Genomic DNA, 56,800 nt, shown 5'->3' on the forward strand with positions numbered 1-56,800 from the left:
ATCGGCTTCGACGGCGCGTGGATCCGGCAGCGGCACCTGGAACACGGCGTCGGGTCGGCGGCGGTGTTCCTGGCCGCCGCGGCCCAGCGCACCCACCGGATCGAGCTGGGCACCGCGGTGATCCCGATCGGCTACGAGAGCCCGTTCCGGCTCGCCGAGGACCTCTCGCTGGCCGACGTGCTCTCGCGGGGCAGGCTGCAACCGGGGTTCAGCGCGGGCGTGCCGCCGCACGCCGACCTGATCGGCCACCTGGTCTTCGACGGCGACTGGCGTTCCTTCGACCTGTCCTACGGCCGGGTGACCCGGCTGATCGAGAACCTGCGCGGCGCCTACCTCGGCGACGCCGACACCGTCATCCACTCGCCGGGCGCCACCCAGCGCCCCCGGCTGCAACCACACAGTCCCGGCCTGGCCGACCGCGTCTGGTACGGCGGCGCGAGCGCCCGCTCGGTGCGCTGGGCCGCCGACAACGGACTCAACCTGCTCAGCGGCAATATCCTGCACGGCACCCCCGAAAACGATTTCGGCACCGCGCAACTCTCCTTGGTGCGCGACTACCGCCGCCACCTCGCCGCCGACCGTCCCGGCCGCGTCGCCATCGGCCGCGTGATCGTGCCCGTCGACAGCGCCGACCGCGCCACCCGCCAGCGCTACCGTGCCTACGCCGCGAGCCGTCACGACCGCACCCTCGGCCCGCAGGGCGAGCGCCGGGTCCTGTTCGCCCACGATGTCGTCGGCACCGCCGACCAGATCCTCGAACAGCTGCACGACGACCCCGTGCTGGCCCACACCACCGAGCTGCGCCTGGAACTGCCCTACGAGTTCCACCGCGCCGACTACGAACAGATCCTGCACGACACCGCCACCCTCATCGCCCCCGAACTCGGCTGGAAACCGGCGACCGCCGACGAAGTCGCCTGATACCGGAAGGCCGTCATGCCCGGCCCGCGCCATTTCGACACCCACGCAGCGGTCTAGGGCGACGGCCGTCCATTGGTTCGACCTCGGCATCGTGCTCCCGCGCTTGCATCGCGCACTGACACCCGGCGGTCATCTCGCCGTGTGGCGCACCGTCTTCGGGGACCCCGCGCGCCCACTCACGCCGTTCCGTAGGCAGGTCGCCGTCATCACCGGCCGCCGCGAACCGCGCGCGTCCGTCCGCGCAGAGGCGCTGGATACCGCCGCCTGGGTACAGCGGCTCACCGGATCCGGCCACTTCGTCACCGTCGATAGCAGCGAGTTCCGCTGGTCGATCGAACTGACCACCGCGCAGATCCGCGACCTGTTCACCACGTTCAGTGACTGGTCCGCCGTCGAGGTCGACGAGGCCGCGCGGGCGGTGGACGGGCTCGGTGGGACCGTGGTCGAGCACTACGTGAGCCCGCTCGTCGTGCTGCGGCGGGTCGACCTGCCCGGTGACCTGCTCGTCCCGCAGCGCCCGGTACTTCTCGGTCGCCTCGGGCAGGTTGCCGTAGGGGGAGAAGATGGCGTCGGCGCGGCCCGCGATATCGAACTGCTGTCCGCGGAAGGCGAATTCGCCCGCGTCGGGCCGGGCCAGGAAGCGTCCGGACGCCGGGTCGGCCACGAGATCCTCGACCCGCCAGGATCCCACAGCGCGCGCACGGCGGTCAGGGCTCCTCGGCACGCACATACCGGTCGGCCGGGTCCAGGAAGCCGCCGCGGCGGAAGTTCCGGCCGGTGAACGCGTCGAAAGAGGTGACCACGTTCCAGGCGGCCCGGCCACCGGAGAGATGATCCAGGCTGGCGAACTGGCGGGCCAGCTCGTAGGGCTCGTTGAAGGTGGCGTTGATGGTGCCCGCCAGGCCGAGATGCTCGGTCACCGCGGCCAGGGCGGCCAGCACCCCGAAGGTGTCGGGGCGGCCGATGATGTCCTGGTCGAAGATCTCGCCCGCGCTTCTTACCGGATGTCGTGCTCATCGAAGGACCTCACACAGTCGCGAAACGGTTGGGGACGGTGGCGGGCAGGCCGAGCAGCGCGCGCAGCGACCCCTCGGGATAGGCGGTGCGGAACAGCCCGCGCTCCCGCAGGGCGGGCACGAGCCGGTCGGCGATGGCGGCCAGGTCGTCGACCGCGACACCGGGCCGCAGCCGGAAACCGTCGACGCCCCGGGCCCGCCAGTCGGCGAGCAGTTCGTAGACCAGCGGCGCGTGCGCGAGCGCGGTCACCACCGGCTGACCCTGCGGCGGTCGCGGCGGGGGACAGGTCGGTGATCTCGCGCCGCCCGATATGCGCCGCCTCCGCCGCGGTCGCCGACACCCTGGCCTGCCAGCCCGCGCGGCCGCGCGGGCTGGCAGGCCAGGGTGGCCAGCGCGGTGGCGACGTGGAACGGCGGTGAATGGTCTCCGGAGCAACGCGGGACGGGGGATGTGGCACGGCGGCAGGGTTTTCGGGGCAGGCGCCCGGGTGGCGGGTGGTCGTGATTCCCGCTGATCAGCGCGGGTGGTGCGGCACCGCGGCACCGGTGTCAACTGTTGCGTTCAGGGGGATCGGCCGGAAATAGGGCGGACAGCGCCCGGCCGTCCTGTTCGCCGGGAACAGGACGGCCGGGTGTCAGGTCGTCAGTTGGCGGGCTTCTGGTGGGTGGTCGGCGTGTGCACGATGTCGTAGTAGACGGTGGTGTCGTCGGGATCCGGATACACCCGGTAGGTGAACTCCTGCTCGGTCAGCGTCACGATGTCGACATCGCGGCGGGACTGCTCCTCGCCCGCGTCGTTCTTCGCGACGAGGGTGCGGGTCTTGCCGTCCTCGGACACCGTCCAGTCGCCCTGCATCTTGGGCGTGTCCTCGAGGGTGTACATGGTGAAGGTGCCGTCGGGCTCGTAGTAGGCGTAACCGACGTAGTTCTCGACGGCGTCGTCGTCGAGGGCGACCACGGCGCCGCTCGCGTCGGTCGCCGACGTGGTCTCCCACGCGGTGGCGGACAGGGTCGCCGCCGGTGTCCCCGGCTGCACGGAGGTGGCCTCCGTGCCCGTCGTGGTCGCCGAGGTGGTGGCGGCGGGACTCGTCGTCGTGACCGCGACCGTGGTCGAGGTCGCGGCGGAGTCGGAGTCGTCGTCACTACCGCAGGCGCCCACAACGGCGGCGGCGGTGACGGCGATGATCACGGGCGCAATCTTCCTGGTGAGTTTTCGCTGCTCCGTCATGGCCGTCAGTGTAATCGGGCCGATATTTCGATCCGGGTGTCAATCCAAACAGAATTCGTTACCTTCGGGATCGGTCAGCACCAGAAATCCCGCGCTCATCGGCGGTTCCGGTTCGAAACGCCGGACGCGGGTGGCACCGAGCGCGACCAGGCGTTCGGCTTCGGATTCCAGCGCCGCCATCCGCTCGTCACCCTGCAATCCGGGCGCGGCCCGCACATCCAGATGCACCCGGTTCTTCGCGATCTTGTCCTCCGGGACCTGCTGGAAGAACACACGCGGTCCCTGTCCGTCGGGATCCTCGATCGCGGATCTCGAATTGTGCAATTCGGCCGGAACGCCGATCCGGGTCAGGAATTCGTCCCAGGCCGCCAGCGGATCGGCGCCCTCGGGCAATTCCACCCCCGGCGGCGCCGGATGCACATAGCCGAGCACCGCCGCCCAGAACCTCGACAGTGCCTTCGGATCGTGCGCGTCGAAGGTGACCTGGACGTGACGGCTCATCGGGAACCCCGTTTCTCGCAGCGGCGTGATGGCCCTAGCCTAAGGCCCGCGAGCCCGTGATTGACGCGTCGCCGAGCGGGTACGCGCAGCGGGAGCAGCGACGACCGGGAAGGGAGGCGGCGTGCACGAACAACAGCGCGACCCCGTACCCGGGCAGTGGACGGTCGGATTCCAGGTTCCCGCCGAACTCGACCAGCTGACGATGGCGCACGCGGTCGCCGAGACGATCCTGCTGGTCGGCGGCTTCGCCCTCGACGAGGTCACCGACCTGCTGCTGGCCCTGGACGAGGTGGTCACCGCGCTGGTGCTCGCGTCGGTGCCGGGCACGCGCATCGACTGCGCCTTCACCGGCGGTGACGGCGTACTCGGCGCCCGCGCGGCCACGGTGGCCCGCACCCCGGACTCCATCGACGAGGACGCCTTCGGCTGGCACGTGGTGGCCACCCTCACCGACACCCTGCGCACCGAATACGGACATTACGATTCGGCCCGCGGCGGATATCCGGCTACCGTGGAATTCGGATGGATCCGGCGGTCGCGGGGTTCGGCCGTTTCCTGAGCCGTGTCCCGCGAAAGGGTTAGCGCACTCGCCGCCGGGTACCCGAAGAAGATACCCAGGAGATCCACGACCGTCCGGGAAGCGAGGCATACCGGCGATGACAGGGGAAACGAGCACAGCAGATCATCCGAGCGCGCGGCGATCCCATTCCCGCAGCGACAGCTACGACAATATCGAGCCGTGGTTCGAGAAATTGCGGTCGCTCCCCGCGGGCGACGCCCACCACGACGATCTGCGCGCGGAAATCATCGGGCGATGCCTGCCGCTGGCCGACCATATCGCGCGTAAATTCACCGGTCGCGGCGAACAATTCGACGATCTCGAGCAGACCGCCAGGGTCGGGCTGGTCCTCGCGGTCGACCGTTACGACGTGCGCCGTGGTTCGTCGTTCCTGTCCTTCGCGATCCCGACCGTCATGGGCGAGGTCCGCAGGCATTTCCGTGACCGGACCTGGGCGGTGCGTGTCCCGCGCAGGCTCAAGGAGCTCCAGCTGCGGGTCGGGCCCGCCACCGAGGAGCTGTCCCAGCGGCTGGGCCGGATGCCGACCGCCGCCGAGCTCGCCACCGAGCTCGAGGTGGACGTCGTGGAGGTCACCCGCGCCCTCGTGGCCGCCAACGGCTACCAGACCAACTCCATCGACGACATCACCCACGACGGTCGCGACAACGCCAGCCAGCCGATCACCGACACCCTCGGCGTGGAGGAGCACTGCTACGAGCTCACCGAGGACGCGATGGCGGTGCGCCCGCTCATCGCCGGTCTGTCGAGCCTGCAGCGCCGGGTGCTGATCCTGCGCTTCTACGAGACCCGGACCCAGAGCGAGATCGCCGAGGAGCTCGGCGTCTCGCAGATGCAGGTCTCCCGCATCCTGGCCCGCACCCTCGGCTCGCTGCGCGACCAGGCCCTTGCCGAGCGCCCCGCGCCGGACGAGGCCGTCGCCGGGTGAGCCTGTTTCACCGCGTGGATCGCGGGTAGCCGCCCCGACGACGGATCGAACCCGTATTCAGGAGGTAAGGTGCTCATGCCCCAGCAAGCGCCGGGCGCGGCTGTACCGACCATCCACCCGAGACGGCGGGTGCGCACCGTGGCCGCCGCGGGTCTGGCCGCGCTGGCCGGGGCGACCCTGCTCGCCTGCGGCACCAGCACCGACCCGCAGGGCCCGACCATCTCCAGCACGGCCGAGTCGCCGCAGATCGGCGCCGAGGCCGCCACCCAGCTCTGCGACATGATCCGCGCCGAGATCGGCAACTGGCAGCAGCAGGGCACCACCGTGGCGCGGGTGTCGTTCAACGGCACCGTGCACAACTGGGCGCTGCGCAACGGCGCGGTCAATGCCGCGATCACCCGCAATCGCGAGGTCATCGACACGGTGACCACCGAGAACTGCCCCGATGTCCGCGATCAGGCCATCGCCGCCCTCGGCACCGACGATCTCGCCTCCGCCCTGGCCGGTTTCTGATCGGTACAGTGCGGCCATGGGTGACAGGAGCCGGTTCGAGGAGTGGGAAGCGCGACTGTGGGAGCGGCTGGCAGGGCTGCTGCCCGCGGCGCAGGACGCCGAGAGCTTCCGTGACAGCCGCGAGATCGGCGAGCAGGAAGCCGGGCTGTGGTTCCTGCTGGAACGCCTCGCCGACCAGGCGGTGCCCGTCGACGAGACGACGCTGGCCGAGATCGAGGTGCTCGCCGAGCACTGGGGCGAGCGGCTCGCGGTGCACTACCGCGTCGAGGCGTGCGCGCGCGATCTGGACCGGGCGGGCTCGGTGCGCCTGGTCCCCGACAGCGAGGTCCAGGCCGCGGCGGCCGACGACCTGACCGTCCTGCCCTGGATCGAATGCGCGCGCTGTCCCAGCGTGCTCTCGCGCGCCCACACCCGGGAGCCCTCGGGACGGCCGGGCCTGTACGCCACCCGCTACCTGGTCACGCGCGCCGACACCACCGAGACGTTCGCTCCCACCGAACTATTGCGCGCGTTCGAGTCGGTCCTGGCCTGCCACTGACCGGCGGCCCGGCAGCCACCAGTTGACCGGGCCCATCAGCTGCACCAGGGCGGGCACGAGCAGCATCCGGACCAGCGTCGCGTCCAGGATCAGGGCGATGATCATGCCGACACCCAGCAGCCGCATGGGCGTGAGCGAGGACAGCGCGAAGGCACCGGTGACCAGCACCAGCAGCACCGCCGCCGCCGTGATCACCCGGGCGGTCTTGACCGTCCCGACGCGCACGGCCGTGGCGGTATCGGCCCCGGCCCGGTGTGCCTCGGCCATCCGGGACAGCAGGAAGACCTCGTAGTCGGTGGACAGCCCGAAGACCACGGCGATGATCAGCACCAGCATGCCCGCGGGCAGTGGCCCGGGACTGACCCCGAGCACCCCGGCGAAGTGACCGTCGAGGAAGATCCAGGTCAGCACGCCGAAACTGGCGCCCAAACTGAGGAAGGCCATGGCAACGGCTTTGAGCGGCAACATGATCGAGCGGAACGCCGTCGTCAGCAGAATCAGCGTGGCCGCCACCATCACCGCGATCATCAGCGGCAGCCGGTCGACGGTGGCGTCGACGGTGTCGAGGGTGGCGGCGGTGTCCCCACCGACCTCGATCACGGTGCCCGGCGGTGGTTCCAGTGCCCGCAGCGCGCGCACGGTCGCGGTGGCCGCGTCGCTGCGGTCGGCGTCGGTGAGGAAGGCGTGCAGCACGACGAAATCGTCGTCGCGGCCCACCTGGAGCGCCTGGCGCACGCCCGGCACCGCCTGCGCCGCCGCCAGGGTCGTGGACACGGCCGCCGTCTGCGGCGGGGTGCCGTCGGTGCCGCGCAGCAGCACGGTCGCGCCGCTGGCCGCGGCCGGGAACTTCGCGGTGAGTTCCTCGGCGGTGGCGCGCATCTCGCTGCCCGCGGGCAGGGCGCGCTGGTCGACCTCGCTGAGCCGGATGCCGGTCAGCGGCGCGGCGAGCAGCAGCAGGACCGCGCCGACCACGAGGGTCACCGTGCCGGGCCTGCGCAGGACGGCGTCGACCACGCGGGCCCAGAACCGTTCGGTGCGCGCGGTCGGCTTGGCCCGCCCGATGCGGGCACCGAAGAGGACGAGCAGGGCAGGCAGCACCGTCAGCGACAGCGCGGCCGCCAGGGCGACCGCGGCGACCGCGCCGATGCCCAGCGAGCGCAGCACCGCCTGGGGGAAGACGAAGGTGCCCGCGAACGCGCACATCAGCAGCAGCGCGGAGAACCCGACGGTGCGCCCGGCGGTCGCGTAGGTGCGGGTGATCGCGGCGGCCATGTCGTTGCCCTCGGCGTACTCCTCGCGGAACCGGTTGACCAGGAACAGCCCGTAGTCGATGGCCATGCCGAGCCCGAGCAGCGAGGCGATATTGACCGCGAAGGTGGTCACCTCGGTGAACTCGGTGAGCAGCCGGATCGCGCCCAGCGATCCGGCCACCGCCAGCACGCCAACGACCACCGGCAGCGCCCCGGCCAGCACCCCACCGAACACCAGCACCAGGATGAGCAGCGTCAGCGGCAGCGAGATCGATTCGGCGACCAGGAGATCGCGCTGGGAGCGTTCGATGATCTCGGTATTGAGCGCGCTGTAGCCCGACATGCGCACCTCGACACCGGGTATCCGCAGCGCCTCGGCGATCGCCGGGTAGGCGGCGATGCGCGCGGTGTCGTCCCCGGCGGTGAACACCACCGCGACCGCCTGGCGCCGGTCCGCCGAGACCAGGAAGTTCCGCAGCGGCGGGATCGAGGTCCAGTAGCTGTCGACCGGGCGGGCCAGCAGCGCCGGATCGATCCGGTCGGCGGCCTCGCGCACCCGCGGACCGAGATCGTCGATGGCGGTGCCCTCGGGGGCGGTGTAGAGCGCGACCACATCGGGACTCTGCGGGCCCAGGTGTTCGGTGACCAGCCGGTCCACGAACGCGGATTCGCTGTGCGGGTCGGCGAATCCGCCCGCGCTGAGCCGCTCGGTGACCGCGGCACCGTAGGCCGCGCACAGCCCGATGAACACCGCGACCACCACCAGCACGGTGCGCGGCCGGGCGAGGACCAGGCGGGCGAGCGCGGTCACCGGTGCGCGTCCGGCACGGGCAGGTCGGCCTCGAGCATGGCCACGATCCGGTCCAGCAGCCCCTCCAGCCGGTCCTCGATGCCGGTGCCGTTGCGGGCAGACACGGTGAGATCGGTGTGCCCGTCGAACTCGGTGAGCCCGAACAGCAGTGGCATGGCGACACTGTGCTGGGGAAGCACGAACAGCCCGGTCGGCTGGAAACCGGGGACAGCGAGTTCCGCACCGGTGAACCGGCCCATGTGGGAGACGGTGGCGGAAGCCAGGTTCCGGCCGGTGCGCGCGCCCAGCCAGTTGGTGGTGTGCAGCACACCGCGATTGACGGCGTCCGGCACCAGCGTGATCTTCGTATTCGCCAGCTGATTCAGTTCGCGACGCTCGCCCAGGCCCGTCTTGATCTGGTTCTTGATCGCGACCCAGTCCTGGCCGGGGGTGATGTCGAGGAACAGCGGCAGCGCCAGGTTGGCGGTCGAGCGCAGGTCCGGATCGTGGCGGCGCAGGTCGACCGGCATCATGATGCGCGAGGTGCCCGTGGTCTCGGCGGCCAGCAGCGCGCACACCCGCGCCAGCGCGCCCGGCCCGGCGACATCGATGCGGCGGTGCCGCAGCAGATGCCGGGCCATCCCGCGCCGCTGCCTGCCGCGGCCGACCGCGCTGCGATAGCGCGGCACCATCGGCGTCGGCTTGCCCGGCGCGCCGACGCGGTCCACGAGTTCCTGATCGGCGACCGGATCACCCTGCGCGACCGGGTCCTCGCCCCGCAGGGCGCGCAGCACATTGGTCACCCACAGCACCATGCCCATGCCGTCCATGACGCCGTGGAACACGCGGAACACCAGCGTCGTCGGCGCGCCGGTGAGCAGCAGGACCTCGACGGTCGTCTCCGGGGTCGGGCCGATCGGGCTGGTGAGCACCGGGTCGGCCTCGAGCGCCGGGTAGGTCAGCCGGTGACCGGGCACCACCCGCACCGCCGGGGCGATGCCGGTGTCGACCCAGTCGTGACCCTGCCGCATCAGCCGCGCACCCGGGGTGGCGTCGGCCGCCGTGGCCACCGCCCGCCGCAGCTGATCCGGGTCGATCTCGCCGTCACCGGGCACGACGAGCTGCATGAGGAACGGCGGGGCGAGCTCACGCATGGGGAAGTACATGCGTTCGGTGGTCGAGAGCGGACGGCGGAAGACGGTGCGGGCGTTCATGAATGCCTTCGGGATCGTGCGGGTGTCAGCGCAGGGTGCGGGTGAGCGTCTCGATGCCGCCCTGGGTGTCGAGCCAGCGCAGGAACTCGGCCAGCCCGGTGTCGCGGTCGACGACCGGGACATAGCCGAGGTCGGTGCGCGCGGCGGTGGTGTCGTAGGTGGCGCTGCGGGTCATCAGCGCCACGGCGTAGCGCGACAGCGGCGGCGACCAGCGGTTGGTGACGGCGGGAATCCGCCACACGGTCTCGATGACCGCCACCACCGCGGCCAGCACCCGCGGATTCGGCCGCCGGGTCGGCGGGTGATATCCCAGCCGTTCGGCGACCTGCCCGAGAAACCGCCACACGTCGGTCTTCTCGGCGTCGGCGACGAAATACGCCTTGCCGCCCGGGGTGTCCACGGTCGCCGCCAGCACACACGCGCGCACGACATTGTCGACGTGGCACAGCGAGGCCTCGATCGTGCGCCCGGAGGACAGATCGGGCAGCTTGCCCTCGGCGGTACGGCCCAGCAGCCGCACGATCGGGCCCGAGCGGTCGCCCGCGCCCCAGATCGCCCGCGGCCGCAGCGCGACCGTGGTGAAGCCGGGCGCGTTCGCCGCCAGCACGGCACGCTCCGCCGCGGCCTTGGTCTCGGAGTAGAAGTTGAGGTAGCGGCGCGGGTACGGCAGCGACTCGTCGACATCGTGCTGGTCGCCGCCGTCGCGGTCCATCAGCGCGCTGGGGCTGGAGACGAACACGAACCGGGTGGCCCCGCCGCGGCGGGCGGCGTCGAGGAGCAGTTCGGTCGCGCGGACGTTCTCGGTCCAGAACTTGTCCCTGGTGCCGCGCTCGTCGACGCGGGCGGCGCTGTGCACCACGACATCCCGGCCCGCGGTGGCCCGCGTCAGCGAGGCCGCGTCGGCGAGATCGCCGTAGACGACCTCGACCCGGTCCAGCGCGTCGCCGAGATCGTCGAGCACGCTGGTGCGCCGCACCAGGATCGCCACGTCGTGGGTGCCCTCGGCGACCAGTGCGCGCACCAGGCTGCCGCCCAGGAACCCGGAGGCTCCGGTGACCAGGATCTTCATCGGCCCGACTCCAGCTGCTCGGTCGCCCAGCGGGCGAGTTCCTCCCGGCCGATCTTGGCGTTGTGCCGGATGTCGACCGGGAAACGGGGATGTACCAGGAAATCCGCGACCGGTGTGGTGACCGCGAATTCGACCGCGCGCGTACGCAATCGGGTGAGCACGGCGTTCTGATCGGCACCGGACTCCAGCTCCACGCAGAGCACGGGACGCTGCGTTCCCGGCGCGCCGACCCCGACGAGCGCGGTCCGCGCCACCCCGGGCACCACATTGAAGACCTGCTCGACCTGCACGGTGAACATCGGCCCCCCTGCGGTGCGCACCCGCTGACTCTTGCGCCCGCAGAACCAGATCCGGCCCTGCTCGTCGATCCAGGCCAGATCGCCGGTGCGATGCCAGACGCGGTCGCCGTCGGCGATCTTGCCCTCGGCATTGGCCCGCGCGGGCCAGTAGTAGCGGGTGCTCACATTCGGCCCCGCCACCACCAGTTCGCCGACTTCCCGTGGGCCGGAAGGCTGTTCGGTGCCCTCCCAGGTGGACACGGGGGAGTCGGTGATGCCGAGCAAGCGGACCTCGACGCGGTCGGCGGGGCGCCCGATGCAGGTGCCGTCACCGGTGTGGGCGCGTTCGACCAGACCGTCGAGCAGCTCGCGCGACTCGATCGTCGACATCGGCAGCGCCTCGGTGGACCCGTACCCGGCGTAGATCTCGGCGTCCGCGCGCAGGACCTCGCGCAGCCCGGCCACACACCAGTCCGGCACCGGCGCGCCACCGGAGAACACACTGCCCAGCGAGGGCAGCGGCGTCGGCCGCGCGCGCAGGTGCGCGAGCAGCGGGATGAGCAGCGCGGGCGAGGCGAACAGGGTGCGCACCTCGAAGCGCTCGATCGCGTCGACCACGTGCGCCGGGTCGGTCGAGCCGACCTTGCTCGGGATCAGCGGCGGCAGCACACAGCGCGAACCCAGCAGCAGATCCAGGACGCCGACCAGTGGCAGGGTGATCAGCGAGGTCTCCGGCGGGGTGTTGCCGCGCGCGGTGTGTACCTGCTCGACCATGGCGGCGAGATTGCCGTGGGTCAGTTCGACGGCCTTGGCCGGACCGGTACTGCCGGTGGTGAATCCGATGATCAGCAGATCGTCGGCCGAGGCCGGGACCCGCGCGGGCAGCACCCCGGCGGGCCTGCGCCCCCAGGACCGCAGCGTCGGGCCGCGCCAGAACCAGCGGCGCCCCACGGTGACCGTGGTCCGCACATGCCGGAAGCTGCGCGCGAACAGCACCCGCAGCGCGTGCGCGGGCGGAATGCCGATGAACGCCTCCGCCTCGACCGCCCGCAGGCAGTGCACCATCCGGCGCACCCCCATGCCCGGATCGATCACCACCGGCACCGCGCCGATCTTCAGCAGCGCGAACAGGATCGCGTACAGCTCCGGGCTGGGCAGCACCAGCACGATGGTGCGGGTGCCGCTGCCAACGCCTGAGGCCAGCAGCTGCTCGGCGACGGCGTCGGACCACTGGTCCAGCTCGCGATAGGTGATCTGCCGGTAGTCGGGCAGCCCGCCCGGGGTGGTGCCGTCCGGGTAGATCACCGCCGCCCGGTCGGGCTGCGCGGCGGCCAGGCGACGGAATCCGTCGATGGTCTCCCAGTAGGTCGCGGTGGTCACACGGTCTCCGCGGGCAAGCGGTAGAGCGTGGCCGCGGCCGACGGACCCGCACCCGCGGCGACGAACAGCACCTGGGTGTACCCGGCCAGCGAGCCCTCGGTGACGGCGCGGTCGTAGGCCAGCGGCAGGGTGGCGGTGTGCGGGTCACCGGCCGACAGGTCGGGCACGCGCACGGCGTCCTGGTCCAGGCCGAGCGCGTCGGCGAGCAGCTTGGGGAACTGCGGGCTCGGGGTCGAGGCGATGAGCGCCACCCGCCCGGCGTCGGCCCCGGCGACGGCCGCGCGGGCCACCTCGGTCGCCACGGCCAGCACCCGGTCCTCGAAATCGGGCTCGCGCTCGATGGTCATCAGGCCGCGGCCGACCGTGCCCATGGTCGCGGTGTCGACATAGGCCTGCTCGGCAGGCGTGCCCGGCGCGGTCGCCGTGTGCACGGGGCCGAAGCCCTCGGGCCCATCGGTAGTGTCGAGCAGCAGCGCGGCACCGGCGGTGGCATAGGGGAATTCGGCGTCGGCGGCCGAGCGCGACAGCGAGGGATGGGTATCACCGGCGACGATCAGCACGTGCTCGGTGCTGCCCGTGGTCAGGATGGAGCCCGCGACCTGCACGGCGTTGAGCACGCCGACCGCACCGTTCATCAGGTCGAAGGAGAAGGTGCGCGCGTCGCCTTTGGTGTAGTCCAGGCCGACGCCCGCGGCCTTCTGGATCAGCGCGGAGACGGCCGGTTCCACCGTATTGGAATCACGGAAGATGCCGGTGTTGATCAGCACGCCCACCTGGTCGGTGCGAATCCCGGCGCGCCGCAAGGCTTCCCGTGCCGCGCTTCCGCTGTGTTCCACGACGGAGTGCGTGTCGGTGGCGGTGCTGGTGCCGGTGGCTCGGATACGTACGCCCATGACGAACCTCAGACCTTCAGGGAGGAGATGGTGGTGGACAGGAAACCGGCGACGACACCGGAGGCGGCCGGAACCATCAGCAGCTTGGAGCCCGCCGCGATGTTCTGGTCCGAGAGCTGATCGTGCAGCACGATGAAATGCGAAGTGGTCGAGGTGTTTCCGTACTTCTCGATCACATTCAGGTCCGGCGGCATCGGCACGCCGAACTCCCGTGCGGCCACCGCGTTCAGATACGGCACCGCCGCCGCGCCGAACTGGTGGTGGATGATGTAGTCGAACTCCTCGTCGGCGAAGGCGCGCCCCTGCCCGGCGAGGTAGTCGCCCTGCGCGTCCGGCCACAGCAGGAACCGCGCCTCGTTGTGCATCTTGCGGTTGTCGGTGTACAGCGCCACGCCGGAGGACTTGTCGCTGGGCATGCCCAGGCACAGGTGCGAATGCTCGGCGGCGGTGAACAATTCGATGTAGTGGATCTTGTCGGCCTCGTCGACGGCCTGATCGAGCACCACCGCGCAGCCGGAGTCGCCCACCGACAGCGAGGCGAACTGCAGGTCGTACTTCTCGGAGATCTCGGTGACCGCGGTGTCGGCGATCGGGGTGATGGACTCACCGCTGACCACCATGCCGTTGCGGACCACGCCCGAACGGATCATCCGGTCCAGCAGGTAGACACCGGTGAGCATGCCCGCGCAGGCATTGGACACGTCGAAGGTGATCGCCGACTCCACGCCCAGGTGCTTGGCGATGCTGGAGGCGAAGGAGGGCTCCATGTACATCCGGGTGCCCTGATCGCTGCGGGTGATCGAACAGGAGATGATCACCTCCAGTTCGCCCGGGGCATACCGGGATCGGGACAGGCAGTCCCGCGCGGCCGCGATCGCCAGCGCGAAGGAGTCCTCCTGGTTCTCCGGGGAGGTGTCGCGCACGCGGCGCTCCTTGATCCCGGTGATCTTCTCCAGATCGAACGACGGCGGCACGGACAGACGCGAAATCAATTCCTCGGTCGACACGATATTCGACGGAAGATAGGCGCCGATTGACTCGAAACGCGAATGCGACACGGGAACTCCTGAATACGTCGGAAGGGTGCCTCGGGGGGATTTCGATCGCCGATGCGATCGAACGCTACCGAAGGGTAACCCTGTGAACGGCGACGATGCGAAGCGTGAAACGGCTGTGACGGACCCTGGAGGGTATTATGTGTAACTACGAGTGTCGGAAAAGCGGCTATCGACTGAATCTGCGCTTCCACCTCTTCTTTTCACTGATTTCGAGACCTGGGCAATGAATCAGCTATCCGGTGATCCGGCGGCTTTGGTATGGCGTGAGTGGCTCGGTATGGTTGGTCTACCGTGAGGGACCTCACGAAAGGTCGACGACGGAATATGTCGGGCCGTCCGCCGCCGTTGTTTCCCACGCCGAAATACCCGCGTGGAATTTGTCGCAGGAGGAAAAGCACCGATGCAGCAGGCCATCATCCTCGTCACGGGGATTCAGGCGGCGGGCAAGTCGGCCATTGCCCAGTTGCTGGCCGAGCGGCTGCCGCGGTCGGTGCATCTGCGCGGGGATCTGTTCCGGCGCATGGTGATCAACGGCCGCGCCGACATGACTCCCGACCAGACCGTCGAGGAGATCCGCACCCGCGCCTGGACCGAGGCCGCGGTCAACTGACCGGGCCCGGCGGAATCCCGCGGAAACTTCGCAACGTTCGATCCGCACCAACCCTGAACCAACCTTGCCCACCCATAGTGTCGGGCAACCCGACCACACGTCGAGAATCTGCAAGGAGTGCACCATGCTTGACCACGCCGGGGTAGTACAGCACCGTCACCGCGCCGTCGCGGCCACCGAGGGCGCGGGCGACGTGCTCCAGCTGATGACCGCCATGCACGGGCCCGTCGTCCTGTATCTGGCGCCCGACACCGACGGGAAGACCCCGATCTGTGTGCGCCGCACCGACTTCCGGCCCGAGCCCGGGGACGCGCTGGCCGGGCGCACGGCCTGGCACACCGAATTCTGGCTGGCCGACCGCTTCCGCGACGGCATCGACGACAACGATCTCAGCATCGATGTGCGCAGCGCCCCCGAGGTCGACAGCCCGTCATCGTCGCTGGAGACCAGCTGCGGGTTCCGCTTCGCCCTGCGCGTGGACGCCTAGGGGATCCGGGCCATCCCGCCGAGCATGGACACCGCCTCCCGGCGCGGATGCGGGCGCCACTCGGTGGGGCGCCAGTCGATCACCGAGGTGATCCCGGGCTCGATCAGTTCGAGTCCCTCGAAGAACCGGGTGAACTCGGCGGTCGAGCGGGTCCGGAAGGGCACGCCACTGCGCAGGTTCGCCGCGTCGGTCTCGGCGCGGTCCTCGTCGGAGAGGTGATCGTTGGTGGCGTGGGTGAGCGTGAGGTAGCTGCCGGACGGCAGCGCCGCGCACAGCTCCCGGACCACCGCGTAGGCCTGCGCGTCGTCGGTGAGGAAGTGCAGCACCGCGCACAGCATCAGCGCCACCGGCCGGTCCAGGTCCAGAGTGCCGGTCAGGGCCGGGTGGGTCAGGATCGAGGCGGGGTCGCGCAGATCGGCATCGATATAGGCGGTCGCGCCACTGGGGGAGCTGTCCAGGAGGTCGCGGGCGTGATAGAGCACGATCGGGTCGTTGTCGACGTAGACGATGCGTGAGGCGGGCGCGATCGCCTGGGCCAGTTCGTGCACATTGCCCTCGGTGGGCAGGCCGGTGCCGATGTCGAGGTACTGGCGCACGCCCTCGGTGCGCGCGAGGTGGTCGATGGCGCGGCGCAGGAAGCGGCGGTTCTCCAGCACGGCGAAGTGGATCGACGGGAAGGCCTTGGCCACCGCGTCGGCCGACTTGCGGTCGGCCTCGAAATTGGCGGTACCGCCGAGCCAGTAGTCATACCGGCGGGCCGGGTGTGGTTTGGTGACATCCACCCGGTCGGCGGCGGATTCGAAGTCCACGGCGCCCTTCCTTTCTCTCGACTACCGTCGTCGGGATCAGCCCGACTCGAGAAGGCACGACCATGCCCCTGCAGTTCAGCCCCTTTGATTTCGACGTCCACGCCGATCCCTACCCGTACTATGCCAGGTTGCGAAACGAGGCCCCCGTCTACCGCAACGAGGCCGACGACTTCTGGGCTTTCTCCCGGCACGCCGACGTGCTGGCGGCGCTGCGCGACGCCGAGCGCTTCTCCAGCGCCAACGGCCTGCGCATGGAACCGGCCTTCTGGGGTCCGCAGGCCGAGAAGATGTTCTCGTTCGTGGCGATGGACCCGCCCAAGCACACCCGTATGCGCGGACTGGTGGTGCGCGCGTTCACCCAGCGCCGGGTGCAGGCGCTCGAACCGCGACTACGCGAGATCGCCCGCCGGACCCTGGCGCCCGCGCTGGCCCGCGGCAGCTTCGACCTGATGGCCGAGATCGCCGGGCCGTTCCCGACCGAGGTGATCTCCGAACTGGTCGGTGTCCCTGAGGCCGACCGCGATCTGGTGCGCAAGCTGGGCATGGAGATCATGTACACCGACGCCGAGTCGACCGACCTGCGCCCGGAGGCGATGCAGGCGATCGGCGCGCTGGTGGGCTACTACACCGAACTGACCATCGCGCGCAGCCAGGAGCGCACCGGCGACCTGCTCTCCGGCCTGCTCGACGCCGCCGACGGCGACGACCGGCTCACCCCGGAGGAGATCGTCGGGGTGCTGATCCTGCTCGTCGGCGCGGGCATCGAGACGGTGATGCTCACCCTGGGCAACGCCTGGGCCGCCGCCGCGGCGCACCCGGACCAGCGCCGCGCCGCCTTCGCCGGGCGTATCGACGACTGGATCGCGGAGTCCATGCGGTGGGACCCGGCCACCCAGTCCCAGCTGCGCACCACGACCACCCCGCTCGACCTGCACGGCGTCGCCGTCCCGACCGGGGCCCGGATCCTGCTGCTCACCGGCTCCGCGCACCGCGACGAATCGGTCTTCGCCGATCCGGACACCTTCGATCTCGACCGCGACACCGGTGCCTCGCTGGCCTTCGGCTCCGGTCGCCACCACTGCCTCGGGGCGAATCTGGCCCAGCTCGAACTGCGGGTGGTCCTGGAGGAGATCGTCGCCGCCGTCGCCGATTTCGAGGTCGATACCGACAACGCGGTGCGCATCCACTCCTCCAACAACCGCGGTTTCGCCGCCCTGCCCACCACCGTCACCCTGCGCTGAAACTGTCCTCGATGACCGATTCGCACCGTTGTGCCCGAGGCGCTGCAGGGCCTCGGGTGCAGCGGTAGCATCGCTGAACGGACCGGAAGGTCCAGTCCAGCAACATGTTTCGCTGCGACCGCTGCGCACGGGTCGACGGAACACCGGTGATCGAGAGGCTTCATGGTGGAATCGGTGACGAATCGGTGGGTAATCGATCCGACGGGGAACGACATCCAGGGCGAGAACGTGGCGTTGCGCGAGCGTGGGCGCGCCACCCGCGTCGAACTGCCGGGTGGGGTGCCCGCGTGGTCGGTCACCGACGCGGCCCTGCTCGAGCAGTTGCTCATCGATTCGCGGGTGTCCAAGGACGCCTCGCGGCACTGGCCGCCGTTCGTGGCGGGGGAGATCCCGGCCGACTGGCCGCTGTATCTGTGGGTGGCGGTGCCGAACATGTTCACCGCCTACGGCCCCGAGCACCGCAGGCTGCGCCGCCTGGTGGCGCCCGCGTTCACCGCCCGGCGCACCGAGGCCATGCGCGGGCAGGTCGAGCGCATCACCACCGAGCTGCTCGACGCGCTCGACCGGGTGCCCGCGGGCGAAACCGTCGATCTGCGTGAGCATTTCGCCTATCCGTTGCCGATCCAGGTGATCTCGGAGCTGATGGGCGTGCCGGAATCGCTGGGCCCCGGCCTGCGCACGTGCGTGGACGGCATCTTCGACACCACGCTCAGCCCCGAGGAATCACAGGCCAACTACCTCGAGATGTACCGCATCCTCGGGGAGCTGGTGGCGCTGCGCCGCGAACAGCCCGGCGACGACATGACCAGCCTGCTCATCGCCCAGCGCGACGACGAGGGCGACGACGCGCTCACCGAGGAAGAGCTGGTCGCCACCCTGCTGCTGGTCATCTCGGCCGGGCACGAGACCACGGTGAACCTCCTGGACCAGGCCATCACCGTGCTGCTCACCCGGCCCGAGGTGGCCGAGGGCCTACGCGAGGGCCGCGTCACCTGGCCCGACGTGATCGAGGAGACGCTGCGGTTCGAGTCCCCGGTGGCGCATCTGCCGCTGCGTTTCGCGGTGTCCGACATCGAGATCGACGAGGTCCGGATCGCCGAGGGCGAGGCAATCCTGGCCGGGTACGCCGCCGCCGGGCGCGACCCGCGCCGCCACGGCGACACCGCCGACACGTTCGATCCGGGCCGGGAGAACCAGTCCCACCTGGCCTTCGGGCACGGCGCGCACCACTGCCTCGGCGCGCCGCTGGCCCGGCTGGAGGCGCTGGTCTCGCTGCCCGCGCTGTTCGAGCGGTTCCCGAAGATGAGCCTGGCGGTGCCGGTCGAGGACCTCGGCACGGTACCCAGCTTCATCTCCAACGGGCACCGGCACCTGCCGGTGCACATCGACGGGGCGTAACCGCCCGCGCTGCCGTCCGGCCGGGAACGTCCCGGCCGGACGCGCCGCTCACTGGACGACGAGCGGGGGCGTCTTCGGGAACACCACCGGCAGCGCCGCCAGCGCCCGGTGGAACGGGCCCGGCCGCCAGACCAATTCCTCGGCGGGAACGCCCAATTCGAGTTCCGGGAGCGCGTCGAGCAGCTGATCGATCGCCTCCTGGGCGATCAGGTAGGCGGGCGACTTGGCCGGGCAGCTGTGCGGGCCCGTGCTCCACGACAGGTGCGCGCGATTGTCCAGGAACTCCCCGGAACCGATGGCCGGATCGTTGTTGCAGGCGGCCATGCTGATCACCACCGGCTGGTGCGCGGGCAGCCAGACATTGTCGACCAGGATCGGCTGCCGGGGATAGGTGGTGCAGAAGTTGGCCATCGGCGGGTCGGTGTAGAGGACTTCGTCGAGGGCGTCGCGGGTGGACAGGCTGCCGCCGAGCAGGCTGCCCGCGAACCGCGGGTCGGTGAGCATCAGCCGCACCGTATTGAGGATCAGGTTGAGCATGGGCTCGATGCCCGCGCCGTAGATGGTGAGCATCTGGTTCATCAGCTCTTCGTCGTTGAGCTGGGTCGGATGCTGGACCAGGCGGGTGGCGATGTCGTCACCGGGCTCGAGCTGCTTGAGCCGGACCAGGTCATAGAGTGAGTCCTCGAGCATCTGGGCGCCCTGGACCGCGGTCTCGCCGCCCTCGAACATCTGCGCCATCCCGGCGGCGATGCGCCCGCCGAGTTCCTCGCCGACCCCGAGCATGGCGTTGATGGTGGCGAAGATGACCGGAAAGGCGTACTGGCTCAGCAGATCCGCGCTGCCGTCGGCGCAGAAGGAATTGATCACCGGCAGGGCGATCTGCTCGACGGTGCTGTGCAGCCGGTACAGGTCGACACCCGCGATCCCGGCCACGGTGGCCTGCCGGTAGCGGGTGTGCTCGGCGCCGGAGGTGCGGATCGCGTTGGGCCGGTCGCACATCATCGGCAGGATGGGGCAGTCCGCCGGAACGGTGCGCTGCCACATCCGGGCGTCGGCCGGGAAGTGATCGGGATCGTTGAGGATCTGCACCGCCGTGCGGTACCCGATCACCAGCGTGGCGGGCACTCCGGGCACCAGATCCACCGGCGCCAGCGACCCGAACCGCCGCCGCATCGCCCGATACGTCCCCTGCGGATCGGCCGCGAACTCCGGCGAGTACAGCGGCACCCGCTCCTGCTCGGCGATCGAGCTCGGGTCGGGCACGGGATCGGCCGAGGTCTGGGGCAGCACAGCACGAACTCCTGTCGGAGACAACGATGGTCATCGCGCGTCGTCGCGCAACCGCGGCACCGGGCGCCGCGGGGGTGAAGACGGTAGAGCCACCGATTCGCGCAGAGCGAAGGTTTTGTCCTGCAACATGTTCCAGTGCATGACTCACCGAATCGGCATCGCCGCACACCGTATCAAAACCTGTCGTGCCGAGCGAAACGTTGTGTCGCCGTGCGTAATTGGGCGCTAGACCAGCATTTCGGCGAGCTGTTCGGTGGCGTGGATCAGCCAGTCGGGGTCGTCGTGTTCGCGGCCCCAGAGGGCTTCCTTGACGGCGCCCGCCTGGATCCAGCGGCGGGTGCGGATCGGGTCGAGTTCGGCAGCGGCGCTGTAGATCTCGATGTAGCGCAGGAGATGGGGTTTCGGGTTCGCGGCGAAGAGCAGTGGGGCGAAGCGGGGGCTGCGGATGACATTGAGGGCGTCGTAGGCGGGGTCGCCGACGAGGCATTTCGGGTCGATGGCCAGCCAGGGGGTGCGCTGTCCGGCGAGGATATTGGCGTCGTGCAGGTCGCCGTGGACGAGTAGGGCGGGCTGGTCGCCGCCCAGGTCGCGCAGCGTGGCCAGGGCGGCGTCGAGGACGCGGCGGGGGATCGGGTGACCGTACGCGGCCGCGGTGCGGGTGATGTCGTCGGTCCACTCGTCCATCCGGTCCTGCAGTCTGGGCAGGTCGGCCGGTGCTGCGACGGCGAGGGTGCGGGTGAGGGTGCCCTGGATGGTGAGGGCGGCGTCGTTGTCGGTGACGGTGGCGAGGGTGTCGTTGGCGCGCTCCAGGAGCATGGCGAAGTGTTCGTCGGCGCGCCGGTAGAGGTGGACGGCGCCGGTGCCCTGCCAGGCCGCGTAGGCGTCGGGCTCGTGCACATTGCCGGGGTGGGGGAACGACACCTTGATGACCGCCGGTGGGAGGTCGCGGTGGCGGACCGGGACGACGATGCCGACCTCGCCGTGCCGGATGTCCCCGTCGGGGACGCAGCCCCAGCGGTCCAGCAGTTCGGCCACGATGCGCGGGAGCGCGGCGATCCAGCGGCGGCCCGATTCGTCTGCGCTGTACTGCTTCTTGCGGGCGAACTCCTCGGGCACGGTGATCACCTCTTCACCGTAGCCGGGGCTGTCGGTGGGCGCTTGTAGCGTGGCGGGCGTGGTCGAGAACGAGGTGGCGCCGTGGCCGATCCCCGCGGAGTACGTGAGTGTCGTCGAGGACGAGCGGCGCGCGCTGCGGGAGCTGGTGGAGCGGGCGCGACAGTGCGCGGGCGACCCGGGTGAGCTGCGGGTGATCGCCGATCGCGTGCGGGTGCGATTGGCCGAGGGGGACGATCGGGCGCTGGGGCATCTGGAGGGCCATGTCGGCGATCTGACGGCGGTGCTCGACGAGGTCTATGACGCGGCGTTTCCCGTCGGCGACTCGGCGGATATCGCGGAGCTGCTGGCCGTGCCGTGGCCCTCGGTGCGGGTGCGGGCGCTGGTCGCGCGCTATCTCGGGGTCGATGCGCGGAATCGGTTGCTGCTCGACGAGGTGGCCGGGCGGGCGGTCGCCGCGGGGGATACCGCGCTGTTGCGCCTGCTGGTGTTCCGGCCGCTCGGCTGGCTGGACCGGGGCACGGTCGGTGCGGTCCTCGACGCGCTGTACCGGGTCGGCGCGCTGGATGACGCCGTGGTCGAGCGGGCCTTCGCCGATGATCGCTACCTGGGTTACGCCGTGGTCGGGCGCGACGGGAGCGGTGCGGTCACCGGTGCGCCGCTGGCGTGCGCCGAGACCGTCCGGGCCCTGGTGGACGAGCGCACCTGGCAGCGGGTGTCCGGACCGGAACCGGCGGCGTGGGAGAGCGTGCCCGCCGGATTCGCCCCGCGCGGACTGCGCTTCGTGTGGCTGGCCCTGCGGTGGAGCGGCGAGGAGCAGGCGGCCGAATTCTTCGGCGGTGCCGAACTGACCGACACCGAACGTGTCGAACTGCGCGAGGGACTGCGCCCGCGGCCGGTGGCCGAACAGCGCCGGGTCTTCGCGTGGCGCAGGCGAGCCGGGGACGCGGACGCGCTGCTGCCGCTGTTCGGGCTCGGGCAGGGCGCGCAGCTGTGGCGGATGATCCGGGCGCTGCCCACCGACGAGGTCGTCCGGCACGACCGGGCCGCGCTGCTGCGCGCGATCGAAGAGGTGGGCGCCGAGCAGGCGCGCCGCGTCCTGGCGCTGGAGCCGAACGAGATCGTCTCCGCGGTCCTGGGTGGCAATCGTGCCCACGTGCTCAAACGCGTGAAAAACAATGCGCTACAGGGCATCGCGGCCTTCGGCATGTTGCCGCTGGACCAGCGCGAGACCGTTCTCGACCGGTATCTGGCGATCCGCGAGTGTGCCGGACGCGGACCGAGACTCGGCCCGAATCGCCGGATCAGCCACGCCGCCGCCATCGCCGTGGCCCTCGACCATCTTGCCCAGGTGGCCGGGGTCGACGGTGCCGACCGGCTGGAATGGGACTGTGAGGCGCGGATCGCCACCGCGACGCCCACCGCGGCGACCATCGGCGACTACCGCGTCACCCTGTCGACCACCGGCACCGAGGCCGAACTATCGGTCGAGCGCGCGGGCAAGACCCTGAAATCGGTGCCGTCGGCCGTGCGCGGCGACCCGGCCTACCAGGGTTTGTGCGCACACCGGGAACTTCTGCGCGACCAGGCCCGCCGCATGCGCACCGGTTTGGTGGACCGGCTTGTCGCCACCACGGGCACCCTGACCCCGGGCGAACTGACCCGGCTGCTCTCCCTGCCCGCCGGGGCCGCCCTGCTGCCCGCCCTGCTCTGGCGCGACCGCACCGGCACGATCGGTCTGCTCGACGACCTCGACCGCACCGGTCCGCTCACCGCCGTCCACCCCGTCGAACTGGAACAGCAAGGCGCCCTGACGCACTGGCGGGATGAGCTCGCGCGGCGCGGGGTGGTGCAGCCGGTCGAGCAGGTGGCGCGCGCGTTCTTCTCGGCCACCCCGGCCGAACTGACCGGAGAACGCTCGACCCGGTATGTCGGACAGGCCGTCCAAGGGCAGGTAGCCGTGCCGATGCTGTCGGCCCGCGGCTGGTCCACCCACGGCCAGTACAGCGAGAACCAGGCCACCAAGCCGGTGGGCCACGGCCTGACCGCCGCCCTGCGCTGCGGCTTCTCCGGCTACTTCGCCCAGTCCGAGGTCGAGATCGGTGACCTGCGGTTCCTGCGCGACGGCGCGGTGGTTCCCCTGGCCGAGGTGCCGCCGGTCGTCTTCTCCGAAGCCCTGCGTGACCTCGACCGGATCGTCGCCTCGCGCACCGAAAGTGCTGACGGATAGCCGAATTCGCGCGACGACGAACGGCCCGGCGACATGATTCGCCGGGCCGTTCGTCGTCGGAAGTATCCGGGACGTATATCCCATCAAGGCCCGGCGCGGGCGGAAATCGCGCGACTTTATCCCGGCCGTGACCGGGGTAGAACGGGTTTCGCCCGGGGTATTGACCTGGACGACGTGTCCAACCTAAATTGCAGGGACACGGTGTCCCAGGTATTCGGGGCACGCGCGACACGGGAGTGCGTATATGACACAGAAGGTGTTCGTCGTCGGCGTCGGCATGACGAAGTTCGAGAAGCCCGGTGAGCTGGAGTGGGACTACCCGGACATGGCCCGGGAAGCGGGCACCAAGGCGCTCGAGGACGCGGGGATCGGCTACGACCAGGTCGAGCAGGCCTACGTCGGGTACGTCTACGGCGAGTCGACGTCGGGGCAGCGCGCGGTCTACGAACTGGGGCTGAGCGGCATCCCGATCGTCAACGTGAACAACAACTGTTCCACCGGTTCGACCGCGCTCTACCTCGCCGCTCAGGCGATCCGGGGCGGGCTGGCCGAATGCACCCTGGCGCTGGGCTTCGAGAAGATGCAGAAGGGATCGCTCGGGTCGACCTTCGACGACCGTGAGCAGCCGATGATGCGGCACCTGCTGGCGCTGGCCGAGCTCCAGGAGTTCGCCATGCCGCCCGCGCCGTACATGTTCGGCGCCGCGGGCAAGGAGCACATGCAGCGCTACGGCACCACCGCCGAGCAGTTCGCCAAGATCGGCGTCAAGAACCACAGGCACTCGGTGAACAACCCGTACGCGCAGTTCCAGAAGGAATACAGCCTCGAGGAAGTCCTCGCCGCCAAGCAGATCTACGGTCCGCTCACCAAGTTGCAGTGCTCGCCGACCTCCGACGGGTCCGGCGCGGTGATCCTGGCCAGTGAGGCGTTCGTCGACCGGCACGATCTGGCGGACCGCGCGGTGGAGATGGTCGGCCAGGCGATGGTCACCGACCTCACCTCGACCTTCACCGACCCGACCGCGATCAACCTCGTGGGCTCCGACATGTCGCGCACCGCGGCGCTGCGCGTCTACGAGCAGGCCGGGATCGGCCCCGAGGACGTGGACGTCATCGAGCTGCACGACTGCTTCTCCACCAACGAACTGCTCACCTACGAAGCGCTGGGCCTGTGCGCGCCCGGCGAGGGCGGCCGCCTCGTCGACGACAACGCCACCACCTACGGCGGTCAGTGGGTCGTCAACCCCTCCGGCGGCCTGATCTCCAAGGGCCATCCGCTCGGCGCCACCGGCCTGGCGCAGTGCAGCGAACTCACCTGGCAGCTGCGCGGCACCGCCGACGCCCGCCAGGTCGAGGGCGCCCGGATCGCCCTGCAGCACAACATCGGGCTCGGCGGCGCGGTCGTGGTGACCGCCTACCGCCCGGCCGTCCGCTGACCTTTCCCCGACGTTTCCACCACTCAACGAGGAGTACTCCCATGGCATCTGTGTCCGTTTCCACCGAACTTCCCGTCACCCCCGAGCAGGCATGGGCGCGCCTGAGCGACCTGGCCAACTGGGAGGAGTGGCTCACCATCCACCAGGGCTGGCGCAGTGAGCTGCCCGCCGAGCTCACCGCCGGTTCGCGGTTCATCGAGGTCGTCTCGGTGATGAACATGGCCAACAAGATCGAGTGGACCGTCGCCGAGGTCGACCCGCAGAAGTTCCTCAAGATCACCGGCACCGGCATGGCCGGAGTCACCGTCGAATTCGCGCTCGAGGTGGAACCCGCCGCGACCGGCTCCGCGGCCAAGTTCGACGCGAGCTTCAAGGGCACCATGATCGTCGGCCCGATCGGCAAGGCCGTGGCCAAGCACGCCGAGGCCGACCTGAAGGCGTCGATGGCCAAGTTCACCGAGCTCGTCGGCTCGGCGGCATGACCACCTCCGAATCGGCCGGAGTCGTCTTCGACGGCTCCGCGCTGGGGGAGTGGACCGACGCGGAACGGTTCTCGGTGACCGCCGAACGGATCGCGGAATACGCCGCCGCGACCAATGATCCGATCGAGGCGCACCGCAGCGGGCAGGTCGCGCCGCCGGTGTTCGCGGTGGTGCCGGTCTTCACCTCGATGGCCCCCGCCGCCCTGTCGGTGGCGCCGGTCGAACTGCTCATGAAACTGGTCCACGGCGAGCAGGACTTCGTGTTCCACCGGCCGATCGTGGCCGGGGACGACCTGGTGGTGCGGGCCAAGCCGATCGGGTACGTGGGCAAGCCCAACGGCTCCACGGTGGTGATCTACGCCGAAACCCGGGACGCGGCAGGCGAACTGGTCAACGAGCAGTGGATGACCGCGTTCTTCCGCAAGGTCGACGCGGGCCCGGGCGAGGGCGAACAGGCCCCCGACCACCGGATCACCGACGCCGACCGGGCGGGCGACCCCGCCGCGCGGGTCACCGCCCACATCGACGAGGACCAGACCTTCCGGTACTCACCGGCCTCCGGCGATCCGATGCCGATCCACCTCGACGACGAGATCGCCCGGATGGCGGGCCTGCCCGGCATCATCAACCACGGCCTGTGCACCATGGCGTTCACCTCGTGGGCCGCGCTGACCGAACTCGCCGGTGGTGACACCGCCCGCCTGCGCCGCCTCGCCGTGCGCTTCGCGAAACCGGTGCTGCCCGGCCAGGACATCACCACCACCTTCTGGCGCACCGCGCCGAACGTCTACGCCTTCGAGACCGAGGCGGCGGGCGCACTGGCCATCACCGACGGTCGCGTCGAATTCAACTAGGAGACAACACTGATGGGAAAGCTCGACGGACGCGTCGCCGTCATCACCGGCGCCGGTCGCGGAATCGGCCGTGAACACGCGCTGCTGTTCGCCCGCGAGGGCGCGGCGGTGGTGGTCAACGATCTCGGTGGCGCCAACGACGGCACCGGCACCGACGCCGGTCCGGCCCAGCAGGTGGTCGACGAGATCGTCGCCGCCGGTGGCCGGGCCGTGGCCAATACCGACAACATCGCCACCTGGGACGGTGCCAAGGGACTCGTCGACCAGGCGGTCGCGGAGTTCGGGCGCCTCGATGTGGTCGTCAACAACGCGGGTATCCTGCGCGACGCCTTCCTCGCAGGCATGGACGAATCCCAGTGGGACGCCGTCATCGCGGTGCACCTCAAGGGCCACGCGGCCACCCTGCACCACGCCGCGGCCTACTGGAAGGCTCAGACCAAGGCGGGCAACACCGTCAACGCCGCGGTGATCAACACCGCCTCGGCCTCGGGCACCTTCATGCCCAACGCCGGGCAGGGCAACTACGGCGCCGCCAAGGCCGGGATCGCCGCGCTGACCTTGGTGGCCGCCGACGAGCTCGAGCGCTACGGCGTGCGGGTCAACGCGATCGCCCCGATCGCGCGCACCCGGCTCACCCTGGCCACCCCGGGCATGGGCGCGCTGTTCGCCGCCGAGGTGCCCGAGGGCGAGTTCGACGCGTTCGCGCCGTCGAACATCTCGCCGCTGGTGGCGCATCTGGCCGAGGCCGACTGCCCGCTCACCGGCAAGGTGTTCGCGGTGCAGGGCGGGGCGATCGTGGAGCTGGCCGGGTGGCACGACGTGCGCACGGTGGAGACCGACGGCCCGTGGACCATCGACGAGGTCGCGGCGCGGCTGAAGGAGACCAGCTAGCCATGGCGCGCACCAGCTATGAGCTCGGCGTCGGCGTCAGCGAGGACCACCTGGCCCTCGCCGACTCCGTGCGCGGCTTCGTCGAGCGCACCATCACACCCGACACCGTCCGGGCCGCTGTCGAATCCAGTGACGCGGGCAAGCAACTGCCGTACTGGGACGCGCTCGTCGCGCAGGACCTGCTCGGCCTGCACGTCGCCGAGGAGCTCGGCGGGCAGGACGCCGGGCTGCTGACCCTGGCCGTCGCGCTCGAACCGCTCGGGCGCGGCCTGCACACGGGTCCGTTCGTGCCGACCGCGCTGGCCAGCGCGGTGCTGGCGCAGGCGGGCGGGGCATGGGCCGCGGCCCAGCTGCCCGGACTCACCGACGGCTCGCGCACCGGGGCGGTGGCCACCGCGTCGGCGCTGACCGGCACCGAGCGAGACGGCGCGCTGGTGGTGGACGGCACGGCCGACGGCGTGCTCGGCGCGCTGGGCGCCGATGTGATCCTCGCGCCGGTCACCGTCGACGGCACGCCGCGATGGGTCGCGTTCGAGAACATCGAACTGACCGTGACCGCGCAGGACACCATCGACGTCCTGCGCGGTTCGGCGCGGCTGCGGGCGGACGCGGTCGAGGTGCCGCGGGAGCGGGTGCTGGCGGTGTCCGCCGAGCGGGTGCGCTCGGTGGCCGCGGTGGTGCTCGGCGCCGAAGCGGTCGGCGTGATGTCGTGGTGTGTGTCGACCGCGGCCGAATACGCCAAGACCCGGGTGCAGTTCGGCCGCCCGATCGGGCAGTTCCAGGGCGTCAAGCACAAATGCGCCCAGATGGGCATCGCGCTGGAGAAGGCGCGCGCGGTGCTGTGGGACGCGGCGTTCGCGCTGGACCGGGCCGACGCGAACGCCGACTACGCCGCCGCGATCGCCGGGCTGATCATTCCCGACGCCGCGGTGCAGGTGGCCCAGGATTGCATCCAGGTGCACGGTGGCATCGGCTTCACCTGGGAGCACGACGCGCACCTGTACTACCGGCGCGCGCTGGCCCTGCGGGGTCTGCTCGGTGCCCGCGACGAGCGGGCCGAGGCGGTGGCGGGCTACGCGCTGTCGGGCCTGACGCTGTCGAGCGAGCTGGAACTGCCCGCCGAGGCGGACCGCATCCGGGCGGAGATCAAGGCCGAGCTGGCCGTGATCGCCGCGATCGAGGACGAGGACGACCAGCTGGTCGCCCTCGGTGACGGCGGCTGGAACCTGCCGCACCTGCCGCGCCCCTACGGCCGCTCGGCCTCGCCGCTCGAGCAGGTCGTCATCGCCCAGGAGATCAAGGCCTCCGGGATCCCGATGCCGCAGCTGCTCATGGGCACCTGGGCGGTCGGGGCGATCGTGCCGCACGGCGACGAACGGCAGAAACGCGAACTCGTGGTGCCGACCCTGCGCGGTGAGGTCGTCTGGTGTCAGCTGTTCAGCGAACCGGGCGCCGGATCGGACCTGGCGAGCCTGACCACCAAGGCGGTCAAGGTCGAGGGCGGCTGGCAGGTGACGGGCCAGAAGATCTGGACCACCGTCGCGCAGTTCGCCGAATGGGCCATGCTCATCGCGCGGACCAGCCCGGACAAGCCCAAGCACGAGGGCATCACCTACTTCGTGCTGGACATGTCCTCGCCCGGCATCACCGTGCGCCCGCTGCGCGAGATGACCGGCTCGGCCCTGTTCAACGAGGTCTTCCTCGACGAGGTGTTCATCCCCGACGAGAACGTGGTCGGCGCGGTCGACGACGGCTGGCACGTCGCCCGCACCACCCTCGCGGGTGAGCGCGTGGCGTTGAGCCAGAAGATGGAGGCCTACGCCACCGACACCGACCTGCTGCGCTTCGCGGTGGGCCGGGACCTCTCGCCGGTGGCGCGCTACCGGGTCGGCGAGCTCATGGCCGAGAGCCGCGCGGTGGACGTGATCGGTTCGCGGGTGGTGCTCAAGCAGCTGTCCGGGATCGACGTGTCGACCACCTCCAGTGTCGGCAAGCTGCTGGGCATGGCGCTGGGACAGGCCATCTCGGAGTTCGTCGTCGCCGAGCTCGGCATCGCCGGGGTGGTCTCGGTGCCGGGCGAGCGCAGCGACCACGCGATGGAACAGCTCATCGCGGGCCGCGCCACCACCATCTACGGCGGCACCACCGAGGTGCAGCTCAACGTGATCGGTGAGCGGATGCTCGGACTGCCGCGCGACGCGTCGGTGAGTAACTGAGCAACCCCGGCTCCCGGACGCCTACCGGGAGCCGGGGAACCACCGCGAACCCTGATGTGTCTAGTGTTTTTCGCGGGGCCCGCCCTGATCTGGACTGACCGAAGGGTGCGACGAAGGAGTACCCGTAGGGAGGGAAGATCAGGGGCCCGAAGGGCCCCGCCCGAGCGCGCCAGCGCTCCAAAAACACGGAGGAACTGTGACCGCAGAGCGCGCCGACGGCCGGGCCAGCCGCTGGGACCGGCATCGGGCCGACCGCCGGGAACGGATCCTCGCCGCCGCCCTGGCCGCGGTGCGGGCCAAGGGTGCCTCGGTCGGCGTGCAGGAGATCGCCGATCTGGCCGAGGTCCCGCGCTCGGTGCTCTACCGGCTGTTCAAGGACCGCCACGACCTCGACGAGCACCTGCGTGCGCGCATCCTCGACGACCTGATGGCCGTGCTCGAGCCGACGCTCAATCCGCAGGGCACCGTCGCCGAGGCGATCGCGCGCTCGGTGGACGCCTATGTCGACTGGATCGCGGTCAATCCGCGTCTGCACTATTTTCTCGGCGCCGGGTCGGAGGGCCGCGACGGGCGGCGCAACTCCCCGCTCGTCTCCGGCACCAAGATCGCCATCGCGGGCACCGTGCGTGAGGTGTTCGAGAACGCCCTGCGGGCACAGGGCGCGCCGACCACGATCGCCGAACCGATGGCCTTCGGCCTGGTCGGCTTCGTCGACGGCAGTGTCAACCGCTGGCTGAGCCAGTCCATGCAGCCCCTCGACGCCCCGGAATTGTCGTCCTACCTGCAGGAAGCCATCTGGGCGATCATCGACAACAGTCTGCGCAAGTCCGGGGTCACGCTCAACCCGCTGACCCCGATCGCCGACCTGCTCACGCCCGCCGCGGCGAAATAGATGTAACAAGAAGTAGCGGCAACACTTGTGTGGTACCTCGGGTACCACTAATCTGGTCGATGTACCCGCGACTAGGAGACATCGATGACGCTGTCCGTCCCCGGCTCGGCAGACCTGCGCGCCGAGAGCTGGCCCGCGCCCGCACGGGCCGTGCTGCCCGACGACGACCCGTTCTACCTGCCCGCGCCCGGCTACGAGCAGGCGCCCGAGGGCACCGTGCTGCGCTCGCGCCCGGTCGAGCTGGCCGCCTTCGGCCTGGTTCCGCTGCGGGCGACCGCCTGGCAGCTGCTCTACCGCACCACCGACCTCAACGGGCGGCCCGACGCCGCGGTGACCACCGTGATCGCGCCGGTCGGCGGCGTCATCGCCGACACCCCGCTGCTGTCGTTCCAGTGCGCCATCGACGCCATCTCCTCGCGTGGCTTCCCGTCCTACTCGCTGCAGAAGGGCTCGCGCGCGATCGGCACCTTCGCCCACGTCGAGCTGCTCTGTTTCGTGGACGCGCTCAAGCGCGGCTGGGCCCTGTCGATCCCCGACCACGAGGGCATGCTCGGTGCCTGGGGCGCCCCGCGCGAACCCGGCTACCGCACCCTCGACGGCGTGCGCGCCGCCCAGCAGTTCGCCCCGCTCGGCCTCGACGCCGATTGCCGGGTGGGCCTGTGGGGCTACTCCGGCGGCGGCCTGGCCACCTCCTGGGCGGCCGAGGTCGCGCCCACCTACGCGCCCGAACTCGATATCGCCGGTGCCGTGCTCGGCTCCCCGGTGGGCGATCTGGTCGAGACCTTCCACCGGCTCAACGGCGGCTGGCACGCGGGCCTGCCGACGCTGGTCGTCGCGGCGCTGCGGCGGGTCTACCCCGCCTTCGACGCGGCCATCGAGACGCACATCTCCGAGGAGGGTCGCGCGATCCTCGACCGCGCGGCCCGCAGCACCACCGGTGCGGCCGTGCTGCGGCTGTGCCGGTACAACCTGGACCGGCACACCAGCTCGCTCCCGATCGCCGAAGTGCTCGTGCTCGCCGAGCTGGTCGCGATGTTCGCCGACCTGGAGCTGGGCACTGTCGCGCCCGAGGTGCCGCTGCTGGTGGTGCAGTCGGTGCACGACCAGATCATCGCCGCCGAGGGCATCGACGCGCTCGTGGACCGCTACCGCGCGCACGGCGCCCAGGTGACCTACCTGCGCGACCGGTGCAGCGAGCACCTGGGCCTGCTGCCGATCTCGACGCCGCTGAGCCTGAACTGGCTGGCCGACCGGTTCGCTGGGCACCGCCCGACGCCGTCGGCGACCACCACGGTCGGGAGCGTACTGCGGCTGCCCGCGGGTCACCGTGGTCTGGCCGATCTGCTGCGCGGTGCGGCCCAGGCCCTGTTCGCGCGGCCGCTGACGCCGTCGGCGAGCCGCCGGGACGACGTGGTGCGCACCGAGCCCGAGCGTCCAGCGGCCTGAGCGAATGACGGAAATGCCTGCCGACCGGCAGCGATGGGTGGAGTAAGGGGACTGGGTCCGTGGGGTTGATTGCCGATGTGCCGCGCGCGGTGCGCAATGTGTGGTCGGTGTCGTTCGGCGAGGGCATCGAGCCGGACGACCCGGCGCCCTCGACGACGGTCTACGAGGGCAGGCACCGTCACCTGAAGCGCTACGACCGCGCGAGCGCGGCGACGGGTAATCCGGTGCTGCTGGTGCCGCCGCTGGCGGTCACCCCGTCCTGCTTCGACCTGCGCTCCGGCCAGAGCCTGGTGCGGTACCTGCTCGAGCAGGGCAGGCAGGTCTATGTCATCGATTACGGCCACTTCGGCTACGCCGACCGCGATCTCGGCCTCGAGGACTGGACCCACGACATCCTGCCCGAGGCCGTGCGGCGCGTCGCCGAGGACCACGATGGCCCGGTCGACCTGATCGGCTGGTCGCTGGGCGGCGTGATGTCGCTGCTCACCGCGGCCGCCCACGCCGACCTGCCGATCGCCTCGATCACCGCGCTCGCCCCGCCCATCGATCAGCGCCGCACCGCCATGCTGGCGCCGCTGCGGCTGGTCGGCAAGGTCACCGGTGGCCGGGAGATGGCTCTGGCGACCAAGATCATGGGCGGGATCCCGCAGGAGTTCGTGCGGATCGGCTTCCGGCTGCAGGCCTTCGACCGGGAGCTGGCCCGGCCGATGTTCCTGGCGCGCAACGCCCTCGACACCGAGGCACTGGCCCGGATGGCGGCCACCGACCGGTTCATGTCGAGCATGCCCGGCTATCCCGGCCGCTCGTACTGGCAGATCCACCGCAGCCTGGTGCTGCGCAACGAGCTGGCCACCGGCTCGGTCCGGCTGCGCTCGGATCTGGTGATCGAGCTGGCCAAGGTCACCTGCCGGGTGCTGCTGATCGGCAGCCGCGGTGACGTGGTGGTGCCCGCCGCCGCGGTGCGCCGGGGCCTGGAGGTGCTGCCGCACGCCGAGGCGGAATACGTCGAGGTCCGCGGCGGTCATCTGGGCCTGCTGGCCAGTCCGACCGCCGCGGAATCGACCTACCCGGTCATCGGGGAGTTCCTCAGCCGCTGATCGCCGCCGCGCCGTGCTGGGTGCGTAGCTGGTGCTTGACGACCTTGCCCCCGGCATTGCGCGGCAGTGCCTCGACCACGACGAGCGCCTTGGGGTGCTTGTAGCGGGCCAGGTGCGCGTTGAGGTGTTCGGTGAGATCGGCGAGCTCGATGGCCGCGTCGTCCTCCACTGCGACGACGGCCACGGGCACCTCGCCCCACTTGTCGTCGGCCCGGCCGATCACCGCGGCCTCGCGGATGCGCGGGTGGGCGAAGAGCACGTTCTCCACCTCGGCGCAGTAGATGTTCTCGCCGCCGGAGATGATCATGTCCTTCTTGCGGTCCACCACATAGACGAAGCCCTCCTCGTCGCGCCGCACCAGATCGCCGGAGTGGAACCAGCCCCCGGCGAAGGCATCGGCGGTGGCGCGCGGGTTGTTCCAGTACTCGCGCATCATGGTCGGTCCGCGATAGACGATCTCGCCGATCTCGCCGGGCGCGACATCGTTCATCTCGTCGTCGACGACGCGGGTCGCGATGGTGGGGATCGGCTTGCCGACCGAACCGAGCTTGCGGATGGCGTCCTCGCCGTCGAGCACGCAGGTGATCGGCGACATCTCGGTCTGCCCGAACACCGCCACGTTCAGCGCGTCCGGGAAGGTCTCGGCCATCGCCCGCAGCACGGTGTCCGAGGCGGGGGCGGCACCCCAGCTGATCACCCGCAGCCGCAGATCCCGCTGCGGCACACTGGGATCGGCGCACACGATCTGCCACTGCGCGGGCACGAGGAACACCGAGGTGGCGCGTTCGCGTTCCCACGCGTCGAGCACCTCGGTGGCGTCGAAGGCCTGCAGCGGATGGATCACCGTGAGCGTGCCGAGCACGAAACAACTGGCGATACTGCCCAATCCGGCGATGTGGAACAGCGGTGAGGCGCAGAAGGCGATGTCGTCGGTGGTGTAGCGCATGGCCCGGATACAGGTCAGCGCCTGGGCCTGCATATTGAGGTGGGTCAGCACCGCGCCCTTGGGGTTGCCGGTGGTACCCGAGGTGTACATGATCAGCGCGGCTGAATCCTCGGGGACATCGCGCGGTTCGTGCGGTGCGCCGTCCTCGGCGATCAGGTCCTCGTAGCCGAGCACACCGTCACCGGTCGGCGCGCCGACCACGATCCGGGTGCGCAGCGTGTCGGTGGCCGCGGCCACCGCGGCGGCCAGCGGGGCCAGCACCGCGTCGGTGACCAGCACCGCGCTGCCGCTGTCGTTCACCTGGTACACCAGTTCGGGCGGGGTGAGCCGGAAGTTCACCGGCACCGCGATGGCGCCGAGGGTGTTCACGGCGAACACCGTCTCGATGTACTCGGTGTTGTTGAGCATCAGGATCATCACCCGGTCACCGGGGGCCACGCCGCGGCGGGCGAGCGCGTCGGCCAGGCGCTGGACCCGCGTGTGCAGCTCGCCCCAGGTGGTGGTGTGGCCGAGGAAGCGCAGCGCGGGCGCGTCGGGCTGGGTGGTGGCGTGCAGGGCGATCTGGTTCATCCAGTGATTGCGGCGCGAGCGCAGCGGTTCGGCGGCAGGGGTCATCGGAAACGTCTCCTCGGGAGCGTGGACTAGGCCGGGTCGGCGATCGGAGCGGGCGCACCGGCGAAACGCGGTGGGCGGCGGGTCAGCATGGCGGTCATGCCCTCGAGGAAATCGGGGGAGACGAGCAGCTCGGACTGCCCCTTCTTCTCCCGGTCCAGGGCGGCGTCGAGTTCGGCCAGAGTCGCGGCATTGATCGCGGCCTTGGTGAGCTCGAGGGCGCGGCGGGGACCGGCGGCGAGTTTGGCGGCCACCGCGTCGATCTCGGCATCGAGCTCGGCGGCGGGCAGGCTGCGGGTGATCAGCCCGGCAGCGGCGGCCTCGGGCGCGGGCAGCCGGGCCCCCAGCAGGGCCATTTCCGCGGCGCGCGCCCGGCCCATCGCGGCGGCGACCATGGCGGTGGCGCCCCCGTCGGGCATCAGGCCGATGGAGGTGAACGGCAGCAGCAGATAGGCGGTGTCGGCGGCGTAGATCAGGTCAGCGGCCAGCACGATCGAGGTGCCCACCCCGGCGGCGGGCCCGTTGACCCGCGCGATCACCGGCAGCGGTGAGTCCACGATCGCGCGGATCACGCCGTTGGCGCTGTCCATGATCCGCTCGGGAGCGGCCTCGTTGCCTCCGGCCGCGGCCGCGGCGGCCAGATCGGCGCCGGTGCAGAAAGCCTTGCCCGCCCCGGTCAGCACGATCACCCGTACCTCGGGCCGGGTGTGCGCCGCGGCGATGAGCTCGCCGAGCTCGTCCATGGTCGCCAGGTCGATCGCGTTCATCCGCGCCTGACGGTCGATGGTGAGCCGCAGGACGCCGTGTTCCTCCTGGATCAGCACGCTCTCGCTCATCGGGCCACCGCCCCGACCAGCGCACCGGCCAGACGACCCGCGATGAGATCCTCGGCCTCGCGCACGATCCGGCCCACCAGCTCCGCGCAGGTGGGGATGTCGTGGATCAGCCCCTGACATTGGCCGACACTCCAGATGCCCGCGTCCAGATCGCCGTTCTCGTAGACCTTGCGGCCCCGCGCGCCCGCCACCAGCTCGCGCACATCGGCGAAGGTGCCACCGCCGCGCTCGATCTCGATGACCTCGCGGCTGACCGCGTTGTCGGCCACCCGGGCGGTGTTGTTCATGGTCCGGAAGATCAATTTGGTGTCCAGCTCGGTATTGGTCACGATCTTCTCCTTCACGGCGTGCGCGATCGGCGACTCCACGGTGCACAGGAACCTGGTGCCCATATTGACCCCGTCGGCGCCCAGCGCCATGGCCGCGACCAGCCCGCGCGCGTCGGCGATGCCGCCGGAGGCGATCATCGGGATCTCCAGCTCGCGCGCCGCGGCGGGGATCAGCACCAGGCCGGGGGTGTCGTTCTCACCGGGGTGTCCGGCGCATTCGAAGCCGTCGATGCTCACCGCGTCCACGCCCACCTGCTGGGCCTTGAGCGCGTGCTTGACGCTGGTGCACTTGTGCAGCACCTTGATGCCCGCGTCCTTGAGGAAGGGCAGGTGGGTGGCCGGATTGCCGCCCGCGATCTCCACGATCGGCACGCCGCCGTCGATGATCGCCTGCCGGTATTCCGCGTACGGCGGGGGCGTGATGGACGGCAGGATCGTCAGATTCACCCCGAACGGCTTGTCGGTGAGGTCCCTGGTCCGGGCGATCTCCTCGCGCAGCGCCTGCGGCGTCGGCTGGGTCAGCCCGGTGAGGATGCCCAGCCCGCCCGCCTCGGACACGGCGGCGGCGAGTTCGGCCCGGCCGACCCACATCATCCCGCCCTGCACGATCGGGTGCTCGACACCGAAGGCCTCGGTGAATCGGGTGCGCAGCATTTGCGCTCTCCCTCCGGATTCGTCGTTCCCCGCAGTGGCGCCGTGCCGCGACAGCCCTTTGCAACTGAAGAGAATCGTGATTAACTTATCGAGAATTACGATTAACTTAACGGTGGCTGGCGCGGCCTGTCAATAGGCCGCGCGGTCTGCTGGAACCCGTGGGCGCCCTGCCCGGCCTGTGTCGTGCGGGGCCGCCGTCGAGCTATCTGAAGGATGGTCGAGAATGACCGAAACCCCCACTACCGCCCCCATTTCTGCGAAGATGGTGCACACGGTGAACCCGGCCACCGGTGCGCAGGTCGGCAGCTGGACGGTCGACGACGCCGAGAGCGTCGCCGCCGCGGTGGCGCGCGCCCGCACCGCGGCGCGGACCTGGAGTGAACTCGGGTTCACCGGGCGGAAGCGGGCACTCCTACGCTGGGCCGCTGGCATCGTGAATAACATCGATGAGTTCTGCGCGCTGATCAAGGCCGAGAACGGCAAGCCGCTCGAGGACGCGTATCTCGAGGTGATCACCGCCGTCGAGCATCTGAACTGGGCCGCCGAGAACGCGGGCAAGGTGCTGAAGCCCAAGAAGGTCTTTCCCGGCCTGCTGATGGCCAACCACGAAGCCGTCATCGAGCAGCGCCCGCACGGCGTGGTCGGCGTGATCGGCCCGTGGAACTACCCCGTGTACACCCCCAACGGGTCCATCGCCTACGCGCTGGCCGCGGGCAACACCGTCGTGTTCAAGCCCAGCGAGCTCACCCTGGGTGTCGGGCACTGGTTCGCCGAGGCCTTCGTCAAGGCCAATCCGGATCTGCCCCAGGGCATCCTGAGCGTGGTCAGCGGTGCCGGCGAGACCGGGCGCGCGCTGGTGGAATCCGGCGTCGACATGATCGCCTTCACCGGCTCGACCGCCACCGGCAAGCGCATCATGGCCGCCGCCGCGCAGCGCCTGACCCCGGTGGTCCTGGAATGCGGGGGCAAGGACGCGGCGATCGTGGCCGAGGACGCCGATGTCGCCGCGGCCGCGGACGCCATCGTCTGGTCGGCCATCGCCAACTCCGGGCAGACCTGCGTCGGCACCGAACGCTGCTATGTGGTCGAATCGGTGCTCGAGGAATTCCTCGCCGAGGTCCGCACCCGGGTCGCCGAGCTGAAGCCGGGCTCGGGCCCGGACGCTTCCTACGGCCCGATGACGCTGCCCGCCCAGGTCACGGTCGTCACCGAGCACGTCGAGGACGCCCTCGACAAGGGCGCGACGCCGATCGTCGGCGGCCGGGAGTCCATCCAGGCGCCGTTCGTGCACCCGATCGTGCTGCTCGACGCCCCCGAGGATTCGGCGGCCGTGGTGGAGGAGACCTTCGGTCCCACCCTCACCGTGCGCGGCGTGCGCGATGTCGAGGAGGCCATCCAGCTGTCCAACGCCTCGCGCTACGGCCTGGCCTCGACGGTGTTCTCCCGCAAGCGCGGCATGGAGATCGCCCGGCGACTGCGCGTCGGCGCCACCTCGGTGAACAGCCCGGCCGCCTACGCGGCTATTCCCGCGCTGCCGTTCGGCGGCGTGGGGGAGTCCGGCATCGGCCGCATCCACGGCGCGGCCGGGCTGCTCGGCTTCACCCGCCCGCATTCGATCGCGCGGCAGCGTTTCGCCGTCCCCGGCATGGCGTTGCTGTCGTTCGCCCGCACCGAGTCGACCATGTCGCTGGTGCGCACACTCACCGCCCGTCGTTTCGGGCGCGCCAAGTAGTCCCCCTTCCCCCTACGAAAAGCGAGGAACACACTCATGGGCGTCGAATTCAGCCCGGAACAGCAGGATTTCGCCGCGGCGGTCGCCGCGTTCGCCAAGCGCGAGGCGGGCACCAGGGAGAAGCGCGACGCGCTCACCGACCACGACGCGGAGCAGCACAACGCCGGGGTGTACGGCAAGATGGCCGAGCTGGGCTGGCTGGGCCTGACCGTGCCCGAGGAGTACGGCGGCTCGGACGCCTCGATGGTCGATATGTGCATCCTGCTCGAGGAGAGCCTGCGCGGGCTGCTGCCGATCGGGGCCATCGGCCCGACCCTCATCACCGGCGGTGCCTACGCCAAGTTCGGTACCGAGGCGCAGAAGGAGACCGTGCTGCGCGGCATCGTTCGCGGTGCGTCGCAGTCGATCTCGATGTCGGAACCGGAGGCGGGCTCCGACGTCGGCAACATCACCACCCGCGCGGAGAAGACCAGCGACGGCTGGCTGATCAACGGCCAGAAGACCTGGTGTTCGAACGCGCACATCTCCGAGAACATCCTGCTGGTCGCGCGCACCGACCGCAGCGGCGGCAAGCACGAGGGACTCACCATGTTCCACGTGCCCGCCAACACCCCCGGCCTGAAGATCAGCCCGATCGAGCTGATGGGGAATCAGAAGGAGACCAACGACCTGTACTTCACCGACTGCGTGCTCCCCGAGGACGCGGTGGTCGGCGAGGTCGGCAACGGCTGGCGCCAGCTGATGACCGGCCTGAACTTCGAACGCCTGGTTCTGGCCGCGATGAGCCTGGGCACCGCCGAGCGCGCCTTCGAGGACACCCTGCAGTTCATCAAGGAGCGCAAGCAGTTCGGCAGGCCGATCGGGTCCTTCCAGGCCCTGCGCCACCGCGTCGCCGACCTGGCGACCGAGATCGAATGCACCAAGCTGCTGGTCTACAGCGTGGCGGCCGCGGTCGACGCGGCCCCGACCAAGACCTTCGCCCGCGAGGCGTCGATGGCCAAGCTCAAGGCCACCGAGACCGCCAAGCAGGTGGCCCTGGCCGGGATGCAGATGATGGGCGGCTACGGCTACGCCCGCGAGTTCGACATGGAGAAGCACGTGCGCGGCGCCCTGGTCTCGACCATCTTCGGCGGCACCAGCGAGATCCAGCGCGACATCATCGGCAAGACCTTCGGCCTGTAGCGCAGGAGGGGAATGGGCGCCCGGCCGGAATCTCCGGCCGGGCGCCCGTCGTTTGTCGCGCGGGGGAAGGCTAGCGCGGGAGCGGACGGCCCAGCAGGATCGTCTCCAGCAGCTGGACCACCGTCGGCTGCGGGCAGATCTCGTCGCCGAAGGCCCGGCCCAGGTCGACGACCAGGCTGAACGCCGCGTGCACCAGGATCCTGGCCTCGCCCATCGACAGTTCCGGCCGGGCGGCCACGACCAGCTTGGCCCATTCGGCGATGATCAGCTGCTGCAGATGCCGCAGCGTCACCTGGTCGGCGTGGTCGACATGGCTGAACTCGGCGTAGTAGACGAAGGTCAGCGCGCGTTCGTCGAACGACCCGGCCACATACAGCTCGATCAGTGTCGCCAGCGCCGCCGCGGGAGTGTCGGCCGCGGCGATGGCCGGGGCGATCGCCGCCGAGACCCGGTCGGCCGCGCGCCGGAACGCCGCCACCAGCAGATCACTCTTGCTCCGGTAGTAGCGGTAGACCGCCGAGGCGGCCGACAGATCCGCGGCCCCGGCGATGTCCTCCATGCTGACATTCGGATAGCCGCGCTCGTGGAACAGCTCCACCGCCTTGCGCAGCAGCAGATCGTGCTTGAACGGCTGGTAGCGGTCCTTGGCCGAACCGGCCGGGGCGGTGCCGTCGGGGCGGACCAGGTCCGCGTCGATGAGCGCCCAGCTGGTCGCCGTGAGCAGCGGGGCCAGCGCCTTGGCGGGCACCGTCGCGTGGTGGTCGCCGATGCTGCTGACCACGGCGAAGATGGCGACCGCGCGAATGGCCCGGTCGCGCCGGTCCAGTTCCGGCCGGACCTCCCCGATCAGCGTGCGCAGGGCGGCGATGGCCGCGGCGAACTGGGCATTGAGCTCGTCGAAGTCGGCGGGCTCTAGATAGCGGCGCTCCCAGCGCACCAGCGCCACGGTGGGCCGGTTGGCGATGGTCAGGCCGATGATCGCGTCCACCACGTGGTCGACCCGCTCGCGCGGCGACCACCCGGCGGCCTCCTCGGGCAGCTCGGTCGCGCTCAGCGCCAGCCCGGACAGGCGCAGCAGCTCCTCGCGGAACAGCGCGTACTTGCTCGGGAAGTGCCGGTAGAGGGCGGTGGAGCTGATGTCGAGCCGCCGGGCGATGTCGTCCATGCTGACACCGTGGTAGCCGTGCGCGCCGAACGCGGCCGCCGATTCCGCCGCGATCTGCGCACGCCGGTTCTTCGGCCTGCGCCGGATCTGGCGCTCCGGTGTCTGCGGAGCTGCTTCGTCTGCCTGCTTGCTCGTCGTCTTGCCCTTTGTTCCTCGCGGGGAGCGCACGGTCCCGATGATCTTGCCCGTCATGCTATCGCCTGCGCCGGGCGGCTCGGCGCACCGGATTCGCTCACTGGGCGGGCACCGCCGGTAGTGGCGAGCTCACCTTCTCGACCAGCCAGCGGTCGGCGTCGTGGCGCAGGCTCAGCACCATCGAGAGCTGGCCCGGCTTGGCCTTGTGCTCGGTGCCGAGGCTGGAGATGGTCGTGCCGATCACCACGATCGCCTCGGCGGCGTCCTCGTCGCCGCTGCGCAGCGCGCACTGGGTGTCGGTGGTCGCCGAGACCACCTCGCCCTGGGTGAGCGCCTCGCGCAACTCGGTGCTGGTGGCTTCGAACTGCTTCTTCCAGTCGCCGGTCGCGCCGTCGAGCACGGCGGTGAAATAGCTGTCGAGGTTCTTGCTGTCGTAGTCGGCCAGCACCGGGCCGTAGTGGCAGGCGGCCTCGCGGGCCTGCTGCTGGGCGGCCAGGAGGTCCTTGCTGTCCTTGTTCTCGACGAACAGGAACACCGAGGTCGCCACGGAGGCGCCGAGCACGACGGCCGCGGCGCCGCGCAGCCCGAGGGTCCGGCGGTCCACCGCCCACCATTTCTTCGCGGGCGCCGGGGTGGGCTCGTCGGATGTCGGTGTGCTGGTGGGTGTTTCGTCAGTGGTCATGGTGTGACAAGCTCCTCATCGGGGTGCGGGGACCGCGGGCTGGGACAGTTCGTCGCCGGTGACACCGGGCGGCGGGCCCGCGCCGTTGTCGGGACCCGGCGGTCGGGGCGCGTTGGCCGACCCGCGCACCTGCAGCGCGGGATTGTCGGTGACGCAGTAGTTGTAGAGCCGCACCCGGGTATCGGTGGTGACCGTGGTCGGCACGATCGGGACGGTGTCGTAGTCGCAGGTGGGGCGCGGCCACGGGTCGACGAGCGTGAAGAAGGCGTTGTCGTGGGCCGGGACGCCGACCGCCTCCGCGAAGCGGCTCAGGGTGGGGAACAGCAGCTCGATGGCGGGCTGGCGCAACTTGGCCGCGCGGGTGATGGCGACGAAATTGGTCACCAGATCGGTGATGGGATCGTGGGTGCGCGAGAGGAACCCGCCGAGCGTGGCCAGCTGACCCGGCCCCTGCTCGAGCAGGTGGCGCAACTCGGCGTCGGCGGCGGTGAACTGCTGGAACAGCGCGCTGCCCGCCCCGGTGAGGGTGCCCAGGTCCGGCTGGGCGTGCGAGGTGGTCTCCGCGATGACCTCGAGATTGCGCAGCAGCTGCTCGGTTTGTGGGAGCAGATCGGTGAGCCCGGCCATGGCCCGGCTGAGCCCGGCGATCATATTGCGCAGGCTGTCCGGGCCGCCTGCCAGCGCCTTGTCGAGCTCGTCGACGATGACATTGAGCCGCTCGGGATTCATCCCGCCGACCAGCCCGGCCATATTGCCCAGCACCGACTGCACCTGCACCGGCACCGCGGTATCGGCCCGGGCGATCACCGCACCGTGCGCCAGATACGGGCCGGTCTCGGTCTCGGGCCGGAAGTCCAGATACTGCTCCCCGGCCGCCGAGAGCCGCGCGACGGCGACCGTGCCGCCCCGCGGGATCCGGGTGTTCGCCTCGATCTCGGCCACGGCCGCGATCCCCGTGCCGTCGACGCGCACGTCGTCGACGCGGCCGACCCGCACGCCACGGAAGGTCACGTCACTGCCGACGGTGAGCCCGCCGGAGGTCGCCAGTTCGACGGTGACGGTGTACCGCTCGCCGGTCGGATCGATCCGCAGCACCGCGCCACCCAGATACAGGCTGCCCAGCACCAGCACCACGACCAGCCCGGCATTGGCGACCGCCACGCGGCGGCGAACCAGCCACTGCCACAACGGTGAATTCATCGGGGTCCCTCCTGCGGCGGCTGCTGCGGGGTGCTGGTGAGGCGGCCGGTCACCTTGGCGATCACATCGGTGAGGCTGCCGACGAAGGCGGGGATGTCGGTGCCGTCGGGCCAGCGGCTACCCGCCGGATCGGTGATCGCGCCGATATCGAGGTAGGACAGGATCGCCCCGACCGAGAGGTTCGGCCCGCGCATGCTGTCCATCACCGAGGGATAGATCTGGTGGAAGCCGTCCAGGGCGCCGGTCAGATCGTCGCCCATCTGCACGAACCCGTTCATCAGGTTCTGGATGCTCTGGAACAGGCTGACGAACTGCGGCCCGTTGGTCGCGCTGAAATCGCCGAGCGCGTCCATGGTCACCGCCACCTTGGAGATCAGGTCGACGATGGCCTGATTGTTCTCCGCGAACAGCCCGATCAGCTGCGGGAAACTGTCTGCGGCCGCGCCCAGTTCGGCTTTGCGCCGGGCCAATTCGCCGGTGAGCACCGACAGGCCGTGCAGCGTGGCGTCCAGATCACCGGTGCGCTCGTTGAGCGCGGTGATGACCGCGGTCATCTCGCCGATGAGGTGCTGCAACTGCGGTGCCTTGCCCGCGAAGATGGAGTCGAGTTCGGCGGTGACCCGGGCGGCCTGGTTCAGGCCGCCGCCGTTGATCAGCATCGACACCGACATCATCAGCTGTTCGACCGAGGCCGCCGAGGCGGTGTGCTCGGCGCCGATGGTGGCGCCCGGGCGCAGCGGTGGCCCGGCCTCCTCGGCGCTGGGCAGGGTCACGGCCACGAAGATGTCACCGAGCGGGGTGGCCTGGCGCAGCTCGACGGTGGTGCCCTCGGGCAGCTGGATGTCGGTGCGGATCAGCATCTCCACATCGGCCAGGAACGAGGTGGTCGAGATGCCGGTGACCACCCCGATATCGGTGCCGCCGATCTTCACGTGCGCCCGGTCGGGCAGGTTGAGCGCGTCCCGGAAGGTGGCGTGCAGGGTGTAGCCGGGGCCGCCGATCCCGGGTTCGGGCATCGGCAGCTCGGCCACGGTCAGCGAGCAGCCGGTGGCCGAGACGGTGACGGCGGCGGCGCACAGGGCCGCGGCCAGCGTGGTGCGCAGTGTCATTTCGTGAGTCCCAACAGCGCGGCGGTCAACCCGAAATCCGGGCCCATATCGGAGATCTTGCCGGTGCGGCAGCCGTCCAGACGCATCTGCACGCGCTCACAGAAGGTGGCCAGTACCTCGCTGTCCAGCACGATCTTGTCGAGCAGACCGTGCAGGCGCAGGGCCTGGTGTTCGTAGCTGATCGCGTTGTCGAAGTTCTGGAACATCAGCGGGCCGACATCGATGATCTCGGTGAGATTGCGGGCATTGGCCCGCATCTGGGCGGCGATGGCGACGAACTTGGTCAGCGCTCCGGCGAGCTGGTCCTGGTTCTGCCCGACCACCGAGGAGGTGTTGGTGATGAAGTCGTCGAGCTGGGCCAGCACCGCCTGCAGGCCGGGGGACTGCTGACCGAACAGCGCCACCAGTTCGGTGATGCGCCCGCTGAAATCCCGCACCGTCTGGTCGTTCTCGGCGATGACCTGGGTGATTTCCTGGAGTTTCACGATGGTGTTGGCGATCTGGTCCTTGTTGGCGAAGGTCACCTCGAAGGCCGCCGAGAGCTCGTCGAGGGTCTCGCGCAGCCGGTCGCCGTTGCCGTCGAGCAGCGGGAACAGCACCCGGCTGGCCATCGGCCCGTCCTCGCTGTCCCCTTTGAGCGCCTCGCCCAGCTGATCGAAATTGGCCAGGATGCGGTCGAGTTCGACCGGGGTCCGGGTGCGGGCCAGCGGCAGGTGTGCGCCGTCGGCGAGCTCGGGCCCGGACCCGGTGTAGGCCGGGGCGAGTTCGACGTGGCGGTTGGTGATCAGCTGCGGCGAGATGAGCGCGGCCATCGCGTCGGCGGGAATGCGCACCTCGCGATCGATCGACATCACCACCTCGACGTAGCTGCCGCGCGGGGTCACCGAGTCGACCACGCCGACCGGCACCCCGAGCACCGCGACCTCGTTGCCGGGGTAGAGCCCGGCCACGTTCTCGAAATCGGCGCTGATCGTCTTCTGCTCGCTCAGCAGGCGGTCACCGAGCCCGGTGACGCTGTCGGGCAGCAGGGCGCAGCCCGACGCGAACAGTGCCGCCAGGCACAGTGTCGCGAGTTTGCTCGTCCTCATCAGTTGCACCCCTGTACGGCCTGCGCGAAGCACAGCCAGTTGTCCGGCAGGATCCACGGCGCCCAGATCTCGCCGTAGGGTCCGTTGCCCAGCAGATTGTTGAACTGGCGCAAGGTGACCGGCGCGATCTCGTAGAGCCGGTCCAGGTTCTCCTTGTTCTTGGTCAGCCCGTCGGACATGGTGTTGAGGTTGGCGATCAGCGGACCGAGTTCCCCGTTGTTCTCGATGCCCATGTCCTGCAGCAGCTTCGACATCTCGGCCACGTTGTCGAGCAGCTGGGCGAGCAGCGTCTGCCGCTGCTGGACCGCGGCGCCGATCGCCTCACCCCTGGTCAGCAGGACGAGCACGCTGTTGCGGTTGTCCGAGACCAGCTGGGAGACCTGATCCATGCTCTTCAGCAGGGTGTCGACCTCGTCGCGCCTGCTGTTGATCACCTGCGCCAGTGCGCCGATGCTGTCGAGCGCCTGCACCGCCATGGCCGGGGAATCGCCGAGCTGGGCACTGAACACATCCAGCGCGGCGCGCAGCTTGGCCGGGTCGATGCGCTCGATCCGCTCGAACGAGGAGGTGTACTTCGGATCCTGGATCACCTTGCTCAGGTTGTAGGGCACGGAGGTGTTCTCCAGCTTTATCCGATTGCCGGGCAACCCTTTTCCATCACCGGGCACCAGGTCGATGTGCAGGCGGCCGAGGATGGTCGACATCTTGATCGCCGCGCGGGCGTCGGGGCCGAGGCGGATGTCGTGGCGGATGCGCAGGGCGACGTCGACCTTGTCGTTCACCAGCTTCACCGACTGGACCGCGCCGACCTCGATACCGGAGATGTCGACGGTCGCCCCCGGTTGCAGACCGGCGGCCTGGGCGAATTCGGCGTGCACGGTGATGTCACCCAGGCGCACCTGGGTGAGCAGGCTGGAGGCACCCAGCAGCACCAGCACGGACGCGGCCGCGATCAGCCCGAGCCGCAGGTGCCGGTTGTGCCGCAGGAAGGCTGGAACGCGTAGCTCGATCATCGACACACTCCCGATTGCGCGGTGCCGCCGACCTGTGAGAACAGGCCTTCGGGCAGGAGCACACCCCACAGCGAGACGTCGAGGCGGCAGATGTAGGCGTTGCCGTAGGTCCCGTACTGGGTGAACCGGGCCACGCCGTTGAGGAAGTCGGGGAACTCGACCGCCATGCGATCGAGCGCGGCCCCGTTGTAGAGCAGCATCAGCACGCCGGTGGTCGCGTTGCGCTGCGCGTCGGCCATCCCGGGCTTGACCTGACCGATCAGCGAGACCAGCGAGTCCGTCGCCCCCGCCACCCGCTCCACTGAACTCTTGAGCGTCTCGCCTTCGGCGTAGAGCCCGTCCATCAGGCTGCGGGTCTGGGTGATCAGCGTTTCCAGTTCGCCGCTGCGGTTGGCCAGACCCGCCATGACCGAACTGAGATTGCTCAGGACGTCACCGAGGATCTGGTCGCGCTCGCCGAAGGTGCCCGCCAGCTGCGCGGCCTGGGTGATCAGCGCCGAGAGCGACACCTCGTTGCCCTGCAGCGCCTGGATCAGCGTCTCCGACAGCGAGTTGATCTGATCGGGTTGCAGCACACTGAACAGCGGCTCGAATCCGGACAACAGTGAGGACACGTCGAAGGACGGCTCGGTCCGGTCGAGCGGGATCTGCGACCCCGGGCCCAGCACCGCTCCCGCCTCGGTGCCGGGCGCCAGGGCGAGATAGCGCTGGCCGATCAGATTCTGGTAGCGCACCAGGGCCTTGGTGGTGTCGGTCAGATGCTGGCGCGACTCGATCCGGAAATCGACGCGGGCGGCGTAGTTCTCGGTGAAGTCGATCTTGTCGACCCGCCCGACCCGCACACCGGCCATCCGCACGTCGTCACCGACCCGCAGGCCGAGGACATCGGTGAACACCGCCGAATAGCTCGCGGTGTTGCCGGGGACGCTGCGCTGCAAGGTCGACCAGATCGTGTAGGTGAGCACGGTCGCCAGCACGACGAACAGGCTGAAGCCGATCAGCGCTTTGCCGGATTTCACTGCTGGACACCCCCTTCGGTGTCGGGGACGACGGGGATATCGCCGAGGATCGAGCCGAGCAGCAGCAGCTGGCTGAAGTTCGGCTGTCCGCCGACCAGGGCCGAGATCGCCGCGATGCCGGTGAGGCGGGGCTGCGACGCCGGGGCGGTCGCGGGCGCGGGATCGACGGCCGCGGCCGGTGCGGTGATGCCGGGAATCGCGGGCAGGCCCGGGATCGCGGGCAGGCCGGGCAGGGTCGGCAGGGTGATGCCCGGCAGGGTGGGCAGGCCGGGCAGCGTCACCGTGGGCGCCACCGGAGCGGGTCCGGCGGCGTCGAGCCATTGCGGCAGCATCGAGGCCGGATACTCCTGCGGCGGGGCGACTTCGGGGACCGTCGGTCCGCCGCAGCGCGGGCCGGTCATCTCGCCGTAACGCGGGCAGTCCTGGGCGGTGTACTGCTGGAAGGGCGTGAAGGTCACGTCCATGCGCCAGGTCATCTGCTTGCGCGCACCGAAGTTGAAGGTCTGCTGCAGTTTCCGGAACGAGGTGTTGAGATTGGCCGCGGTCGATTGCAGCGCGCCGGGGTCCTTGGCGATGCCGCCGATCAGCCCGTCCAGCCCGGCGACGAGTTCCTTGCCCGAATCCGGGTTCGCGGCGAAGAGCGCGTTGACCGAGTCGATCGTGGTATTGCCCTGCACCAGCAGATCGACCAGCTGGGCGCGGTGCTCGTTGAGCGTGCGCGCCGAGGTGACCGAATCGGCCAGCACGCCGACCAGCTCCGGCGCCGACTCGCTCAGCGCGGTCGCGGCCCGGCCCAGATTGCCGAGCAGACCGCCGATCTCGGGGATCTGGTGCACGGTGGTGAGCCACTGGTCCAGCCGCTCGATGGTGGAGCCGGGCATCCGCGCGCCCGGGTCGAGCGCGGCCGACAGGGTGGCCAGCACCCGGCCCAGCTTCTCGGGCTGGATGGTGGCCAGTACATCGCGCAGGGTGTTGAGGGTGGACTGCAGCTGGACGGTGGCCTCGCTGGTGTCCTCGGCGATGGTGGCTCCCGCGCGCAGCGTCGAGGCCGCGGTGCCGTTGTCGACCAGCTGGATCGAGGAGACGCCGAAGATATTGTCCGGGACGACGCGCGCCGTGACTGTGTTCGGGATCGTCTCGGCCAGACCGGGTTTCAGTTCGAAGGTGGCGCGCTGACGTTCGCCCTTGGCGACCATCTCCACCGAGCCGACCACGCCGACGACCATGCCGCGGAACTTCACGTCGGCGCGCTGGGGTAGCCCGTCGCCGGTGCTGGTCAGGTCGGCGCCGACCACGACCGTGTCTTCGAACTCGCCGTTGTAGCGCAGCGCGAGCAGATACAGCGCGACCGCGAAGGCGGTGATCACCGCCAGCCCCGCGAGCGTGAGCTGCGCGGGTTTGGGGCCGCGGCCGCTGGGATCGAGAATCATTCGATCGACCTATCCCGAGATCCGGAATCCGGGGTCGATACCCCAGATCGCAAGGGTGAGAAACAGATTGGTGAAGACCATCACCACGATGACCATCTTGATCGCGCGTCCGGCCGCCACTCCGACCCCTTCGGGGCCGCCGGTGGCGACGAAGCCGTAGTAGCACTGGATGAACGCGGCGATGAGCACGAACACCACGACCTTGAACAGCGAGAAGAACACGTCGCCGCCCAGCAGGAACTGGAAGAAGTAGTGGTCGTAGGTGCCCGCGGTGGTGCCGCCGAGGAACAGCACCGACAGCTTGGTCGCGATATAGGCCACCGCCAGGCCCAGGGTGTAGAGCGGGATGATGGTGATGGTCGCCGCGAGCATCCTGGTGGTCACCAGGTAGGGCAGCGGGCGGATGGCGATGGACTCGAGCGCGTCGATCTCCTCGGAGATCCGCATCGAGCCGAGCTGGGCGGTGAACCGGCAGCCGGACTGGATGGCGAAGGCGAGTGTGCCCAGGATGGGCGCGATCTCGCGGGTGGTGGCGAAACCGGAGATGGCCCCGGTGAGCGGTCCCATGGTGAGCAGGTTGAGCGCGGTATAGGACTCCACCCCCACGGTGATGCCGCCGAAGGCGCACAGCACCACCACCACGCCCACCGTGCCGCCGCCCACGATCAGCGACCCGTTGCCCCAGCCGACATCGGCGACCAGGCGTGCCACCTCCTTGCGGTAGTGGCGCAGGGTGAACGGGATGGCCAGCAGCGCCTGGAAGAACACGATGGCCTGATGTCCGATGCGCTGGTTGACCTCGACCGGGATCTTGGCCGTGTTGCCCAGCGCGCGGACCGGGCGCAGGGCGGGCGGAATGTATTCGGCGGCCATCTCACACCACCTTCGAGGGGAAGAAGCTGTTGTAGAGCTGGGTGACGATGATGTTGGTGGCGAACAGCATCAGCGCCGAGGTGACCACCGCCGAGTTCACCGAATTGGCCACGCCGCCCGGACCACCCTTGGTGTGCAGGCCGATATCGCAGGCGATGATCGCGGTGAGCGCGCCGAAGATCGCGGCCTTGAACAGCGCCACCAGCAGATCGTTGGCCACCGCGAAGGAGGCGAAGGAGCTGATGAACGAGCCGGGCGTGCCGTGCTGGGCGTAGACATTGAACAGATACGCCGTGGCGAACCCGACGAACACGATGAACCCGCACAGCAGCATGCTCACCAGCACCGCCGCGGCCAGGCGCGGGGCGACCAGCCTGCGCACCGGGTCCACGCCCATCACCTTCATGGCGTCGATCTCCTCGCGGATGGTGCGCGAGCCGAGATCGGCGCAGATGGCCGAACCGACCGCGCCCGCGATCATCAGCGAGGTGACCAGCGGCGCGCCCTGGCGGATGATGCCGAGCCCGGCCACCGCGCCGATGAAGGTGGTCGCGCCGACCTGATTGACCAGCGCGCCCACCTGGATCGAGACCACCACCGCGACCGGGATGGCGACGAAGACCGTCGGGAGGGCCGAGACATTGGCCATGAACGCGCACTGTTTGACGAACTCCTGGAACGGGAATCGCCGTCGCACCAGCGACAGGAACAGCTGCGCGAGCGCGGCCCGCCCGAGCAGGACCTGCCTGCCCAGGGTCTCGACCGACTGCTGGGGGTGTCGTCGCCAGAGCCCGGTGGCGCTGTCGATGATCCGCCCGAGTTCGGACGGTTCGGTGGCCGGTTGCGGCGTCACGCTGCACCGATCCTTTCTTGCTGCGGGGGTGGGAGCTCGGGGGCTAGAGCGTGCTCAGCCAGTGGTGGAGCAGGGCGACGAGGCCAGCGATGGCCGCCAGGCCGAGGGCGAGCACGCATAGAACGGCCAGCCACATCCCGAAGCGGAGCACCGGATTCACCCGCGTGCGGCCGCCGAGGATCTTGACAATGATCACCACGAGATCGATGACCCAGACCAGTGCCATCATCAGGTCATCGTCACGTTCGCGAAGAGCAGCACCGGCCAGCACACGATCGAGCCGAGGAACGAGACGACCAGGTCGACGCCGTGCAGGTCGCCGAGATGGCTCGTGTGGGTGAGTGTCCAGACGACCCCGACGAGGCCGTAGGGGATGCCGATGATGATGAGCGTGCCGAGGAACTCGGACACCTTCATCTCGTAGCTGAGAAACCTGTCCAGCCGTCGCAACATGGCGGTACCGGTCTTCCTTCCTGCGGGGACCGTCCAGCCGACGCGGCGCGGGCCGACGTCGTCGTCGACGGTCGTGTGATGTTGCCGAGCATTCTTGGGGAAGGGTGCTTGACGCCCGTCGATCCTCCCCGTGATCACCGGACGGCTCTGTGTTACCAGTGGCGAGATGCCGTGCACACTCCGGTTAAGTTACTACTAATTCTCTCGGTTGTGACGAGAATTACGGGTAACATAGCGCATGAATCGGCGATTGCCTACAGGTCGCCGAGAGAAATCCCGGGCAGGTTGTCGTCGGTAAGAATCATGGGTAACTTAAACTCGGCGTCGCCGAGGGTCGGCGACGGTGCAGGAGGAACACAATGTCCGCAGTCATCGTCGATGTGGTTCGTACCCCCTCGGGCCGGGGCAAGCCCGGCGGCGGCCTGTCGTCCGTGCATCCGGCCACGCTGCTGGCCGGGGTGCTGAGCGAGCTGGTCGCGCGCACCGGGATCGACCCGGCGCTGGTCGACGACGTGATCGGCGGGTGTGTCACGCAGAGCGGCGAACAGGCCAACAACATCTCCCGCACCGCGGTGCTGGCCGCCGGGTTCCCCGAATCGGTGCCCGCCACCACCGTCGACCGTCAGTGCGGATCCAGCCAGCAGGCCGTGCATTTCGCCGCCCAGGGCGTGCTCGCAGGCGCCTACGACGTGGCGATCGCCTGCGGTGTGGAGTCGATGAGCCGCGCGCCCATGTTCTCCAACACCCAGGGCAAGGATTCGCTGCGCGCCCCGCTGGCCGCCCGCTACCCCGACGGCCTGATCGGGCAGGGCATCGCCGCGGAGATCCTGGCCGCGCGCTGGAAGCTCGACCGCGCCACCCTCGACGAGTTCGCCGCTCGCTCGCACCGCCTGGCGGCCGCCACCGCCGCGGCGGGCGGCTTCGACGCCGAGCTGGTGGCCGCCGGTGAGCTCACCGCCGACGAGACCGTCCGCACCGGGACCACGGTCGAGGGACTGGCCGGTCTGCGCCCGGCGTTCACCGATCCCGCCATGCTGGAACGCTTTCCGGAGATCGGCTGGTCGGTGACGGCGGGCAATTCCTCGCCGCTGACCGACGGCGCCTCGGCCGCGCTGATCATGAGCGAGGCGATGGCGTCCAAGCTGGGCCTCACCCCGCGTGCCCGCTTCCACTCCTTCGCCGTCACCGGTGACGACCCGACCCTGATGCTGACCGCGGTCATCCCCGCCACCCGCAAGGCCCTCGACCGTGTCTCGCTCACCGTCGACGACATCGACACCTTCGAGGTGAACGAGGCGTTCGCGCCGGTCCCGCTGGTGTGGCAGCACGAGCTGGGCGCCGATCCGGAGCGGGTGAACCCGCGCGGCGGCGCCATCGCCCTCGGACATCCGCTGGGCGCCTCGGGGATCCGCCTGCTGGCCACCATGGTCAACCACCTCGAGCAGACCGGCGGCCGCTACGGCCTGCAGACCATGTGCGAGGCCGGGGGACTCGCCAACGCCACCATCATCGAACGGCTGTGAGGCCGGGCCGGTGGAAGTCCGTGCGCCGCGCGGACTTCCACCGGCACACGGTCAGTCCGGCACCGGGAGGTGGAACGTTCCGGTGCGGTGGTAGTCGACCAGCCGTGCGGCGATACTGCCCCGGGACAAAGCGCCTGCCGCGGTGAGGAATCGCAGTGCGTCGCGCTCGTCCTCGGTACCGGTCGCGGTGGCTTCGACGATGGTGGCGATCGAGAGATGGTGCATCATCGTCGCCACGGCCAGCGACGGCGCGCGCGAGCCGAGGACCCGGTGGACGCGGGCCATCTGCTCGGCGGTCGCGCCCAGCCCGCCCAGGTCCCCCGGTACCGCCAGCGCGGGACCACCCGCGTCCTTGAACACCGCCAGGGCGGCGCCGCCGGGTCGCTCGAGTTCTTCGACGCCGGTCGCGCGCAGGTGCTCGGCGAGCGCGGGCAGGTAGTCGGTCAGCACGCGCCAGTCCTCGTCGAGGAGGGTCGGTGCGGTGGTGGTGGTCATCGACAGGTGACTCCTTGTCCGGTTTTCAATGGGTGATCTCGAATCTGGCCAGCAGGGGGCGCAGCCGGGCGGGCGCGGGTAGGGAAAGTGACGAGGGCCCCGGCGGTGTGCCGGGGCCCTGGTGGTCGTCGTCGGATCAGCGCGCCTGCGCGACGACCCGGAGACGGCGCGGCGCCGTCGTGAAGCCCGCTCGGGCGCCCAGCGCGACGGCGCGGAGAGCCGCGGCGTCGCCGGATCGCGGGGTGAGGCCGTAGAGTTCGGCGGCCCGCTGGTGTTGCATGGCGCGGACCGCGCCGGTGGGGAGGTGCCGGACGATCCAGGCGTCCGGGCGTAGTACCTGTGCGGTGAGTTCCGTTGCGGCCGGGGTCATCCGGAGCTGGGTGGCGCAGGCCTCGGTGAAGTAGGCGGTGAACTCCGGCCAGGTCGCGGGGAGTTCGCGATCGCTGATCCCGTAGCCGCGATACCAGTGGCAGCACTGGTGGTAGAGCTCGGCGCGGGCCTGCTCGGTCAGCGCCGGGCCGAAGAGCGCGGCCGCGGTCATGAGCGCGTCGACGTAGGTCGCGTGCTGGAACAGGAAGGTCGCCGGGTGTAGCGCGTGGTAGCGGTGGCCGCGGTCGTCGCGGCCCTTGATGTGCTCGTGGGCGAAGCGGATCGCGGCGGCGGTGTCGTGCGAGGCGCAGGCCAGGTAGATCATCTGCAGGACCGCGCGTTTCTTGTGCTCCCACAGCCGGGTCGGCGAATGCTCGACCAGGGCGGGGGCGATGGCGGGGTGCAGGACCTGCAGGCCGACCGCGCGCGGCAGGGTGAGCAGGAACCGGCGATCGCCGAGATGGCGGCGCAGCAGCTCGCCCGCGGCGGGCGGCGGGGAGACGGTCACGGTCGATCCTTGCCTTCCAGTCGGTGGTCGTCGTCGCGGCCGTCGATGAACAACCGGCCGTCCTCGTCGAAATGCCCGAGGTCGCCGCTGGACTGCATCCCGTCGACGACCTCCTTGCCGGAGCCGTCGGTGTAGCCGCTGAAACTCAGTCCGCTGCCGACGAAGACCGTGCCCACCACGTGCGGGGTGGTGATCCGGCGGCGCCGCTCGTCGTACACCGCCACCCGGCAGCCCACCGGCGGGCGCCCGACGGTACCGGGCGCCTCGCGCAGATCCCGCGGCGTCGCCACCGCCGCGACGGCGACCTCGGTCGAGGCGTAGAGGTTGTAGAGCACCTCGCCGAACAGCAGCGCGGTGCGCCTGCTCAGATCCGGGGACAGCGCCGACCCCGCCGAGAAGATCACCGACAGCGCGGCGGTGTCGTAGCCCGCCAGCACCTCCGGGCCCAGATCCACGATGCGCTGCAACATGGTCGGCACCAGGACCAGCGCGCTCGCGCGATGCCGCGCGACCGCCGCGAGGGTGCGCTCCGGGTCGAAGCGATCCGGCAGCACGACCACCGCGTTGCCCAGCGCCCAGCCCAGGATGAGCTGCGAGAGCCCGGTCCCGTGGAACAGCGGCGCGGCCAGCACGATGGTGCTCGCCTTCGGCAGCGGGATCCGGTCGAGGAACTGGGCCGACTGCAACGGCGAGACCTTACCGCGCGGCGCGCCTTTCGGAATACCGGTGGTCCCGCTGGTGAGCACCACGATGCCGCCCGGGTCCACCGGCGGCGGCAGCGGCAGTGCCGAGCGCCAGGCCGCGAGGCCGTGGATAGTGGGCAGGCCGCGCCGGTTGGTGTCCCCGGCGCGGGTGAGGACCACCGGCAGCTCGGCCGGGAACTCGCCGAAACGCTCGACGAACTCCGCGTCGAGCAGCAGCAGGCCCACCCGCTCCCTGGCCAGCACCGTGCGCAGCTGCGGCCCGGCCATGCCCGTATTGAGCAGCACGATCCGGGCGCCGAGCTTGCCCGCGGCCAGCAGCGACAGGACGAAGCCACGGTGGTCGCGGCACAGCGCGGCGATCACCGTCTCGGGCGTGATCCCGTGGGCGGCAAGGCCGTTGGCGAGGCGGTTGGAGGCCTGGTCGAGCTGTTCGAAACTGATCGGCCCGCGGTCGTCGATCAGCGCGGTGGCGGTGCTCGCGCCGCGGGTCGCGTGGGCCAGCGTGGTGACGACCGGGCCCAGGGTGGTGGCGTCGCGCGCGGTGCGGACCAGTTCGATGGGGTGCCTTAGTTCCAGGGCGCCGCGCCGGTGCAGGACCAGGGTGGCGGACAGGGCGTCGGCGACAGCGCGCACGACACCGATCGGCGCGGCGGAAGCGAGCGGCACGGATACCTCCGGGAAAGCCGGGATCATCGGGGGACGAGCTGTCGGAGTGTTGCCGACGCCTCGCCGCCGAGCATAGCGGTAGCGAGAATCATTGGTAACTTATTCCGATGTACTGCGAGGTCTGCGATGTGGTCGTAAGTGGCTGATGGCAACCATGAAAGGAATGTGCAGTAACTTATTTCAGGGCCGACCATTGTCCGGGTGAGGTACCGATGAGAGTATGGAGGAATGAATCTCTCATTCCCTCAGCGTCGAGGGTCGGGCGCGACCGGCGCGGAGCGGGCGGCCGAGCCGCAGGACATGGCCGCGGATCTGGCGCGCAGGCGCCGCTATCTCACCGGCTTCGGTGCCGCCCTGGGCGGTCCGGCCAATGTGATCATGCAGCTGAGCCTGCCGCCGGTGGGCCGGGGTGTGGTGGAGAGCGTGGTCGAGTCCGGCAGCTTCGCCGCCCATCCGGTCAAGCGCGGCCGCACCACGCTCACCTATCTAGCCGTGGCGATGGTCGGCACCGACGAGGACCGCGCCGACTACCGGGCCGCCGTCGGCACCGCGCACCGCCAGGTACGCTCCGGCCCGGACAGTCCGGTGCGCTACAACGCCTTCGATCCGCGCCTGCAGCTGTGGGTCGCGGCCTGCCTGTACCGCGGCACCCTCGACTCGCTGACCTGGCTCTACGGCGGCCTCGACGACACCTTCGCCGACGAGTTGTACCGCGACGCCGCCCGTTTCGGCACCACCCTGCAGATGCCCGCCGACCTGTGGCCCGCCGACCGCGCCGCCTTCGCGCGGTACTGGGACTCGATGCAGGGCAGTCTGTCCTTCGACCCCGAGGTGCGGGCCTACCTGCTCGAGCAGGTCGTCGGCCTCGGCCCGTATCGCCCGCACACCCGGTTCGTCTTCCGTCGCGCGAACCGGTTCTTCACCACCGGTTTCCTGCCGCCATGGTTCCGCGCCGAGCTGGGACTGTCCTGGAGCCCGCGCGAACAGCGCGTCTTCGAGGTCCTGCTGCGCACGGCGGGCCGCCTGCTGACGGTCCTGCCCGCGTCGCTGCGCATGCAGCCCTTCGACTACTACCTCGCCGATATGCGCAGGCGCCGCGCCGCGGGCCGCAGGCTCGTCTGACCGGGCGCCTATTGCTGTGAACTGACACCAACTTAACTCCGTCCGCTTCTTTCGAATCTCCCTGTCGATCGCGAGAATGAGCGGTAACATAATGGGGCGTCGGCGAGCGTTCGGCGTCGATCCGCGAGACGGAAGGATGCAGATGACCACGGCAACGAAGCCCGGCGACCCCGAGTACGGCGATCCGAACAGCGAAGGCTACGTCGAGGAGGGTCCTGCGCCACAGTGGCGATCCGCGCAGGACCCCACCGCGCCGCCCGCGGAGGCGGAGCTGACCCTCGACCGGGTCCGCATCCACATCCCCGACATCTACCGCTCGCCGCGCAAGAAGCCCGCGCAGCTGGCCGAGGCGCTGGACTTCTGGATGTTCGCCGGCGCGGCGGCGAATGTGGCCATGCAGTTCGCGCACCAGGGCGTGGCGGCCGGGGTGATGGAGAGTCAGGTCGAGTCCGGGGCGCTGATGGTGCATCCGTGGAAGCGGCTGCGCACCACGGCGGCCTACCTGGCGACGGCGGTGCTGGGCACCGACGAGGACAAGAAGGCCATGCGCGAGGCCGTGAATGTCGCGCACCGTCAGGTGCGGTCGCGGCCGGGGTCGAAGGTGAAGTACAACGCCTTCGACCGGCACCTGCAGATGTATGTGGCCGCGGCCATCTACATCGGCTTCGAGGACACCCACCAGCTGCTGCACGGCAAGATGACCGACGACGAGCTGGAGGCCTTCTACCAGGGCGCCGACACCTTCGGCACCACCCTGCAGGTCCACCCCGACATGTGGCCCAAGACCCGCGCCGACTTCGACGCCTACTGGCTCGAGGCGTGCAAGGGCGTGGTGTGCGACGACGAATTCCGCGCCTATATCGACGATCTCGTGCACCTGCGGATGATCCACTGGTCACTGCGGATCGCCTTCGGCAGCCTGCTCGAGTTCCTCACCGCGGGTTTCCTGCCACCGCACTTCCGTGCGCAGATGGGCATCGAGTGGAGCGCGTCGGACCAGCGCCGCTTCGAGCACCTGTTCCTGTTCGTCGGATTCGTGAACCGCTTCATCCCGAAGTTCATCCGGTTCGCGGGCACCCACACCATGATGCGCGATGTGCGCCGCCGCATCCGTAAGCAGAAGGCGCTCATCTGAGCCGATCCACCCGACGAGGGGGGTGGTACCGCAGTCGCGGTACCACCCCTTTGTCATAGGTTTCAGTAGCGGCTGGGACTACAGGGGTCGGCCGACCCGGCCCCGGTGGCCAGGTCGCAGATGCCGCCGGTGACCATCTGCACCGGGGTGATGGCCAGCAGTACCAGAATTCCGATGACGTCACCGCGCTGGGCCAGATCGACGGCCGACCGCGCCGCCGTGGAGCCGGAATCGACGGCCGAGGAACCGGTTCCGGCCTCGGCGACGAGAACCGGAGTGGTCTGGGCGGCGGCGCCGGGCGCGCTCGCGAGCAGGGTCGCGG

General features: G+C 70.1%; 55 protein-coding genes and 1 pseudogene (2 of these 56 running past the window's edge). 24 read left to right on the plus strand and 32 right to left on the minus strand.

All coding sequences use genetic code 11. The annotated features are described in order from the left end of the window. Positions 1 to 921: the 3' portion of an LLM class flavin-dependent oxidoreductase gene (locus tag WA675_RS03815; RefSeq protein WP_336081971.1), read on the plus strand. 114 nt of this gene lie to the left of the window's left edge; the window shows 921 of its 1,035 coding nt (coding positions 115–1,035); the start codon falls outside the window, past its left edge; the stop codon is at positions 919 to 921. Positions 922 to 1,468: 547 nt separating this feature from the next. Here WA675_RS03815 and WA675_RS03820 read toward each other — a convergent pair. Then, positions 1,469 to 1,913, minus strand: a pseudogene (locus WA675_RS03820) (LLM class flavin-dependent oxidoreductase); the annotation flags it as partial. 34 nt (positions 1,914 to 1,947) lie between these two features. After that, positions 1,948 to 2,190 (minus strand): hypothetical protein, encoded by a 243-nt coding sequence (locus WA675_RS03825; RefSeq protein WP_336081973.1) that lies wholly within the window; start codon positions 2,188 to 2,190, stop codon positions 1,948 to 1,950. A gap of 38 nt (positions 2,191 to 2,228) precedes the next feature. Here WA675_RS03825 and WA675_RS03830 point away from each other — a divergent pair, with 38 nt between their 5' ends. Continuing rightward, a complete protein-coding gene (locus WA675_RS03830) occupies positions 2,229 to 2,357 on the plus strand; it encodes a hypothetical protein (RefSeq protein WP_336081975.1) in 129 nt (42 codons plus the stop codon). 223 nt (positions 2,358 to 2,580) lie between these two features. On the opposite strand, the gene WA675_RS03835 is transcribed toward WA675_RS03830, so the two are convergent. Both WA675_RS03835 and WA675_RS03840 read right to left on the minus strand, forming a co-directional pair. After that, positions 2,581 to 3,165, minus strand: a complete 585-nt coding sequence (locus WA675_RS03835; RefSeq protein ID WP_336081977.1) for a DUF4822 domain-containing protein — start codon at positions 3,163 to 3,165, stop codon at positions 2,581 to 2,583. A 39-nt stretch (positions 3,166 to 3,204) separates the two neighbouring features. Beyond that, a complete protein-coding gene (locus WA675_RS03840; protein ID WP_336081978.1) occupies positions 3,205 to 3,666 on the minus strand; it encodes a VOC family protein in 462 nt (153 codons plus the stop codon). A gap of 121 nt (positions 3,667 to 3,787) precedes the next feature. On the opposite strand from WA675_RS03840, the gene WA675_RS03845 reads away from it, so the two are divergent. The 4 genes from WA675_RS03845 to WA675_RS03860 all read left to right on the plus strand — a co-directional run bounded on the left by WA675_RS03845 (position 3,788) and on the right by WA675_RS03860 (position 6,222). Then, entirely contained in the window at positions 3,788 to 4,225 is a 438-nt protein-coding gene (locus WA675_RS03845) for an anti-sigma factor (protein WP_336081980.1), read from the plus strand. A 97-nt stretch (positions 4,226 to 4,322) separates the two neighbouring features. Beyond that, entirely contained in the window at positions 4,323 to 5,171 is an 849-nt protein-coding gene (locus WA675_RS03850) for an RNA polymerase sigma factor SigF (RefSeq protein WP_336081981.1), read from the plus strand. Between the two features lie 75 nt (positions 5,172 to 5,246). Then, positions 5,247 to 5,684, plus strand: coding sequence for a hypothetical protein (locus WA675_RS03855; protein ID WP_336081982.1), 438 nt, complete (start codon positions 5,247 to 5,249; stop codon positions 5,682 to 5,684). Positions 5,685 to 5,700: 16 nt separating this feature from the next. Continuing rightward, positions 5,701 to 6,222: a hypothetical protein gene (locus tag WA675_RS03860; protein WP_336081984.1), complete on the plus strand. Its 522-nt coding sequence runs from the start codon at positions 5,701 to 5,703 to the stop codon at positions 6,220 to 6,222. On the opposite strand, the gene WA675_RS03865 is transcribed toward WA675_RS03860, so the two are convergent. Genes WA675_RS03865 through WA675_RS03890 form a run of 6 tightly spaced genes read right to left on the minus strand, consistent with a single transcriptional unit; the run spans position 6,184 to position 14,154 of the window. Continuing rightward, entirely contained in the window at positions 6,184 to 8,283 is a 2,100-nt protein-coding gene (locus tag WA675_RS03865) for an MMPL family transporter (RefSeq protein ID WP_336081986.1), read from the minus strand. The genes WA675_RS03860 and WA675_RS03865 overlap by 39 nt on opposite strands. Continuing rightward, positions 8,280 to 9,476, minus strand: coding sequence for a peptide synthetase (locus tag WA675_RS03870; RefSeq protein ID WP_336081988.1), 1,197 nt, complete (start codon positions 9,474 to 9,476; stop codon positions 8,280 to 8,282). Before WA675_RS03870 ends, WA675_RS03865 begins: the two co-directional genes overlap by 4 nt. A 25-nt stretch (positions 9,477 to 9,501) precedes the next feature. Continuing rightward, positions 9,502 to 10,545 (minus strand): NAD-dependent epimerase/dehydratase family protein, encoded by a 1,044-nt coding sequence (locus WA675_RS03875; RefSeq protein WP_336081990.1) that lies wholly within the window; start codon positions 10,543 to 10,545, stop codon positions 9,502 to 9,504. Further along, positions 10,542 to 12,203 (minus strand): fatty acid CoA ligase family protein, encoded by a 1,662-nt coding sequence (locus WA675_RS03880; RefSeq protein WP_336081991.1) that lies wholly within the window; start codon positions 12,201 to 12,203, stop codon positions 10,542 to 10,544. Before WA675_RS03880 ends, WA675_RS03875 begins: the two co-directional genes overlap by 4 nt. Further along, complete coding sequence (locus WA675_RS03885; protein WP_336081992.1) at positions 12,200 to 13,096, minus strand: hypothetical protein; 897 nt, start codon at positions 13,094 to 13,096, stop codon at positions 12,200 to 12,202. Before WA675_RS03885 ends, WA675_RS03880 begins: the two co-directional genes overlap by 4 nt. 8 nt (positions 13,097 to 13,104) lie before the next feature. Further along, a complete protein-coding gene (locus WA675_RS03890) occupies positions 13,105 to 14,154 on the minus strand; it encodes a 3-oxoacyl-ACP synthase III family protein (protein ID WP_336081994.1) in 1,050 nt (349 codons plus the stop codon). A gap of 400 nt (positions 14,155 to 14,554) precedes the next feature. On the opposite strand from WA675_RS03890, the gene WA675_RS03895 reads away from it, so the two are divergent. Both WA675_RS03895 and WA675_RS03900 read left to right on the plus strand, forming a co-directional pair. Then, positions 14,555 to 14,764, plus strand: a complete 210-nt coding sequence (locus WA675_RS03895; RefSeq protein WP_336081995.1) for a zeta toxin family protein — start codon at positions 14,555 to 14,557, stop codon at positions 14,762 to 14,764. Positions 14,765 to 14,888: 124 nt separating this feature from the next. Beyond that, positions 14,889 to 15,251 carry a DUF779 domain-containing protein gene (locus WA675_RS03900; protein ID WP_336081996.1) on the plus strand — a complete coding sequence of 121 codons (363 nt, stop codon included), beginning with the start codon at positions 14,889 to 14,891 and terminating at the stop codon, positions 15,249 to 15,251. Here the strand turns inward: WA675_RS03900 and WA675_RS03905 are convergent. Next, positions 15,248 to 16,060 (minus strand): SAM-dependent methyltransferase, encoded by an 813-nt coding sequence (locus WA675_RS03905; RefSeq protein WP_336081998.1) that lies wholly within the window; start codon positions 16,058 to 16,060, stop codon positions 15,248 to 15,250. The two genes, WA675_RS03900 and WA675_RS03905, sit on opposite strands and share 4 nt — an antisense overlap. A gap of 62 nt (positions 16,061 to 16,122) precedes the next feature. On the opposite strand from WA675_RS03905, the gene WA675_RS03910 reads away from it, so the two are divergent. Together WA675_RS03910 and WA675_RS03915 are read left to right on the plus strand one after the other, a co-directional pair. Further along, positions 16,123 to 17,301 (plus strand): cytochrome P450, encoded by a 1,179-nt coding sequence (locus tag WA675_RS03910; protein ID WP_336082000.1) that lies wholly within the window; start codon positions 16,123 to 16,125, stop codon positions 17,299 to 17,301. Positions 17,302 to 17,463: 162 nt separating this feature from the next. Then, entirely contained in the window at positions 17,464 to 18,699 is a 1,236-nt protein-coding gene (locus tag WA675_RS03915) for a cytochrome P450 family protein (protein ID WP_336082001.1), read from the plus strand. Positions 18,700 to 18,747: 48 nt separating this feature from the next. Here WA675_RS03915 and WA675_RS03920 read toward each other — a convergent pair whose 3' ends face one another. Further along, the gene (locus WA675_RS03920; RefSeq protein WP_336082002.1) at positions 18,748 to 19,989 is read right to left on the minus strand and encodes a cytochrome P450; all 1,242 of its coding nucleotides are present in this window, start codon (positions 19,987 to 19,989) and stop codon (positions 18,748 to 18,750) included. A gap of 225 nt (positions 19,990 to 20,214) precedes the next feature. Then, positions 20,215 to 21,114 (minus strand): aminoglycoside phosphotransferase family protein, encoded by a 900-nt coding sequence (locus WA675_RS03925; RefSeq protein ID WP_336082004.1) that lies wholly within the window; start codon positions 21,112 to 21,114, stop codon positions 20,215 to 20,217. Positions 21,115 to 21,163: 49 nt separating this feature from the next. Between WA675_RS03925 and WA675_RS03930 the strand changes: the two genes are divergently transcribed. The 9 genes from WA675_RS03930 (at position 21,164) to WA675_RS03970 (ending at position 32,645) form a co-directional block, all read left to right on the plus strand. Next, a complete protein-coding gene (locus WA675_RS03930; protein ID WP_336082006.1) occupies positions 21,164 to 23,332 on the plus strand; it encodes a DUF4132 domain-containing protein in 2,169 nt (722 codons plus the stop codon). A gap of 244 nt (positions 23,333 to 23,576) precedes the next feature. After that, entirely contained in the window at positions 23,577 to 24,767 is a 1,191-nt protein-coding gene (locus WA675_RS03935; RefSeq protein WP_336082007.1) for a lipid-transfer protein, read from the plus strand. Positions 24,768 to 24,808: 41 nt separating this feature from the next. After that, on the plus strand, positions 24,809 to 25,249 hold the full coding sequence (locus tag WA675_RS03940) for a type II toxin-antitoxin system Rv0910 family toxin (RefSeq protein ID WP_336082008.1): 441 nt from the start codon (positions 24,809 to 24,811) through the stop codon (positions 25,247 to 25,249). Next, a complete protein-coding gene (locus tag WA675_RS03945) occupies positions 25,246 to 26,103 on the plus strand; it encodes a MaoC/PaaZ C-terminal domain-containing protein (RefSeq protein WP_336082010.1) in 858 nt (285 codons plus the stop codon). Before WA675_RS03940 ends, WA675_RS03945 begins: the two co-directional genes overlap by 4 nt. Positions 26,104 to 26,115: 12 nt before the next feature. Continuing rightward, a complete protein-coding gene (locus WA675_RS03950) occupies positions 26,116 to 26,994 on the plus strand; it encodes an SDR family oxidoreductase (RefSeq protein ID WP_336082012.1) in 879 nt (292 codons plus the stop codon). A 2-nt stretch (positions 26,995 to 26,996) separates the two neighbouring features. Next, the gene (locus tag WA675_RS03955; RefSeq protein WP_336082014.1) at positions 26,997 to 29,210 is read left to right on the plus strand and encodes an acyl-CoA dehydrogenase; all 2,214 of its coding nucleotides are present in this window, start codon (positions 26,997 to 26,999) and stop codon (positions 29,208 to 29,210) included. Positions 29,211 to 29,406: 196 nt separating this feature from the next. Next, positions 29,407 to 30,102, plus strand: a complete 696-nt coding sequence (locus WA675_RS03960) for a TetR/AcrR family transcriptional regulator (RefSeq protein WP_336082015.1) — start codon at positions 29,407 to 29,409, stop codon at positions 30,100 to 30,102. A gap of 84 nt (positions 30,103 to 30,186) precedes the next feature. Further along, entirely contained in the window at positions 30,187 to 31,548 is a 1,362-nt protein-coding gene (locus WA675_RS03965; protein WP_336082017.1) for a lipase family protein, read from the plus strand. Between the two features lie 59 nt (positions 31,549 to 31,607). Then, the gene (locus WA675_RS03970; protein WP_336082019.1) at positions 31,608 to 32,645 is read left to right on the plus strand and encodes an alpha/beta fold hydrolase; all 1,038 of its coding nucleotides are present in this window, start codon (positions 31,608 to 31,610) and stop codon (positions 32,643 to 32,645) included. Here WA675_RS03970 and fadD5 read toward each other — a convergent pair. Genes fadD5 through WA675_RS03985 form a run of 3 tightly spaced genes read right to left on the minus strand, consistent with a single transcriptional unit; the run spans position 32,635 to position 36,022 of the window. Then, positions 32,635 to 34,206, minus strand: coding sequence for a fatty-acid--CoA ligase FadD5 (gene fadD5 / locus WA675_RS03975; protein WP_336082021.1), 1,572 nt, complete (start codon positions 34,204 to 34,206; stop codon positions 32,635 to 32,637). The two genes, WA675_RS03970 and fadD5, sit on opposite strands and share 11 nt — an antisense overlap. A 26-nt stretch (positions 34,207 to 34,232) precedes the next feature. After that, positions 34,233 to 35,039: an enoyl-CoA hydratase gene (locus WA675_RS03980; RefSeq protein ID WP_336082023.1), complete on the minus strand. Its 807-nt coding sequence runs from the start codon at positions 35,037 to 35,039 to the stop codon at positions 34,233 to 34,235. Continuing rightward, positions 35,036 to 36,022, minus strand: a complete 987-nt coding sequence (locus WA675_RS03985) for an NAD(P)H-dependent flavin oxidoreductase (RefSeq protein WP_336082025.1) — start codon at positions 36,020 to 36,022, stop codon at positions 35,036 to 35,038. The genes WA675_RS03980 and WA675_RS03985 overlap by 4 nt, the downstream gene beginning before the upstream one ends. A 223-nt stretch (positions 36,023 to 36,245) precedes the next feature. Here WA675_RS03985 and WA675_RS03990 point away from each other — a divergent pair, with 223 nt between their 5' ends. Continuing rightward, positions 36,246 to 37,754: an aldehyde dehydrogenase family protein gene (locus WA675_RS03990; protein WP_336082026.1), complete on the plus strand. Its 1,509-nt coding sequence runs from the start codon at positions 36,246 to 36,248 to the stop codon at positions 37,752 to 37,754. Positions 37,755 to 37,790: 36 nt separating this feature from the next. Continuing rightward, positions 37,791 to 38,936, plus strand: coding sequence for an acyl-CoA dehydrogenase family protein (locus WA675_RS03995; protein WP_336082028.1), 1,146 nt, complete (start codon positions 37,791 to 37,793; stop codon positions 38,934 to 38,936). Positions 38,937 to 39,006: 70 nt separating this feature from the next. Here WA675_RS03995 and WA675_RS04000 read toward each other — a convergent pair whose 3' ends face one another. The 12 genes from WA675_RS04000 to WA675_RS04055 are packed head-to-tail and all read right to left on the minus strand — an operon-like array spanning position 39,007 to position 49,956. Next, positions 39,007 to 40,293, minus strand: a complete 1,287-nt coding sequence (locus WA675_RS04000; RefSeq protein WP_336082029.1) for a TetR/AcrR family transcriptional regulator — start codon at positions 40,291 to 40,293, stop codon at positions 39,007 to 39,009. A 40-nt stretch (positions 40,294 to 40,333) separates the two neighbouring features. Then, positions 40,334 to 40,918 (minus strand): hypothetical protein, encoded by a 585-nt coding sequence (locus tag WA675_RS04005; protein WP_336082031.1) that lies wholly within the window; start codon positions 40,916 to 40,918, stop codon positions 40,334 to 40,336. Positions 40,919 to 40,933: 15 nt separating this feature from the next. Continuing rightward, complete coding sequence (locus WA675_RS04010) at positions 40,934 to 42,118, minus strand: MCE family protein (protein WP_336082032.1); 1,185 nt, start codon at positions 42,116 to 42,118, stop codon at positions 40,934 to 40,936. Further along, a complete protein-coding gene (locus WA675_RS04015; RefSeq protein WP_336082034.1) occupies positions 42,115 to 43,227 on the minus strand; it encodes an MCE family protein in 1,113 nt (370 codons plus the stop codon). Before WA675_RS04015 ends, WA675_RS04010 begins: the two co-directional genes overlap by 4 nt. Further along, on the minus strand, positions 43,224 to 44,315 hold the full coding sequence (locus WA675_RS04020) for an MCE family protein (protein WP_336082036.1): 1,092 nt from the start codon (positions 44,313 to 44,315) through the stop codon (positions 43,224 to 43,226). Before WA675_RS04020 ends, WA675_RS04015 begins: the two co-directional genes overlap by 4 nt. Continuing rightward, complete coding sequence (locus tag WA675_RS04025) at positions 44,315 to 45,328, minus strand: MCE family protein (protein ID WP_336082038.1); 1,014 nt, start codon at positions 45,326 to 45,328, stop codon at positions 44,315 to 44,317. Before WA675_RS04025 ends, WA675_RS04020 begins: the two co-directional genes overlap by 1 nt. Continuing rightward, a complete protein-coding gene (locus tag WA675_RS04030; protein ID WP_336082039.1) occupies positions 45,325 to 46,347 on the minus strand; it encodes an MlaD family protein in 1,023 nt (340 codons plus the stop codon). Before WA675_RS04030 ends, WA675_RS04025 begins: the two co-directional genes overlap by 4 nt. Continuing rightward, the gene (locus WA675_RS04035; protein WP_336082040.1) at positions 46,344 to 47,777 is read right to left on the minus strand and encodes an MCE family protein; all 1,434 of its coding nucleotides are present in this window, start codon (positions 47,775 to 47,777) and stop codon (positions 46,344 to 46,346) included. Before WA675_RS04035 ends, WA675_RS04030 begins: the two co-directional genes overlap by 4 nt. A gap of 9 nt (positions 47,778 to 47,786) precedes the next feature. Beyond that, on the minus strand, positions 47,787 to 48,650 hold the full coding sequence (locus WA675_RS04040; protein WP_336082042.1) for an ABC transporter permease: 864 nt from the start codon (positions 48,648 to 48,650) through the stop codon (positions 47,787 to 47,789). 1 nt (position 48,651) lies between these two features. Further along, entirely contained in the window at positions 48,652 to 49,503 is an 852-nt protein-coding gene (locus tag WA675_RS04045) for an MlaE family ABC transporter permease (protein WP_442945556.1), read from the minus strand. Positions 49,504 to 49,546: 43 nt separating this feature from the next. Further along, positions 49,547 to 49,732: a hypothetical protein gene (locus WA675_RS04050; RefSeq protein ID WP_336082044.1), complete on the minus strand. Its 186-nt coding sequence runs from the start codon at positions 49,730 to 49,732 to the stop codon at positions 49,547 to 49,549. Next, the gene (locus WA675_RS04055) at positions 49,732 to 49,956 is read right to left on the minus strand and encodes a hypothetical protein (RefSeq protein ID WP_336082820.1); all 225 of its coding nucleotides are present in this window, start codon (positions 49,954 to 49,956) and stop codon (positions 49,732 to 49,734) included. The genes WA675_RS04050 and WA675_RS04055 overlap by 1 nt, the downstream gene beginning before the upstream one ends. Before the next feature lie 359 nt (positions 49,957 to 50,315). On the opposite strand from WA675_RS04055, the gene WA675_RS04060 reads away from it, so the two are divergent. Continuing rightward, positions 50,316 to 51,479 carry a thiolase family protein gene (locus tag WA675_RS04060; protein WP_336082046.1) on the plus strand — a complete coding sequence of 388 codons (1,164 nt, stop codon included), beginning with the start codon at positions 50,316 to 50,318 and terminating at the stop codon, positions 51,477 to 51,479. Positions 51,480 to 51,530: 51 nt separating this feature from the next. Here the strand turns inward: WA675_RS04060 and WA675_RS04065 are convergent, their stop codons facing one another. The 3 genes from WA675_RS04065 to WA675_RS04075 form a co-directional block, all read right to left on the minus strand. Continuing rightward, complete coding sequence (locus WA675_RS04065; RefSeq protein ID WP_336082047.1) at positions 51,531 to 51,974, minus strand: hypothetical protein; 444 nt, start codon at positions 51,972 to 51,974, stop codon at positions 51,531 to 51,533. Between the two features lie 136 nt (positions 51,975 to 52,110). After that, the gene (locus WA675_RS04070) at positions 52,111 to 52,851 is read right to left on the minus strand and encodes an oxygenase MpaB family protein (protein ID WP_336082049.1); all 741 of its coding nucleotides are present in this window, start codon (positions 52,849 to 52,851) and stop codon (positions 52,111 to 52,113) included. Next, complete coding sequence (locus WA675_RS04075) at positions 52,848 to 54,221, minus strand: AMP-binding protein (protein ID WP_336082051.1); 1,374 nt, start codon at positions 54,219 to 54,221, stop codon at positions 52,848 to 52,850. Before WA675_RS04075 ends, WA675_RS04070 begins: the two co-directional genes overlap by 4 nt. A gap of 228 nt (positions 54,222 to 54,449) precedes the next feature. Between WA675_RS04075 and WA675_RS04080 the strand changes: the two genes are divergently transcribed. Together WA675_RS04080 and WA675_RS04085 are read left to right on the plus strand one after the other, a co-directional pair. After that, entirely contained in the window at positions 54,450 to 55,343 is an 894-nt protein-coding gene (locus tag WA675_RS04080) for an oxygenase MpaB family protein (RefSeq protein WP_336082053.1), read from the plus strand. 142 nt (positions 55,344 to 55,485) lie between these two features. Continuing rightward, positions 55,486 to 56,478 carry an oxygenase MpaB family protein gene (locus WA675_RS04085; protein WP_336082054.1) on the plus strand — a complete coding sequence of 331 codons (993 nt, stop codon included), beginning with the start codon at positions 55,486 to 55,488 and terminating at the stop codon, positions 56,476 to 56,478. 62 nt (positions 56,479 to 56,540) lie between these two features. Here the strand turns inward: WA675_RS04085 and WA675_RS04090 are convergent, their stop codons facing one another. Then, a protein-coding gene (locus WA675_RS04090; RefSeq protein WP_336082056.1) for a hypothetical protein crosses the window boundary here: on the minus strand, positions 56,541 to 56,800 show its 3' portion. It continues 37 nt past the right edge of the window; only the last 260 of its 297 coding nucleotides appear in the window; its start codon lies off the right edge, out of view; the stop codon is at positions 56,541 to 56,543.

The organism is Nocardia sp. SSK8, assembly GCF_037034205.1.
Classification (GTDB): domain Bacteria; phylum Actinomycetota; class Actinomycetes; order Mycobacteriales; family Mycobacteriaceae; genus Nocardia.

Coding starts and splice junctions, on each gene's coding strand:
- WA675_RS03935 (WP_336082007.1), top strand. CDS start 23,577: ATGACACAGAAGGTGTTCGTCGTCGGCGTCGGCATGACGAAGTTCGAG.
- WA675_RS04000 (WP_336082029.1), bottom strand. CDS start 40,293: ATGACGGGCAAGATCATCGGGACCGTGCGCTCCCCGCGAGGAACAAAG.
- WA675_RS03995 (WP_336082028.1), top strand. CDS start 37,791: ATGGGCGTCGAATTCAGCCCGGAACAGCAGGATTTCGCCGCGGCGGTC.
- WA675_RS04085 (WP_336082054.1), top strand. CDS start 55,486: ATGACCACGGCAACGAAGCCCGGCGACCCCGAGTACGGCGATCCGAAC.
- WA675_RS03985 (WP_336082025.1), bottom strand. CDS start 36,022: ATGCTGCGCACCCGATTCACCGAGGCCTTCGGTGTCGAGCACCCGATC.
- WA675_RS04065 (WP_336082047.1), bottom strand. CDS start 51,974: ATGACCACCACCACCGCACCGACCCTCCTCGACGAGGACTGGCGCGTG.
- WA675_RS03965 (WP_336082017.1), top strand. CDS start 30,187: ATGACGCTGTCCGTCCCCGGCTCGGCAGACCTGCGCGCCGAGAGCTGG.
- WA675_RS03940 (WP_336082008.1), top strand. CDS start 24,809: ATGGCATCTGTGTCCGTTTCCACCGAACTTCCCGTCACCCCCGAGCAG.
- WA675_RS03835 (WP_336081977.1), bottom strand. CDS start 3,165: ATGACGGAGCAGCGAAAACTCACCAGGAAGATTGCGCCCGTGATCATC.
- WA675_RS03850 (WP_336081981.1), top strand. CDS start 4,323: ATGACAGGGGAAACGAGCACAGCAGATCATCCGAGCGCGCGGCGATCC.
- WA675_RS03895 (WP_336081995.1), top strand. CDS start 14,555: ATGCAGCAGGCCATCATCCTCGTCACGGGGATTCAGGCGGCGGGCAAG.
- WA675_RS03915 (WP_336082001.1), top strand. CDS start 17,464: ATGGTGGAATCGGTGACGAATCGGTGGGTAATCGATCCGACGGGGAAC.
- WA675_RS04035 (WP_336082040.1), bottom strand. CDS start 47,777: ATGATTCTCGATCCCAGCGGCCGCGGCCCCAAACCCGCGCAGCTCACG.
- WA675_RS04060 (WP_336082046.1), top strand. CDS start 50,316: ATGTCCGCAGTCATCGTCGATGTGGTTCGTACCCCCTCGGGCCGGGGC.
- WA675_RS04010 (WP_336082032.1), bottom strand. CDS start 42,118: ATGAATTCACCGTTGTGGCAGTGGCTGGTTCGCCGCCGCGTGGCGGTC.
- fadD5 (WP_336082021.1), bottom strand. CDS start 34,206: ATGACCCCTGCCGCCGAACCGCTGCGCTCGCGCCGCAATCACTGGATG.
- WA675_RS03885 (WP_336081992.1), bottom strand. CDS start 13,096: ATGGGCGTACGTATCCGAGCCACCGGCACCAGCACCGCCACCGACACG.
- WA675_RS04040 (WP_336082042.1), bottom strand. CDS start 48,650: ATGGCCGCCGAATACATTCCGCCCGCCCTGCGCCCGGTCCGCGCGCTG.
- WA675_RS03945 (WP_336082010.1), top strand. CDS start 25,246: ATGACCACCTCCGAATCGGCCGGAGTCGTCTTCGACGGCTCCGCGCTG.
- WA675_RS03870 (WP_336081988.1), bottom strand. CDS start 9,476: ATGAACGCCCGCACCGTCTTCCGCCGTCCGCTCTCGACCACCGAACGC.
- WA675_RS04055 (WP_336082820.1), bottom strand. CDS start 49,956: ATGTTGCGACGGCTGGACAGGTTTCTCAGCTACGAGATGAAGGTGTCC.
- WA675_RS04005 (WP_336082031.1), bottom strand. CDS start 40,918: ATGACCACTGACGAAACACCCACCAGCACACCGACATCCGACGAGCCC.
- WA675_RS04020 (WP_336082036.1), bottom strand. CDS start 44,315: ATGAGGACGAGCAAACTCGCGACACTGTGCCTGGCGGCACTGTTCGCG.
- WA675_RS03840 (WP_336081978.1), bottom strand. CDS start 3,666: ATGAGCCGTCACGTCCAGGTCACCTTCGACGCGCACGATCCGAAGGCA.
- WA675_RS03855 (WP_336081982.1), top strand. CDS start 5,247: ATGCCCCAGCAAGCGCCGGGCGCGGCTGTACCGACCATCCACCCGAGA.
- WA675_RS03990 (WP_336082026.1), top strand. CDS start 36,246: ATGACCGAAACCCCCACTACCGCCCCCATTTCTGCGAAGATGGTGCAC.
- WA675_RS04025 (WP_336082038.1), bottom strand. CDS start 45,328: ATGATCGAGCTACGCGTTCCAGCCTTCCTGCGGCACAACCGGCACCTG.
- WA675_RS03875 (WP_336081990.1), bottom strand. CDS start 10,545: ATGAAGATCCTGGTCACCGGAGCCTCCGGGTTCCTGGGCGGCAGCCTG.
- WA675_RS04015 (WP_336082034.1), bottom strand. CDS start 43,227: ATGACACTGCGCACCACGCTGGCCGCGGCCCTGTGCGCCGCCGCCGTC.
- WA675_RS04050 (WP_336082044.1), bottom strand. CDS start 49,732: ATGATGGCACTGGTCTGGGTCATCGATCTCGTGGTGATCATTGTCAAG.
- WA675_RS03860 (WP_336081984.1), top strand. CDS start 5,701: ATGGGTGACAGGAGCCGGTTCGAGGAGTGGGAAGCGCGACTGTGGGAG.
- WA675_RS03910 (WP_336082000.1), top strand. CDS start 16,123: ATGCCCCTGCAGTTCAGCCCCTTTGATTTCGACGTCCACGCCGATCCC.
- WA675_RS03980 (WP_336082023.1), bottom strand. CDS start 35,039: ATGAGCGAGAGCGTGCTGATCCAGGAGGAACACGGCGTCCTGCGGCTC.
- WA675_RS03950 (WP_336082012.1), top strand. CDS start 26,116: ATGGGAAAGCTCGACGGACGCGTCGCCGTCATCACCGGCGCCGGTCGC.
- WA675_RS03955 (WP_336082014.1), top strand. CDS start 26,997: ATGGCGCGCACCAGCTATGAGCTCGGCGTCGGCGTCAGCGAGGACCAC.
- WA675_RS04080 (WP_336082053.1), top strand. CDS start 54,450: ATGAATCTCTCATTCCCTCAGCGTCGAGGGTCGGGCGCGACCGGCGCG.
- WA675_RS03900 (WP_336081996.1), top strand. CDS start 14,889: ATGCTTGACCACGCCGGGGTAGTACAGCACCGTCACCGCGCCGTCGCG.